The sequence below is a fragment of the Pseudomonas sp. KnCO4 genome (assembly GCF_045344305.1).
Classification (GTDB): Bacteria; Pseudomonadota; Gammaproteobacteria; order Pseudomonadales; family Pseudomonadaceae; genus Aquipseudomonas; species Aquipseudomonas anuradhapurensis.
This window is the reverse complement of record NZ_CP174199.1, coordinates 676662-732398: the sequence shown is the minus strand read 5'-3', so window position 1 is coordinate 732398 and position 55737 is coordinate 676662. Positions and strand designations below refer to the sequence as shown.

The 55737-nt window shown below is 61.2% G+C and carries 51 protein-coding genes, 4 tRNA genes, 3 rRNA genes and 1 pseudogene (2 of these 59 running past the window's edge); 19 read left to right on the top strand and 40 right to left on the bottom strand.

Going from position 1 to position 55737, the window contains the following annotated elements:
* The 4 genes from ACJA3S_RS03395 to ACJA3S_RS03380 form a co-directional block, all read right to left on the bottom strand.
* On the bottom strand, positions 1–321 hold the start of the coding sequence (locus tag ACJA3S_RS03395; RefSeq protein WP_406820835.1) for a LysR substrate-binding domain-containing protein. 564 nt of this gene lie to the left of the window's left edge; only the first 321 of its 885 coding nucleotides appear in the window; it begins with the start codon at positions 319–321; its stop codon lies beyond the left edge, outside the window.
* Positions 322–367: 46 nt separating this feature from the next.
* The gene (locus ACJA3S_RS03390) at positions 368–1807 is read right to left on the bottom strand and encodes an amino acid permease (RefSeq protein ID WP_406820834.1); all 1440 of its coding nucleotides are present in this window, start codon (positions 1805–1807) and stop codon (positions 368–370) included.
* Positions 1808–1950: 143 nt separating this feature from the next.
* Positions 1951–3222, bottom strand: coding sequence for a cystathionine gamma-synthase family protein (locus ACJA3S_RS03385; RefSeq protein WP_186689275.1), 1272 nt, complete (start codon positions 3220–3222; stop codon positions 1951–1953).
* Between the two features lie 169 nt (positions 3223–3391).
* A complete protein-coding gene (locus ACJA3S_RS03380; RefSeq protein ID WP_406822193.1) occupies positions 3392–4276 on the bottom strand; it encodes a homocysteine S-methyltransferase family protein in 885 nt (294 codons plus the stop codon).
* 118 nt (positions 4277–4394) lie between these two features.
* Between ACJA3S_RS03380 and ACJA3S_RS03375 the strand changes: the two genes are divergently transcribed.
* Both ACJA3S_RS03375 and ACJA3S_RS03370 read left to right on the top strand, forming a co-directional pair.
* Entirely contained in the window at positions 4395–5216 is an 822-nt protein-coding gene (locus ACJA3S_RS03375) for an ABC transporter substrate-binding protein (RefSeq protein ID WP_186673913.1), read from the top strand.
* Entirely contained in the window at positions 5213–6034 is an 822-nt protein-coding gene (locus tag ACJA3S_RS03370; protein WP_170028180.1) for an amino acid ABC transporter permease, read from the top strand. The genes ACJA3S_RS03375 and ACJA3S_RS03370 overlap by 4 nt, the downstream gene beginning before the upstream one ends.
* A 63-nt stretch (positions 6035–6097) precedes the next feature.
* Here ACJA3S_RS03370 and ACJA3S_RS03365 read toward each other — a convergent pair whose 3' ends face one another.
* Together ACJA3S_RS03365 and ACJA3S_RS03360 are read right to left on the bottom strand one after the other, a co-directional pair.
* Entirely contained in the window at positions 6098–7027 is a 930-nt protein-coding gene (locus tag ACJA3S_RS03365) for a malate dehydrogenase (protein WP_406820833.1), read from the bottom strand.
* 243 nt (positions 7028–7270) lie between these two features.
* Positions 7271–7714 (bottom strand): winged helix-turn-helix transcriptional regulator, encoded by a 444-nt coding sequence (locus tag ACJA3S_RS03360; protein WP_406820832.1) that lies wholly within the window; start codon positions 7712–7714, stop codon positions 7271–7273.
* Between the two features lie 96 nt (positions 7715–7810).
* Here ACJA3S_RS03360 and ACJA3S_RS03355 point away from each other — a divergent pair, with 96 nt between their 5' ends.
* Complete coding sequence (locus ACJA3S_RS03355) at positions 7811–8749, top strand: aromatic alcohol reductase (protein WP_406820831.1); 939 nt, start codon at positions 7811–7813, stop codon at positions 8747–8749.
* Between the two features lie 11 nt (positions 8750–8760).
* Here the strand turns inward: ACJA3S_RS03355 and ACJA3S_RS03350 are convergent, their stop codons facing one another.
* Together ACJA3S_RS03350 and ACJA3S_RS03345 are read right to left on the bottom strand one after the other, a co-directional pair.
* Positions 8761–9495, bottom strand: a complete 735-nt coding sequence (locus tag ACJA3S_RS03350) for a TraX family protein (protein ID WP_406820830.1) — start codon at positions 9493–9495, stop codon at positions 8761–8763.
* On the bottom strand, positions 9492–9932 hold the full coding sequence (locus tag ACJA3S_RS03345) for a YqaA family protein (protein ID WP_406820829.1): 441 nt from the start codon (positions 9930–9932) through the stop codon (positions 9492–9494). Before ACJA3S_RS03345 ends, ACJA3S_RS03350 begins: the two co-directional genes overlap by 4 nt.
* Positions 9933–10181: 249 nt before the next feature.
* Between ACJA3S_RS03345 and ACJA3S_RS03340 the strand changes: the two genes are divergently transcribed.
* The gene (locus ACJA3S_RS03340) at positions 10182–11123 is read left to right on the top strand and encodes a chromate resistance protein ChrB domain-containing protein (protein WP_406820828.1); all 942 of its coding nucleotides are present in this window, start codon (positions 10182–10184) and stop codon (positions 11121–11123) included.
* Entirely contained in the window at positions 11116–12486 is a 1371-nt protein-coding gene (gene chrA, locus ACJA3S_RS03335; protein ID WP_406820827.1) for a chromate efflux transporter, read from the top strand. Before ACJA3S_RS03340 ends, chrA begins: the two co-directional genes overlap by 8 nt.
* Positions 12487–12512: 26 nt before the next feature.
* Here chrA and ACJA3S_RS03330 read toward each other — a convergent pair whose 3' ends face one another.
* On the bottom strand, positions 12513–13160 hold the full coding sequence (locus ACJA3S_RS03330) for a LysE family translocator (RefSeq protein ID WP_406820826.1): 648 nt from the start codon (positions 13158–13160) through the stop codon (positions 12513–12515).
* Positions 13161–13271: 111 nt separating this feature from the next.
* On the opposite strand from ACJA3S_RS03330, the gene ACJA3S_RS03325 reads away from it, so the two are divergent.
* Complete coding sequence (locus ACJA3S_RS03325; protein WP_406820825.1) at positions 13272–13715, top strand: Lrp/AsnC family transcriptional regulator; 444 nt, start codon at positions 13272–13274, stop codon at positions 13713–13715.
* Between the two features lie 223 nt (positions 13716–13938).
* Here the strand turns inward: ACJA3S_RS03325 and ACJA3S_RS03320 are convergent, their stop codons facing one another.
* The 3 genes from ACJA3S_RS03320 to ACJA3S_RS03310 form a co-directional block, all read right to left on the bottom strand.
* Positions 13939–14409: a helix-turn-helix domain-containing protein gene (locus ACJA3S_RS03320; RefSeq protein WP_406820824.1), complete on the bottom strand. Its 471-nt coding sequence runs from the start codon at positions 14407–14409 to the stop codon at positions 13939–13941.
* Positions 14406–15761, bottom strand: a complete 1356-nt coding sequence (locus tag ACJA3S_RS03315) for a type II toxin-antitoxin system HipA family toxin (protein WP_406820823.1) — start codon at positions 15759–15761, stop codon at positions 14406–14408. The genes ACJA3S_RS03320 and ACJA3S_RS03315 overlap by 4 nt, the downstream gene beginning before the upstream one ends.
* Before the next feature lie 645 nt (positions 15762–16406).
* Positions 16407–17120, bottom strand: a complete 714-nt coding sequence (locus tag ACJA3S_RS03310; protein ID WP_406820822.1) for a hypothetical protein — start codon at positions 17118–17120, stop codon at positions 16407–16409.
* A gap of 140 nt (positions 17121–17260) precedes the next feature.
* Between ACJA3S_RS03310 and ACJA3S_RS03305 the strand changes: the two genes are divergently transcribed.
* Positions 17261–17968: a hypothetical protein gene (locus ACJA3S_RS03305; protein ID WP_406820821.1), complete on the top strand. Its 708-nt coding sequence runs from the start codon at positions 17261–17263 to the stop codon at positions 17966–17968.
* A 259-nt stretch (positions 17969–18227) separates the two neighbouring features.
* Positions 18228–19082 carry a hypothetical protein gene (locus tag ACJA3S_RS03300; RefSeq protein ID WP_406820820.1) on the top strand — a complete coding sequence of 285 codons (855 nt, stop codon included), beginning with the start codon at positions 18228–18230 and terminating at the stop codon, positions 19080–19082.
* A gap of 608 nt (positions 19083–19690) precedes the next feature.
* On the opposite strand, the pseudogene ACJA3S_RS03295 reads toward ACJA3S_RS03300, so the two are convergent.
* From ACJA3S_RS03295 to ACJA3S_RS03285, 3 genes and pseudogenes are all read right to left on the bottom strand, one after another.
* Positions 19691–19807: pseudogene (locus tag ACJA3S_RS03295) on the bottom strand (Arm DNA-binding domain-containing protein); the annotation flags it as partial.
* Positions 19808–19966: 159 nt separating this feature from the next.
* Positions 19967–20042 (bottom strand) — tRNA-Thr (locus tag ACJA3S_RS03290).
* Between the two features lie 71 nt (positions 20043–20113).
* Positions 20114–20524: a pilin gene (locus tag ACJA3S_RS03285; RefSeq protein ID WP_406820819.1), complete on the bottom strand. Its 411-nt coding sequence runs from the start codon at positions 20522–20524 to the stop codon at positions 20114–20116.
* Positions 20525–20740: 216 nt separating this feature from the next.
* On the opposite strand from ACJA3S_RS03285, the gene ACJA3S_RS03280 reads away from it, so the two are divergent.
* From ACJA3S_RS03280 to yacG, 4 genes are read left to right on the top strand one after another with little or no spacing between them, the layout of a single operon-like run.
* Complete coding sequence (locus ACJA3S_RS03280) at positions 20741–21949, top strand: type II secretion system F family protein (protein ID WP_406820818.1); 1209 nt, start codon at positions 20741–20743, stop codon at positions 21947–21949.
* 2 nt (positions 21950–21951) lie between these two features.
* Positions 21952–22818 (top strand): prepilin peptidase, encoded by an 867-nt coding sequence (locus ACJA3S_RS03275; RefSeq protein WP_406820817.1) that lies wholly within the window; start codon positions 21952–21954, stop codon positions 22816–22818.
* Positions 22818–23441, top strand: a complete 624-nt coding sequence (gene coaE / locus ACJA3S_RS03270; protein WP_406820816.1) for a dephospho-CoA kinase — start codon at positions 22818–22820, stop codon at positions 23439–23441. The genes ACJA3S_RS03275 and coaE overlap by 1 nt, the downstream gene beginning before the upstream one ends.
* The gene (gene yacG / locus ACJA3S_RS03265) at positions 23438–23638 is read left to right on the top strand and encodes a DNA gyrase inhibitor YacG (protein WP_170028160.1); all 201 of its coding nucleotides are present in this window, start codon (positions 23438–23440) and stop codon (positions 23636–23638) included. Before coaE ends, yacG begins: the two co-directional genes overlap by 4 nt.
* Positions 23639–23829: 191 nt before the next feature.
* Here yacG and ACJA3S_RS03260 read toward each other — a convergent pair whose 3' ends face one another.
* The gene (locus tag ACJA3S_RS03260) at positions 23830–24513 is read right to left on the bottom strand and encodes an energy-coupling factor ABC transporter permease (protein ID WP_406820815.1); all 684 of its coding nucleotides are present in this window, start codon (positions 24511–24513) and stop codon (positions 23830–23832) included.
* 191 nt (positions 24514–24704) lie between these two features.
* Between ACJA3S_RS03260 and ACJA3S_RS03255 the strand changes: the two genes are divergently transcribed.
* From ACJA3S_RS03255 to ACJA3S_RS03245, 3 genes are all read left to right on the top strand, one after another.
* Positions 24705–25334 carry a DUF1780 domain-containing protein gene (locus ACJA3S_RS03255; RefSeq protein WP_013970766.1) on the top strand — a complete coding sequence of 210 codons (630 nt, stop codon included), beginning with the start codon at positions 24705–24707 and terminating at the stop codon, positions 25332–25334.
* A 133-nt stretch (positions 25335–25467) separates the two neighbouring features.
* Complete coding sequence (locus tag ACJA3S_RS03250; protein ID WP_008091951.1) at positions 25468–25641, top strand: DUF3094 domain-containing protein; 174 nt, start codon at positions 25468–25470, stop codon at positions 25639–25641.
* A gap of 84 nt (positions 25642–25725) precedes the next feature.
* On the top strand, positions 25726–27021 hold the full coding sequence (locus ACJA3S_RS03245; protein ID WP_170028158.1) for an NAD(P)/FAD-dependent oxidoreductase: 1296 nt from the start codon (positions 25726–25728) through the stop codon (positions 27019–27021).
* A gap of 228 nt (positions 27022–27249) precedes the next feature.
* Here ACJA3S_RS03245 and ACJA3S_RS03240 read toward each other — a convergent pair.
* The 6 genes from ACJA3S_RS03240 to rluD all read right to left on the bottom strand — a co-directional run bounded on the left by ACJA3S_RS03240 (position 27250) and on the right by rluD (position 32467).
* A tRNA-Lys gene (locus ACJA3S_RS03240) sits at positions 27250–27325 on the bottom strand.
* 6 nt (positions 27326–27331) lie between these two features.
* Positions 27332–27408: transfer RNA gene (locus ACJA3S_RS03235), tRNA-Pro, on the bottom strand.
* 4 nt (positions 27409–27412) lie between these two features.
* Positions 27413–27488, bottom strand: a tRNA-Asn gene (locus ACJA3S_RS03230).
* A gap of 466 nt (positions 27489–27954) precedes the next feature.
* Positions 27955–30519: an ATP-dependent chaperone ClpB gene (gene clpB / locus ACJA3S_RS03225; protein WP_186689392.1), complete on the bottom strand. Its 2565-nt coding sequence runs from the start codon at positions 30517–30519 to the stop codon at positions 27955–27957.
* A gap of 248 nt (positions 30520–30767) precedes the next feature.
* Complete coding sequence (gene pgeF / locus ACJA3S_RS03220) at positions 30768–31508, bottom strand: peptidoglycan editing factor PgeF (RefSeq protein WP_406820814.1); 741 nt, start codon at positions 31506–31508, stop codon at positions 30768–30770.
* Entirely contained in the window at positions 31505–32467 is a 963-nt protein-coding gene (gene rluD / locus ACJA3S_RS03215; protein WP_170028155.1) for a 23S rRNA pseudouridine(1911/1915/1917) synthase RluD, read from the bottom strand. Before rluD ends, pgeF begins: the two co-directional genes overlap by 4 nt.
* Before the next feature lie 147 nt (positions 32468–32614).
* Between rluD and ACJA3S_RS03210 the strand changes: the two genes are divergently transcribed.
* Complete coding sequence (locus ACJA3S_RS03210; RefSeq protein WP_170028154.1) at positions 32615–33634, top strand: outer membrane protein assembly factor BamD; 1020 nt, start codon at positions 32615–32617, stop codon at positions 33632–33634.
* Between the two features lie 94 nt (positions 33635–33728).
* Complete coding sequence (locus tag ACJA3S_RS03205; RefSeq protein ID WP_289133731.1) at positions 33729–33959, top strand: PP0621 family protein; 231 nt, start codon at positions 33729–33731, stop codon at positions 33957–33959.
* Between the two features lie 158 nt (positions 33960–34117).
* On the opposite strand, the gene thiO is transcribed toward ACJA3S_RS03205, so the two are convergent.
* The 5 genes from thiO to ACJA3S_RS03180 are packed head-to-tail and all read right to left on the bottom strand — an operon-like array spanning position 34118 to position 36945.
* A complete protein-coding gene (thiO, locus tag ACJA3S_RS03200; protein ID WP_406820813.1) occupies positions 34118–35215 on the bottom strand; it encodes a glycine oxidase ThiO in 1098 nt (365 codons plus the stop codon).
* Positions 35216–35269: 54 nt separating this feature from the next.
* The gene (locus ACJA3S_RS03195; RefSeq protein ID WP_170028144.1) at positions 35270–35659 is read right to left on the bottom strand and encodes a type IV pilin protein; all 390 of its coding nucleotides are present in this window, start codon (positions 35657–35659) and stop codon (positions 35270–35272) included.
* Position 35660: 1 nt separating this feature from the next.
* A complete protein-coding gene (locus tag ACJA3S_RS03190; RefSeq protein WP_406820812.1) occupies positions 35661–36125 on the bottom strand; it encodes a hypothetical protein in 465 nt (154 codons plus the stop codon).
* Positions 36122–36766: a PilW family protein gene (locus ACJA3S_RS03185; RefSeq protein ID WP_406820811.1), complete on the bottom strand. Its 645-nt coding sequence runs from the start codon at positions 36764–36766 to the stop codon at positions 36122–36124. The genes ACJA3S_RS03190 and ACJA3S_RS03185 overlap by 4 nt, the downstream gene beginning before the upstream one ends.
* Complete coding sequence (locus ACJA3S_RS03180; RefSeq protein WP_406822192.1) at positions 36763–36945, bottom strand: prepilin-type N-terminal cleavage/methylation domain-containing protein; 183 nt, start codon at positions 36943–36945, stop codon at positions 36763–36765. The genes ACJA3S_RS03185 and ACJA3S_RS03180 overlap by 4 nt, the downstream gene beginning before the upstream one ends.
* Positions 36946–37054: 109 nt before the next feature.
* Here ACJA3S_RS03180 and ACJA3S_RS03175 point away from each other — a divergent pair, with 109 nt between their 5' ends.
* On the top strand, positions 37055–37552 hold the full coding sequence (locus ACJA3S_RS03175) for a GspH/FimT family pseudopilin (RefSeq protein WP_406820810.1): 498 nt from the start codon (positions 37055–37057) through the stop codon (positions 37550–37552).
* Positions 37553–37609: 57 nt separating this feature from the next.
* Here ACJA3S_RS03175 and ispH read toward each other — a convergent pair whose 3' ends face one another.
* The 6 genes from ispH to murJ form a co-directional block, all read right to left on the bottom strand.
* A complete protein-coding gene (gene ispH / locus ACJA3S_RS03170; protein WP_186674026.1) occupies positions 37610–38557 on the bottom strand; it encodes a 4-hydroxy-3-methylbut-2-enyl diphosphate reductase in 948 nt (315 codons plus the stop codon).
* A 14-nt stretch (positions 38558–38571) separates the two neighbouring features.
* Positions 38572–39009 carry an FKBP-type peptidyl-prolyl cis-trans isomerase gene (gene fkpB / locus ACJA3S_RS03165; protein ID WP_186674028.1) on the bottom strand — a complete coding sequence of 146 codons (438 nt, stop codon included), beginning with the start codon at positions 39007–39009 and terminating at the stop codon, positions 38572–38574.
* On the bottom strand, positions 39002–39517 hold the full coding sequence (gene lspA / locus ACJA3S_RS03160) for a signal peptidase II (protein ID WP_406820809.1): 516 nt from the start codon (positions 39515–39517) through the stop codon (positions 39002–39004). The genes fkpB and lspA overlap by 8 nt, the downstream gene beginning before the upstream one ends.
* The gene (ileS, locus tag ACJA3S_RS03155) at positions 39510–42341 is read right to left on the bottom strand and encodes an isoleucine--tRNA ligase (RefSeq protein ID WP_186689413.1); all 2832 of its coding nucleotides are present in this window, start codon (positions 42339–42341) and stop codon (positions 39510–39512) included. Before ileS ends, lspA begins: the two co-directional genes overlap by 8 nt.
* Positions 42338–43288: a bifunctional riboflavin kinase/FAD synthetase gene (ribF, locus tag ACJA3S_RS03150; RefSeq protein ID WP_170028135.1), complete on the bottom strand. Its 951-nt coding sequence runs from the start codon at positions 43286–43288 to the stop codon at positions 42338–42340. The genes ileS and ribF overlap by 4 nt, the downstream gene beginning before the upstream one ends.
* 118 nt (positions 43289–43406) lie before the next feature.
* Entirely contained in the window at positions 43407–44945 is a 1539-nt protein-coding gene (gene murJ / locus ACJA3S_RS03145) for a murein biosynthesis integral membrane protein MurJ (protein WP_406820808.1), read from the bottom strand.
* 250 nt (positions 44946–45195) lie between these two features.
* Between murJ and rpsT the strand changes: the two genes are divergently transcribed.
* Positions 45196–45474: a 30S ribosomal protein S20 gene (gene rpsT / locus ACJA3S_RS03140; RefSeq protein ID WP_003247625.1), complete on the top strand. Its 279-nt coding sequence runs from the start codon at positions 45196–45198 to the stop codon at positions 45472–45474.
* 234 nt (positions 45475–45708) lie between these two features.
* On the opposite strand, the gene ACJA3S_RS03135 is transcribed toward rpsT, so the two are convergent.
* The 7 genes from ACJA3S_RS03135 to ACJA3S_RS03105 all read right to left on the bottom strand — a co-directional run.
* Positions 45709–48009: an MlaD family protein gene (locus tag ACJA3S_RS03135; protein ID WP_406820807.1), complete on the bottom strand. Its 2301-nt coding sequence runs from the start codon at positions 48007–48009 to the stop codon at positions 45709–45711.
* Entirely contained in the window at positions 48002–48625 is a 624-nt protein-coding gene (locus ACJA3S_RS03130) for a paraquat-inducible protein A (protein ID WP_406820806.1), read from the bottom strand. Before ACJA3S_RS03130 ends, ACJA3S_RS03135 begins: the two co-directional genes overlap by 8 nt.
* Positions 48612–49271: a paraquat-inducible protein A gene (locus ACJA3S_RS03125; protein ID WP_406820805.1), complete on the bottom strand. Its 660-nt coding sequence runs from the start codon at positions 49269–49271 to the stop codon at positions 48612–48614. Before ACJA3S_RS03125 ends, ACJA3S_RS03130 begins: the two co-directional genes overlap by 14 nt.
* A 264-nt stretch (positions 49272–49535) precedes the next feature.
* Positions 49536–49651 (bottom strand): 5S ribosomal RNA (gene rrf / locus ACJA3S_RS03120).
* A gap of 134 nt (positions 49652–49785) precedes the next feature.
* Positions 49786–52677, bottom strand: a 23S ribosomal RNA gene (locus ACJA3S_RS03115).
* Between the two features lie 316 nt (positions 52678–52993).
* Positions 52994–54530: ribosomal RNA gene (locus tag ACJA3S_RS03110) — 16S ribosomal RNA — on the bottom strand.
* The 16S, 23S and 5S rRNA genes sit together here, the layout of an rRNA operon.
* Before the next feature lie 663 nt (positions 54531–55193).
* On the bottom strand, positions 55194–55737 hold the end of the coding sequence (locus ACJA3S_RS03105; protein ID WP_406820803.1) for a CoA-acylating methylmalonate-semialdehyde dehydrogenase. It continues 950 nt past the right edge of the window; only the last 544 of its 1494 coding nucleotides appear in the window; the start codon falls outside the window, past its right edge; the stop codon is at positions 55194–55196.

The following is a 55737-nucleotide window of genomic DNA, read 5'->3' as shown; positions in this document are numbered from 1 at the left end:
GTGCAGGAACGACAGGCTGCCGCGCACCTTCAGCGGCCGCCGCTGGCGCTGCCCGAAGATCTCGTTGGTGCCCACTGCCAGGCGGCTGATCGCATCCTGCACCACCGGCAGGTAGGACTGCCCTTCTTCGGTCAAGCCCAGCCCCCGGGGCAGGCGCTTGAACAGCGCCACCCCCAACTGGCTCTCCAGGTGGCGAATCTGCTGGCTCACGGCGCCCTGGGTGAGGTGCAGCTCTTCCGCGGCATGGGTGAAGTTCAGGTAACGCGCCGACACTTCGAAGGCTCTCAGCCAGTTCAAGGGGGGCAGGGTTTTCTGGGTCATCGGCGGTTTCTCGTGGCAACGTTCCGGTGGCCTAGTATCACTCTGCTCAGGCAGGCTCGGAACCTGGCGTCACGGTTTGCAGCGGCAGCGGACGCTGCGCGCGGAACCTGCGGGTCAGCCAGTACGCCAGGTAGCACCAGGCAATGAACGGCAGGCCAAAGTACAGGGCCACGCGCTGGGCCGGGTCGAAGGCGATGCCGACGCAGGCCAGGACGCAGCAGAAGATCGCTGCCAGTGGTACGAACGGGTAGCCGCGCACGCGGAACTTGAGGTCTTCGAGCTTGCCGCCATTGGCCAGGTAATGGCGACGGAAGGCCATCTGGCTGGCCGCGATGCTGATCCACACCACCACCACCGCCAGCCCGGAAATCGACACCAGCGCCAGGTAGATGGTGTCCGGCGCGAACACGCTGCTGAGCAGCGAGGCCATGCCGCCGGCCATGCTCAGGACGATGGCATTGAACGGCGTGCCACGGCGAGACAGCGCGGCATAGCGGCGTGGCATGTTGCCTTGGTCGCTGAGGGTCCAGAGCATGCGCGCAGCGGCATACAGCCCGGAGTTGGCGGCAGACAGCAGCGCAGTGATGATGACGAAGTTCATGATGTCTGCCGCGTACGGGATGCCGATCATTTCAAAGGCCATCACGAACGGGCTTTCCACCACGCCGGCCTGCTCACGCGGCAACAAGGTGGCGAGGACGAAAATGGTGCCGACGAAGAACAGCGCCAGGCGCAGCACCGTGGTGCGGATGGCCTTGGGTACGTTCTTTTCCGGGTCGCGGGTTTCGCCGGCGGCAATGCCGATCAGCTCGGTGCCGGAGAAGGCGAAGGCCACCGCCAGCAGGGTCATGGCAATCGACCAGAAGCCGGTGGGGAACAGCCCTTCGCGGGTGAAGTTGCCCAGCCCGACACTGTGCGCCTGGGTAATCTCGAACACGCCGAGGATCGCGCCACCGCCCACTACCAGGAAAGCCACCACCGCCAGCACCTTGATCAGTGACAGCCAGAACTCGGTCTCGGCAAACGAGCGCACCGAAATGATATTGCTGATGAACACCGCCAGGCCGAACAGGGCACTCCATAGCCACACCGGCGTATCGGGGAACCAGCGCACCATGAGGATGCCGGCGGCGGTGAATTCCGAGCCGATGGCCACGGTCCAGGTCAGCCAGTACATCCACGCCACCATGTAGCCGGTACCCGGCCCGATGTAGCGCGTGGCGTAACTGCTGAACGAGCCGACCTCGGGCATGTGCACGGCCAGTTCGCCCAGGCACATCATCACCAGGTAGACCATGATCGCGCCGAGGATATAGGCGATGACCGCACCCAGGGGCCCGGCCTGGTTGACCGTGTAGCCCGATGTCAGGAACAGGCCGGTACCGATGACACCGCCCAGCGCCAGCATGACGATATGGCGGGTTTGCATATCCTGCTTGAAGCCATGCGCAGAAGCATTTGTCGTTGTAGTTGTCTGCAGGGACATTGTGGTTTTCTCATGAAAGTTGGCGGGCAAGGACGTTGCAACGACCTCGTCTTGGCAGAGCGAAGCGAATTGCCTTGCATATTGTTTTTGTTCGACTTCATGAACTGGCACCCACCGCAAGGAACGGGTGCCACGCGCCTGCCTCAGGCCTGTACTGCGGCCAGGCCGGCGTACGCGTCACCGTGCAAGTCCTTTGCTGCGGCCAACTCCTGGCGGACCGCTGCACACGCCTGTGCCAGGTCTGCCAGCAGGTCCTCGGTGTCTTCGATACCCACCGAGATGCGCACCAGCCCTTCGGAAATACCCAGGGCCAGGCGTTCTTCGAGGGTGTTTTCCACATGGCTGGTGGTCCGCGCCGGGCCATAGATGGTTTCCACCGCGCCCAGGTTGCCTGCCCGGTGGGCGTACTTCAGGCGCGGCAGCAGCTGCGCCACGGTGGGCATGCCGCCCTTGAGCACGAAGCTGACAATGGCACCGAAGCCGCGCATCTGCGCCTTGGCGATCGCATGGCCCGGGTGCTCCGGCAACCCTGGGTAGTTGACCGCTTCGACCAGCGGTTCGCTGCTCAGGTACTGGGCCAGGGCCTGGGCGCTGGCCTGTTGCTGACGCAGGCGCAAAGCCAGGGTCTTGATCCCGCGGATGATCAGGTAGGCGGAAAACGGGTCCAGCGCCGCACCGTTGATTTCACGGTAGTGCCGCACCTGCGCCATCAGCGGCTCGGCACCGCAAACCACCCCGCCCAGCACGTCACCGTGCCCGGACAGGAACTTGGTGGCGCTGTGTACCACCACGTCCACGCCCAGGGCCAGCGGGTTCTGGTTCAGCGGGGTGGCGAAGGTGTTGTCGGCCACCACCACGGCACCCACCCGCCGGGCAGCGGCACACAGGCGCTGGATGTCCAGTACCTTCAAGGTCGGGTTGGTCGGGGTTTCCAGGTACAGCAGGTCGCAGCCGGCGGCGATTTCGCGCTCCAGCGCCTCGGTGTCGAGGGTGTCGCACAGGCACACCTGCACGCCCATGCGCGGCAGGAACTCTTCGAAGATCTTGTTGGTGCCACCGTAGCTGTCGCGGGTCGATACCACGCGCTTGCCGGTGCACAGGAAGGTATGCAGCACCGCGCTGATGGCCGCCATGCCGCTGCTGAAGGCCACGGCCGACTCGGCCTGCTCCAGCTCGCACAGCTTGGCTTCCAGGGTGGCGACCGTCGGGTTGCTCATGCGGCTGTAGATGTATCCCGGCAGTTTGCCCTGGGCCACGTCGTACCAGGCGTCGATATCGTTGTAACCGTAGGCGGCGCTGACCACGATCGGGGTCTGGGTGGCGTTGTACGGGTGCTGCACCTGCTCGCCGCCCCACACCACGCGCGTACCGACACCGGCCGCTGCATTGCCCTCGAATTTTTCGTTGTTGTTCATATCCGGTTCCCGCACGGCTGAGTTGTGTATGCCGATCGAGCATCGGCTTTCAGCGGACTATAGGGACATGGCGGGGGACTGAAAAACGATGGAATCCGGGTCTGAGTGGCGTTTTTTTTAATGGCTGGGGGCTGGGCGGCTGCAGCCGCCGCCCGACCCCCTCATGGCTTCACGCCAGGTTGCGCTTCAGCTCGGCAATGTGCTCCGGGCCAATGCCACAGCAGCCGCCGATCATGCTGGCGCCACGCTTGCGCCAGTCAGCGGCCCAGGCCAGGTAACCCGGCGGGTCAAGATCTTCGCGCAGCTCATCCAGGCCATCATTGGCGGTGGCTTCCTTCGGCTGCGGCGGGAAGGCGTTGGCATAGGCACCGATGGCCACGTCAGCGTTGTGTCGCTCGATCACCGAGCGCGCCACATCCACCGCAGCGCCAATGACCTCGGGCTGGCTGCAGTTGAACAGCACCGCCGCCACACCCAGGCCGACCACCGCCTCGATGGCATCGGCCACCGGCTCGCCGGAACGCAGGCGTGGGGTGTCGTCCACGTCTTCGTCCTGCAAGGTGAACGACACCCAGAACGGCTTGCCGTCTTCCGGCAGGTGGGCGTGGATGGCCCGTACTTCGGCAACCGAGCTCTGGGTTTCGGCCAGCCACAGGTCGACATGCGGAGCCAGGCCCTGCAACAGCGGCGACAGCACTTCCTCGACGCGCTCTGGCTGGAACAGGTCCGGGCGGTAGGAGCCGAACAGCGGCGGCAACGAGCCCGCAACCTTGACCGGGTGTGCACCAACATCGGCCGCGTGCCGCGCCAGCTGCCCTGCGATATTGGCCAGTTGGCGGCCTTCCTTGGCAAAACGCTCTTCGCCAATGTGGAAGGGCACCACCGCATAACTGTTGCTGGTGATGACCTGGGCACCGGCGGCGATGAACGCAGCGTGTACGCCAACCACCGCTTCGGGCGCCTCGCTCAGCGCCAGGGCCGACCATTCGGGCTGGCGAAACGGCGCCCCACTGCGCTGCAGTTCACGGCCCATGCCACCGTCGAGAATCACCATCGCTCGCTGTTTCATATAACTACTCTGCAGGTTCTTATGAATTAAATTCATTATGTGAGTTTCGTTTATAACTATTAAATACACTTTCTCCCCATTGGCCAACATTTCAGGTATGTACATGCGATTTTCTACTGTGCTCGGTGCGGGCCTCGTGCTGCTCGCGACTGCTTCCCAGGCCTTTGCTGGCGCCACGCTCGAGCGGGTTGAATCGCGCAAGGAACTGGTCAACGTGCTGATGGAAAGCTACCCGCCGTTCTCCTTCGTCAACGAGCAGAACCAACTGGCCGGTTTCGACGTGGATGTGGCCAAGGCCGTGGCAGACAAGCTGGGCGTCAAGCTGCGCCTGGAAACCCCATCGTGGGACGTGATCGCCGCCGGCCGCTGGAGTGGCCGCTACGACATCTGCATCTGCTCGATGACCCCGAGCAAGGCCCGCGCCGAAGTGTTCGACTTCCCGGTGGAGTACTACGCCTCGCCTGCGGTGATCGTGGTCAACGCCAAGGATGAGCGCATCCATGGCGCGAAGGACCTGGACGGCCGCAAGGTCGGCCTGACCAGCGCATCGAGCTACGAGAGCTACCTGAACAAGAACCTGGTGATCGAAGGCAAGGAAGAGCAGAAGATCGACTACCCCTTCGACTTCGTGCAGATCGCGCCGTACGACACCGACAACGTCGCCTTCCAGGACCTGGGCCTGGGCGCCGGCGTACGCCTGGACGCGATCCTCACCAACCTGGTGACCGCGCAGCCGCGCCTGGACCAGGACAAGCGCTTCAAGCTGGCCGGCGCCCCGCTGTACGAGGAGCCGAACTCGGTGGCCATCGAGAAAGGCGACCCCGAGTGGGATGCCAAGGTGCGCCAGGTATTTGCCGAGCTGAAGGCTGACGGCACCCTGGCCAAGCTGTCGCAGAAATGGATCGGCGCCGATATCAGCAAATGAGCACGTTCCCCCCGTCCCTCAAGCCCGTGGCAAAAGCCACGGGTGCCAGCCTGTTCGGCTTTCGTACCCGCTTGCTGCTGACCTGGCTGGCGCTGTTCGGCCTGTTCGTGGCGTTTTTCCTCAGCTTCGACCTGAAGTTCTCGATCATCCTGGAGAAGTTCCCCAACCTTGCCGGCTTCAAGCTGGGGCCCAACGGCTTTCTGCAGGGCGCAGCGCTGACCCTGTTCCTGTGCCTGTGTTCGATGCTGGTGTCGGTGCTTTTCGGTTTTGCCGCCGCCTTGGCGCGCCTGTCGAACAGTGCGGTGCTGGTGGGCATCGCCAGCTTCTACACCTCGTTCTTCCGCGGCACGCCGCTGCTGATCCAGATCCTGCTGATCTACCTGGGGCTGCCACAGCTGGGCCTGGTACCGGGCGCCATCAGTGCCGGCATCATCGCCCTGTCGCTGAACTACGGCGCCTACCTGAGCGAGATCTTCCGTGCCGGCATCCTCGGTGTCGCCCGCGGGCAGCGTGAAGCGGCGCTGGCGCTGGGCATGCGCACGCCGCAGATCTTCTGGCACATCGTCCTGCCCCAGGCCATGCGCGTGATCATTCCGCCGACAGCCAACCAGTTCATCTCGATGCTCAAGGACTCGTCGCTGATCTCGGTGATGGGCGTCTGGGAGGTGATGTTCCTGGCGCAGTCGTACGGGCGTTCGAGCTATCGCTACCTGGAGATGCTGACCACGGCAGCGGTGATCTACTGGGTGCTGTCGATTCTGCTGGAGCTGGTGCAGGCGCGGCTGGAGCGGCACTTTGGCCGGGCCTACCAGCGCTGAGGGCCGGAAGCGGTAGGCAGCTTTCTGTGGGAGCGGGTGTGCCCGCTCCCACAGCACAGAGAGTCACAGCGCTTTCATTTCGGCGATATCCCGCGCCACCTGGTCGGCCGACTGGTCGAACATCGCCTGTTCCTGTGCATCCAGCGGCAGCTCGATCACCCGCGCCAGCCCCTCCTCGGCCAGTACGCAAGGCACGCCCATGGCGATATCCCTGCGCCCATACTCGCCCTCTAGAATCGCCACCGCCGGCAGGATGCGGTTCCGCCCGTTGGCGATCGCGTCCACCATCTGCGCGATGGCCACGCCCGGCGCATCGCAGGCGCTGCCCAGCTTCTTCAAGCCAAGGATCTCGCCGCCACCTTTGCGCGTGCGCTCGACGATCTGCTCGATCTGCGCACTGGACAGGAAGTGCGACAACGGCACCGAGCCGATCTGGCAGTAGCGCATCAGCGGCACCATGCTGTCGCCATGCCCGCCGAGCACCAGCGCAGTGATGTCACGGGCGGAGAAACCGGTCTGTTCGGCGATGAAGCACTTCATTCGCGCGGTATCCAGCACCCCTGCCTGGCCGAACACCTTGCTGCGCCCCTGCCCGCTGAGGCTCCAGGCGCGGTAGGTGAGCACATCGACCGGGTTGGACACCACCAGCACGGTCGCCGCCGGCGCATGCTGCTTGATGTCCGCCATGATGCCGTCGAGGATGGGCAGGTTGGTAGCGAGTACATCCTGACGCGACTGGCCCGGCTTGCGCGGCACGCCTGCGGTGATCACCACCAGCTCGGAGCCCTGCAGCAGCTCGGCATTGCCACCGCCATGCACGCGGGTATCGGAACCTGATTCGACTGCCGCTTGCCACACGTCCAGCGCCTTGCCCTTGGCCATTTCACCCTGCACGTCCATCAGCACCAGTTCACGGCACAGCTCGTCCCGGGCAATGATCTGCGCCGCCGCCTCGCCGACGATGCCGGCGCCTACGATTGACAGTTTGTTCATCTGACACCTCCCAGCGGCGCGCGCCACCAGAAACACGCCTGCTTATAGAGATGAAGTATTGTCTGCCGGGGCTGAATGACCAGCCGCAGGTCGATGCACGGTAGCCATGCGCCTACCGCCGATACGCTCGAGGACGCCGCGCGGTCCGTCTGTATCGCGAACATGGACCAAGCCCTTGCCATCCACCCCCTCACCTACCCTCACTGCCACAGGTACAGCAAGTATCCCCGGAGGACAGCCATTTCAATCCACAGGCATCGAAACCGGCTGCTGCCAGAACGGTAACCTGCCATCCTGACTGTCGAACTGCGCACGCGCCTCGCGGATGTGCCCGGCGTTTTCAACCACCCATGTCCAGACCGGCGACATGCGCACCAGCAGCCCCATCCCCAGCGGTGTCAGTGCATATTCGACACGCGGCGGAATTTCCTCGAATTCATGACGGCTGACCAGCCCATCGCGCTCCAGCGAGCGCAGGGTCTTGGTCAACATGCGCTGGGTGATGCCTTTCATCTGCCGCTTGATGTCGGCGTGGCGCATCGTGCCGTACACCCCTAACGCATGCAGGATCCCCAACGACCAGCGACTACCCGCATGCGCGAGCACCTCCCGCCGAACCCCGTCGTCATCCTCCCTGAGGGTCTGGCAGATGGTTTCGGCCTGTTTCAGGGCCTCATGATCGGTCATATGTTTCCCCTGGTATCACGCGTGTGCCTTCTTACGAGCGCGGCTCGGTCGTGCAAGCATTTGTCCATCTTATCGCAACGCTATTCAGGACAAATCATGACCCGATCAACCCACCCCGCCCCTCAATCGATCCTCGTACTAGGCGCAGGAGAACTCGGCTTGCCGGTCTTGCGCAACCTTGCCCGGGTCGCGAAACGCGTTCCCGGCGCCACGGTCAGCGTCCTGCTCAGGCACTCGAGCATCCATACCCAGGTGCCTGAGAAAAAGGCCGAAATTGATGAGTTGCGTAGCTTGGGCATCCAGATGGTCGCTGCCGACCTGGTAAACGACTCCATCGATCAGCTGGCAGACGTCTTCGCCCAGTTCGACACCGTGATCGGCTGTGCAGGGATGGTCGCGGGCCGTGAAACCCCGATGAAACTGGCAACCGCAGCACTCAAGTCCGGCGTCAAACGCTATTTCCCCTGGCAGTTCGGCGTGGACTTCGAGGTAATCGGGCGCGGCAGCCCACAGGACCTTTTCGATGCCCAGCTTGATGTGCGCGAGCTGCTGCGGGCGCAGGACCGGACCGAGTGGGTCATTATCTCGACTGGCATGTTCACCAGCTTCCTGTTCGAACCGGTCTTTGAAGTTGTCGATTTCGAAAACGATACTGTCAATGCGCTTGGCAGCCTTGAAACCAGCGTTACCCTCACCACCCCGGACGACATTGGTGTTCTGACAGCGGAGATCGTGTTCTTCGAACCACGCTTGCGTAACGAGATCGTCTACCTCGCGGGCGACACGGTGACCTATGGCGAGGTTGCCGAACTGCTTGAGCGGGTGCTGGGACGGCCATTCGAACGCAACGTGTGGACGGTCCCGTACCTGCTGCAGGAGCTGGAAAAAGACCCTACGCATCACATCAAGAAGTACCGCGCGGTGTTTGCCCAAGGCCGAGGCGTGGCCTGGCCGAAAGCCGGCACGTTCAATGAGCGGCATTCGATCCAGGTGACGACTGCCGAGCAGTGGGCCCGGGCCCATCTCAAGGCATGACGTGATGAGCGTTACAACAGCTGGCGGATGCCCACCAACGCCAGCAGGTGCCCAGGGTAGAACCAGTAGCCCCACTGCGTGACGGGCAAGACCTTGAACGGCAGGCGCGCCCAGAACAGGGCCAACCCGAGCAGCGGCGCCAGGGCTGCGGTCGAAAGCGCCAGGATCGCGAATGGCTCAAGCTGTGCGGCCCGTTCGAACAGGTCGCTTCGCGTGTTGCTGGCAACGCACAGGGCGACCGGGACCAGCAAGAACCGCTCGGGCCGCTTGAGTGCAAGCAGCAGCCCTGCGGGGAGCAACACCCCGTAAAAACCGTACATCAACGGTTCGCTCAACAGATAGCCCGCCACCAGTGCAGCGCCAGCCACTATCAGGCTGGCGAGGGTCCGGTGTTGTACTCCCCAGGCGACCATGAGGCCCAGCGCCAGGGTAACCAGCACGTTGAAGGTTGCCGAAGTGCCGAGCAGCCGGTAAGGCACTTCGGAAAGCGCAGCGAACAGCAGCAGAAGTGCGAGGTAGCGAGCGTTGTTGCAGGTGAACAACTCACCTCGCGGGTTTCGCGAGACATTGATCGCCACTGCCAGGCAGAACAAGGGAAAGGACAGCCGGCCAAGCACGAACAGGTCAGCACTCGCTGGCCAGGCCAACCGCGTGTGGTCGAGCACCATGCTGATCAGGGCGATCCACTTGATCAGGTCCTGGCCGGTGTGCCGCGCTGCCAGCGGGCAGACCGGGGCTGGCGTCATGGCATGCTCCCGAGCACCACCAGCGTCAGCACCAGGTAACGCCCACCCTTGGCCAGGGTGACCAGCAACAGGAACCGCCAGAACGGTTCGCGCATGACCCCGGCCACCAGGGTGATCGGATCGCCGATCAGCGGCACCCAGCTCAGCAGCAGTGACCAGTATCCGTAGCGCCGGTACATGACCTGCGCTTTTTCCAGCTTGGCCTCGCTGACCGGGAACCAGCGCTTGTGGCGGAAATGTTCGATGCCCCGGCCAAGCACCCAGTTCGCCACAGAGCCAAGCACGTTGCCGGCGGTGGCCACCGTGACCAGTAGCACCGGCAGGTAGTGCCCGGACACAAGCATCGCGACCAGCGCCGCTTCCGATTGCATGGGTAACAAGGTTGCCGCTGCAAACGCGGCCAGGAACAGCCCGAGGTAGCTGGTGAGTTCGAACACGGCGCTACAGGTTCCTGGTGATTTGCTTGAATTCGCCGAGGGCCTGACGCTCGCCCTCGCCCATGCTGGCGATGCTATTCACCCCGCAGGGTCGCGTCAAACCTGCGGCATGGCTGCCGAAACGAAATCATCATGACGACAGCCCCCGAGCAGAAACGGCAACACGGCGACTGATATTCAAAGATCCGTTACTTTTGAACTGAGCTGATTTACTGTAGAGATAGATAGCTTTTATGTTGAGTATTCTACGTGATCAATTGGTCGCTATTGATCCTCGGGCTGCCGACTGCCAATGCCACCGAGCGTATGCGCGCCTGGAGAACCCTGAAAGCCTGCGGTGCCGCAGTACTTCGAGATGGCGTATACCTGCTGCCGGAACACAGTGCGGGGCGTGAAACGTTCGAAGCCGTGGAGCGAGACGTGCTGGCCATCAACGGCACGGCATTTCTGCTTACGCTGGAAGAACGTGAAGAGCGCTTCAGCGGGCTGTTCAACCGCAGTGACGAGTACACCAGGCTGCTCGCCGAAATTGCCGGCTGCCGGGCGGACCTGTCGCCGGACAATGCCCTGCAGACAGCCCGGCAGGCGCGCAAGCTGAGGAAGATGTTCGCTCAGCTGGCAGCCATCGATTTCTTCCCGGGCGCACTGAAAGCCCAGACCGACTCGGCTTTGCAGGCGCTCGAGACCGACATCAGCCGCGCATTATCTGCCGATGAGCCGCGTGCCCATGACCAGGCCATCACCCGCCTGGCGCGCGGCGATTACCAAGGCCGCCGCTGGGCGACCCGCAAACGCCCGTGGGTCGATCGCCTGGCCTGTGCCTGGCTCATCCGCCGCTTCATTGATCCCAAGGCCCGGTTCATCTGGCTGGACAGCCCCGGCGACTGCCCAGAGGATGCGCTGGGCTTCGACTTCGATGGCGCCAGGTTCAGCCATGTCGGGCAGCGGGTGTCGTTCGAAACGCTTATCGACAGTTTTGATGTTCAGCAGCCAGGCCTGGCACGCCTGGCGCGTGTGATTCACTACCTGGATGTGGGGGGCTACCAACCCTCCGAAGCACCCGGTATCGAGCGTGTCCTCGCCGGCTTGCGAGCAAGCATCAGCGATGACGACCAACTGACCACCGTTGCCGGGGGCATCTTCGATGGGCTGCTGACGGCTTTCGCAAGTGAGGAAATCGAAAATGGTTGATACCCCCTCCGCCGTGAGCGAACAGTCAAAGCCGCACGCTGCCTTGCGGCCGGTCGGCCTGTTCGAGGCCTTCCTGTTCTGGCTCAAGCTGGGTTTCATCAGCTTTGGCGGGCCTGCCGGGCAGATTTCCATCATGCACCAGGAGCTGGTCGAGCGCCGCCGGTGGATCAGCGAAAAGCGCTTCCTGCATGCACTGAACTACTGCATGCTGCTGCCCGGCCCCGAGGCCCAGCAGCTCGCCACGTACATCGGTTGGCTGATGCACCGCTCCTGGGGCGGCGTGATTGCCGGCGCGCTGTTCGTGCTGCCTTCGCTGTTCATCCTGATCGGCTTGTCCTGGGTCTACATCGCCTTCGGCGAGGTGCCGGTGGTCGCCGGCATCTTCTATGGCATCAAGCCGGCGGTCACCGCCATCGTCGTTCATGCGGCCCACCGGATCGGCTCGCGGGCCCTGAAGAACGGCTGGCTGTGGGCCATGGCCGCGGCCTCGTTCGTGGCCATCTTCGCGCTCAACGTGCCGTTCCCGCTGATCGTGCTGACCGCCGCGCTGATCGGCTATGCGGGCGGCCGCTTCGCCCCGGACAAGTTCGTGATCGGTGGTGGCCATGGGGCTGCGAAGAACAGCTATGGCCCGGCGCTGATCGATGACGACACGCCGACGCCCGAACATGCCCGTTTCAGCTGCGGACACCTGCTGCGCCTGCTGCTGGTCGGTGCTGCGCTGTGGTGTATGCCCATGGCGCTGCTGACCCTGACGTTTGGCTGGGGTGCGACCCTGACCCAGATGGGCTGGTTCTTCACCAAGGCCGCGTTGTTGACCTTTGGCGGGGCCTACGCCGTGTTGCCCTACGTCTACCAGGGCGCTGTCGGCCATTACGGCTGGCTGTCACCGGCGCAGATGATCGACGGGCTCGCCCTGGGCGAAACCACGCCAGGGCCGCTGATCATGGTGGTGGCCTTTGTCGGCTTCGTTGGAGGTTACCTGCACCCGATGTTTGGCGCGGAACACCCGTTCCTCGCTGGCGCGGTCGCGGCCAGCCTGGTCACCTGGTTCACCTTCCTGCCGTCGTTCCTGTTCATTCTCGGCGGTGGGCCGTTGGTGGAGTCGACGCATAACGAGGTGAAGTTCACTGCGCCGCTGACCGGGATTACGGCGGCGGTAGTGGGGGTGATTCTGAACCTGGCGATGTTCTTCGGTTATCACGTGCTTTGGCCGAAGGGGTTTGCTGGCGCGTTCGACTGGCCTTCGGCGGTGATTGCGGTTGCCGCGGCGGTCGCCTTGTTCCGCTTCAAACGCGGGGTGATTCAGGTGCTGTTTGGCTGTGCCGTGCTTGGCCTGGTGGTACATTTGCTGCGGGCTTGAAACCAGGGGCGATTCACAGCCCCTGCTCAACGAGGAACGACCTGCCACAACTCGGAGAACACCTGGACGAACCCGAAAGTGCCGATGGCGACTGCGGAAACGGCAGAGATGACGCGCATGAAGGCAACAGGCATTTTCTTGCGCAGTGCTGCGGTAAACCCGCTCAGGCAGAGCCACCAGGCAGCCGACCCTAGAAACACCCCGGCGAGCATCAGGAAGGTGGCGAACCACATTGCGCTGTCGCCCTGCTGTCGCTGGCTGGCCAAGGGATCGAGCGCTGCAAAAATGGCAATGAAGGCCAATATGGTCATCGGGTTTGACAGGGTTAGCCCAAACGCTGTGAGAAAGTCGCGCGTCACCGACGCAGAAGCGGCCGCCTCCGCAGCCTGCCTGGGTTTAAGCGCATCTCGGGCAATGCTCCAGGCCAACCACAGCAGAAATGCACCACCCAACACTTTGAGCACGGTGGCCAGCGAAGGGGCAGACAGGAAAATCCCGGTAATGCCCAGCGCGCCGATCAACCCATAGACCGTATCGGCGCTGGCAGCACCCAGCCCGGTCGCAAGTCCCGAACGGAAGCCGTTCTTCAGGCTTCGCTGAACGCACAGCAGTCCAATCGGGCCCACAGGTGCAGCAATCGAAAAGCCGATAACGAATGATTTAGCCAGCAGCATGGGTTTCTCCAGACGATAGGCAGGGGCTCGGGAGAATGGTAGGTATACCGGCGATTGTGCAGAATGGGTTTTCCAAGGAAAAAAACAAATCTACCTAAGGAATTAAGGCACATGGATGATATTGACTGGAAAATCCTCGAGCGCCTTCAAGGCAATGGCCGCATGACCTATACCGAGCTTGCGCGGCATGTGCATCTATCGGTACCCGCTGTAACCGAGCGCGTCAGGCGCCTTGAAGAAGAGGGGGTGATCGAGGGCTATGCGGCTCGGGTCAACCCGATAGCTGCTGGCTACCTGGTTGGCGCTATGTTGGCGATGACCGTGCCCCAGCCGGCCAAGGCGAAGTTTCTCAAGGTGCTGGAGGGGATACCGGAGGTTTTGGAGTGCCATCACATAACGGGGGCGGACTCTTACATCTTTCGGGTGGTGGCGGCGAGCATGGGTGATTTGGAACGGTTGATTGAAAAGATCAACCGCTATGGGGAGACGCGGACGTCCATTGTGATGTCGACCCCGATTCCACCCCGTGCGCTTGAGCGGCCCGCGCGACTTTGATGTGCCGGGCGGGGGTAGGAGAAACAAAAACCGGCCGGGATCAAGATCTCTGCGACCTGTGGGGATTTTCCGCTACGCGGGATTAGCGGCTCAGTTCGACCGGGAGCACGGGCATCTCACGATTGGGCCTCCTGAGCATCGTTACCTGGGCCGGTGGAGGCAGCACTGACTGATGAGACCAGCGCCTGAAGATCCCGAGCCGGTTGAACGCAGCGACTGTCAGTCAATTTTCCTGACTGCTTTTACGGGCCCGTGGCGACGCCGGCCTCGATACTGCCTTCTTCGCTTTGGCTGCCGCAGGGCTTTTCCCTCGTTTCGGTCCGGCGACCACGGAGGAACTGGCCTGCAGCGCGGCCACAGCGATTGGCCCACCAGCCTTCAACTGGCCGATATTGTTGCCGACGACCGTTGCAGTGGGCTTATCTTTGGCCGTCATCACCATACCCATCCGCACGCCAAACAGACGCAACACGGCCTCCAAAGTGCTGAGCTTCGGATTCGACTTGCCGCTTTCCAGTTCGTACAGGCTTTTCGTGGATATCTTGCACATGGCTGCGAAAGTCTCTTGGTCAAGCCCGGTGACTTCGAGCCGCAAACGGCGGATGGATGCCCCAATTGGATCGAGCCCCGCCGCGTTGCGCTTGACGATATCCTCTACGAGCTGAGCGCGCTCTTCAGGGTGTAGTTTTTTCATCGCAGTCCCCACTCCACGAGTCGCTTGTCCAGGTTATTCACGGGTATGGAGGCTGCATTGCGCATCGATTCTGGAGCATCGGTCAGTAGGTCGGGCAACGCCCTGAATTCCTCAGCTGCCTTCATCAACCGTTGCAGCAGAGCATCGGGATCAGTGCAACCAGCCAGCTCAGCGCAGTTGTCGCTCCAATCAGAAGACCCCTTGCGCTCCGCCGCCCACTTCGTCGTCCGTGTGATGCCCTCTTCATCCAGGATCATTGGCGCGAGGTCATAGATTGGCGCCAAACGAAACTTCCCACCCACACGCATGATGGAGGTGTTGCGGCCGTGGTTATCGGTGTTGCCTAGAATGCGGTTCAGCAGATCGCGCCGCACGTACTCGAACACCAGGTCGTCCACCTCATCCTGCTGGCCGTTGTCGATCCATAGACCTACCAGCCGGTGAACCACTTCGGCATGCGCCATCGGTTGCGCGTAGCCGGTAATGCCGCAGATCGAGTACACCGACTCCAGCGGTATCCGCTCCACCACGCCATCTACTACTCGGCGATCAAATCGTGGCATCCAGAGGCTTGGCTTCACTGCTTCTTCAAGGGCCAAACCATCAGTCGGAACCGTATCGAGACCGAGGGCAGCAACCGCCTTGTAGTAGTGGAACTCTGTTCGCAGGATGTCTTTGTCGCGCTCGCCGCCTCGATTACGCGCGAACTTGATCAGCCAGTGACGGCACGCCTGGTCATCGGGGAGCATCGCATCAGCGTAGAGAGCACCGTCGTGGGCTTCGGTCATGACCAGCTTGGGGGCTTGCCCGTTGGCCCCGGTAGCACCGCCCAACGCCGCGCCGGTTTCGTAGGCGTACTCAAGAAATTCGTTCGTCCTGTCCACGACCTCGGCATGCGCGAAAGCCTCGTGCCGATCTGGCTGGAGGCCTTCCACCGACTCCTTGATGCGCAGATGCCCAATAGGGGCCGGGGTGAAGCGCTCCAGAAGGTACAGCCCCATTTCCACGCCCTCGGGCTTAAGACGCCCGTAGCGGGATTCAAGAGAGTCCTTGGCAGCCCCAGAGGGAATGATGTCGTAGAGGAATGCTGGATACCCTTTGACGTCATGGTGGTCCCAGTTCAACGGCAGGTTAACGCTTAGGGCCAGTTCGCAACGATCTTCCATGCGATCAATGTTCGCGATGATGTAGTCGTGGTCATATGCGACAAGACACCTCCCATCAGCAACACGCTCGGGGTTTGCAACCGTGAGTGTCGCTGCATCGCTCCATGCACCATCGGAGAAGGCCTGGATCGTGATTCTGAGCGGCATCGCCACACCATTAATCAGTAATTGAATGCTGGTTATCATAGAGCGCGCGGCATAAACCGGCAATATTTTGCTGATTAAGAGCTTTGAAACAGGCAAAATCGGCACCACACTACCGATTACGTATTCACCGCGCGCTGGAGGTGCTGGAGGTCGCTGCGCCTGGCAAGCAGAAGCTGCCTGTGATTCGGCCTATGGTTTATAGGATCCAGTTATTTGCGCTGGTCAGGTGTTGGATAGTACGAGCTTCGCCCGGGATCGCGGGTAAGCCTGCTCCTGCAGGGCGGGAGCTGCCTGTAGAAATGGGTCGCGTTATGGCGCTAACCACAGGGGTTGAACGGTTACGTCCGAGGCTCGCAGGCCTGTTGAGAAAAACAGGCGCAAGAAAGCCCGCACTGGGCGGGCTTACATCGATGGGCCTATAGCAAAGAAACACTATCGGCCAAACTGTCTGGTGCGGAGACAGGAATCGTATCAACACGAAAGAGGCTGAATTCAATGGGTATTGTTCTTCAGGGAATGACTCATTATCTCTAAAACTATCCTCAGCCTATTTCCAGGTGGCGAACCATCGTGAAAAAAGCCCTGACTTGAGGCAGACCAGTCTGGAAGGAATTCAAAGTGCTACGCCGAGCCACCACCCACATTCAGCAGGAGGGTGGTCATCAATAGCTTTCATTGCCGAGCTTATGCACTGCGCTGACAGTCGAACACGGTAAGTCCTAGGACGAATGACTCGATGGCTTCGATAGTCTGGGTCCGCTCGCCGTGCAGCAGCCTTGCAGCGGCATTCGCAATCGAGAGCTCGCCTTGAAGAGCGGCATCCACAAGTTGCAGGCCAGCCTCCTTGATGTCATCCGTGAGTGCCAAGTTGCTCCAAGCCTCCCTCGCTTCGTCGAGAGTCTCGAAGATCGCCCGATAGATGCGTTCCTCCTCGGGCATCCTGGTTCCCTTGCTGCTCCAATACGCATCAATACCTTGGAGCTCTGCCAACGGATTGGTGAGACGAGTAAATACGTTTAGCGAATCCAGCGGAGCTGCCTGGAGTCCTGCGGCGGCACACCAGGGTTGCGCCAGTTCATTTGGTAGGACAGGGAACAGACTGTCGAAGCCAGATGTAGCGAGATTCGTCAATCCGAGCTTGTTCATGACCGGCAGGACGCAAATCTTGCGCCCGTCATCAACGAGAGCGCGCCAGGCTGCCCAGCCACTCTCTAGATCCACGCCTGTTCCATCGGTGTTCACAGGCAAGGTGACCAACACATCTGCAGGCGGCCATACCCCGGGAATGGTAGCCTCAGGCAGCAGATGAACGCCGATGCCAGGGCTTATTGCGGTCAGCTCGGCCCTTAGTCTACCTTCCAAGTTATTTCCCTTAGCTGATAGCTGCCGGCGCAGCATTGCGGGCACCTCCGAAGGCCCTTGCCACCTGGATTTCGCATGGCGCGCCCTTTCTCATATTGTCCGCTACCATCGACTGAGTTAAACGTACGTCGGCGCTGATAGACTGTTTCTTTTACCTGGCAATAGGCTGAAGTGAGATGGATATCAAAGAATTTTGCGTCGCTCATAAATTTGATATGAGCAAGTGTGAGATCGCGTTGGGCGGTGGCAGTTTTGGAATGGCTGAATTGAAGACTTCACCAGCCGAGTTCCTATCATTGGCGGAGGACGATTTTGAACGGGGCGGCTTGGCGGCTCTTATCAACGCAACGACCAATGCGAAACGTGCCATTGTCAGCCAGCTCGATCAGTTGTTGATCTCTTTTGGCTACCAGCCACTTAGATGGAACGTGCCCAAAAAAACCGAACGTGTCAGGGCACTCGGGCTAATGGCACCAAGCTTGTTGCGCAAAGTCGTCGATATGAGAAATATTCTTGAGCATGAGTACGCAACACCTGAGCTTGGAAAAGTTGAAGAAGCATTAGATATCGCGAGTCTCTTTGTGATGTCCGCTTCGGCTATGTTTATTCCGTTTGACGACGTCTTGGAGTTTTCACAACCTTACTCAACTGTGATGGCTGGGACCGTCACACATATCACTGCGGGATTGAACCGCAAGTCTGGCAGGGTTTTCTACACAGTCTACGCGTACGAGCCTGGTGAGTATGGCGGGCGTTGCGTTGGTCAATGTGAGATCGAATCAGGGCATGTCTTGTTCGAAGCGATGGTGAAACTTTCTGCATCGCTGATGCTTCGATACAAGGTAAACCAGGCGCTCAGTGTCTTTGAGTCCGCCTTTGGGTAACCATGAGTGCTCGTTAGCTCAGGGGCTGAGCTGCGAGAGACAGCTATCGACCCTGCTGGCGTGACGGAAGCGCTGGTGAGTCCTAGGGCTGCACGCAAAGTCATGCTTGCTCAAGTCCATGCGGTGAGGACACTGTCGTCGCTAAGGCTGAAGTCAGGAGCGTCGACTGGACCCACGCCTATTGCTGCCAGATTGACGGCTCAGGGCCACTATCGCACTATCCATGGCTTGAGGAAATAAAGCCGAGGGATCAATGAGGATGAAGAGAAGCCGTACGCCCAAAGAAAACGAGGTCCAGACGGCTATAGTGGCATCTCTCCAAGCCTACTGCCGGGACAATGGTATCCGCTGTTCAGCCTTGGAGTATTACGCAAATCAGCAAGGTGGCTCCCTGCGAAAAGTCTGCGCGGATTTTTTAGCTACCTTGGATGATTCGACGCTATTGCTCGCTGAGACGAAAGTCCACGCCAGAGGTGAACTGCTCTCATTCGACGACCAACAATTAATTGAGTATCTGGAATTTGAAAGTGCCGGCTTTCCAATTACTTACGTTTATAACACCGTAGATACCTTGGCCTATTACCAAAAACCGCAACCGAGTAATTTCCCAACGCTTACGCTTCAGGCGGTAAAGCGCTCCGTGCCCTCGCTGCTTCCGGATAGGTACCCAGACTATCCGAAGCACACAACACTTTTGGACTGGTTGAAAAGCATCCCCGCTGGTGGCGATAAAACCACACGATTCGCGCGAATTTTCGCTGCGATTCGTGCTGAGGCAATCCTAAGCAATGGATTGATGATGCTGATTTACGGTACCAAGAGCGTGAAAATCTTCGATGAACCGGATTCCAAGAAGCTCGACTTACTACTCCACTCCCTGGGACGAGGCGTTGCTGGGGGCTACTTGAATTCTATTCAGCAAAAGCGGATTGAGCATTTTCTTCAAGAGGAAGCGTTAGCCTTCAGCAGTTGGTTTCGGCCTGTAAGTCCAAATGCTCCACAAACGGGCCCGATGCTGTCTGATCCTGATGATTCTCTTGCTCTCAATCAAGACCCAGATCCTGATGATGACGATGAGCGACCCACGACCCGAGGCGCCTCTCCCAGATTCTAGAGTGAAGCCTGAATCGTCCAGGGTCTCGTAGTCACCTGGAATGGCGGCTTAACGGTCGACAGCGGTCCCTCGCGAACGAAAGCTAACGATCCATAGCGGTCTGTGAGGCTGGCAGAAATCGGCTACACACCTCGTCTCTATGAAATCGGTGTACGCGAGGTGCGGCGAGCGGTGAGGTGAACCATTGGCAGCCACATAAATAGAAATGACGCGTTTATGGATTCGCTGGATCGCTCGCATGTGCGGCCCCACAGTGACAGATGCCGGGAAACTGCCCGTACCGTTTATCCAGGACGGCGTTGTGATATCGTACGAAGCTTGGCCGCTAATAAAGGATTGAAGGTGTCTAATTTTTATAGATTTTGAAGTTGTCTGCAGGGGACTTTGAAGCCCTTAAAAAGCTCTCGCGGCGCGATGCGAGGCTGCTGGCATCCAGTTGAAATATATAGATTATACGGGGCGACATGAAGGCCATATGGGCCTCGGTATATCTTTCAAGTGCGGGAGAGAGCTGCGAGAGCTAGAGGTCACCGATCAAAATAAACTACCCCTAATCTTAGTCATACCATTCGAAAAATACACTTTCTTGACGGGCCTAGAAGCTATATGCCATTGGGGTAAACAAGGAGGTAAAGACCGTCACCGTCGAAAAGCTTGTATGGGCGGTCAGTAGATTTGGCCGAGCGGCATGCAGTGTCAGTCAGGGAAGCCGTAGTACGAGCGATAAGGGTAAACCCTTTATCGAATCGACTTTATCCCAAACGTTACCCCTCAATCGGCTAGCAGCTGTCGGAACCCAACGAAACGCCATAACGAAAAAACCCGCCAGAAGGCGGGTTTACGGGGGTTCCAGAGATTTTGGTAGCCTTCACTGGAACCTGAACTGGTGCCGGAGACAGGAATCGAACCTGCGACCTTCGCGTTACGAGTGCGCTGCTCTACCGACTGAGCTACACCGGCGTGTAGCGCAACGTACCACTGCTCGCACCCGTTACGCAAACCCCTGTTTCGCCTACCTTATTACCCTACCCTCAAGGCGCCTTGCACCCCTTCGGTGCCAAGTCTTCTTCAATGTCGGTCGTACACGCCCAGCCAGCCGCCGCGCGCGTCAGGGTAATGGCCTTGCCGAGCACGGTAGCCGGCGCGTCCACCAGGGTACAAACGATGCTCCCGGTGCCGTCCGCCGCCTTGCCGGTGGCCGTGATCGCACAATGCGCCGTGGCCGGCTGCCCACCCAGCTCGGCCACCGTCGCCACGTCCTTGCCATCATTCAGGCGCAGGTCCATCGCCGTCTTCAGCGCGCTGATTTCCAGCAACCCGGCCGCAGCCTTGGAGCGGGACTGGTGGTTGGTGTACATCGGTAAGGCGATGGTCGCCAGAATGCCGATGATCGCGACAACGATCATCAGTTCGATCAGGGTGATACCGCGTTGCCCTTTCATGAACAGTTTCCTTTTTGATACGCGTACTCGTTGAGGTCTGTCTCGCCCCAACCGGCAGCGGCGCAGTAGGCCTGAACAGACACCTTTTGTCACCCCTGCCCGCTTGGGCGTCATCTTCGCTGAACTACTCTAGTGAGCATCATGGACGCGCGCCCTGGCATGGACGCGGCAAGCTGTTTCGAAGCTTGTCGCACGGGCAGGAAAAAGGACCTTGGCATGAACCCATCGACTCCTCTCTACACCTGGCACGGCACCGACGCCAACGGCCAGCCGGTCAGCGGCCAGACGCCCGGGCGTAGCCCGGCACATGTGCGCGCCGGGCTGATTCGTCAGGGCATAAAAGTGGCAGGTTTGCGGCCTGCTGGCGGGCTGACCTTCAGCTTGCCGAAACGCCAGGCGAAAGCCGACCCGGCAGGGTTCAGCCGGCAATTGGCGACCTTGCTCAAGGCCGGGGTACCGCTGCTGCAGGCGTTCGAGGTTATGGGGCGCAGTGGCTGCGATGCGGGGCAGGCAGCTTTGCTGGGCAAATTGAAACAGGATGTGGCGTCGGGCCTGGGGCTGGCGGACGCGTTGCAGCGCCACCCAGGCTGGTTCGATGCGCTGTACTGCAACCTGGTGCGGGTGGGTGAGCAATCCGGCACGCTCGACCGCCAGCTGGAACAGCTGGCAAGCATGCTGGAACAACGCCATGCGCTGCACAGGAAAGTGCGCAAGGCGATGATCTACCCGCTATTGCTGTTGCTGACCGGGTTGGGGGTATCGGCGATTCTGCTGCTGGAGGTGATTCCCGAATTCGAGAACCTGTTTTCAGGCATGGGCGCGGCGCTGCCCGCGTACACCCAATGGGTCATCGACTTGTCCGCGATGCTGAGCCGGTTTGCGCCGCTGCTGGTGGTACTGGGCGCTGCGCTCGGTTTCGCCATGCGCCGGCTCTACCGGCAGCATGCACCGACGCGCCTGTGGCTATCGCGGCAGGTGCTGGGCTTGCCGGTGTTCGGCAAGTTGCTGGCGCAGGCGGCGCTGGCGCGCTTTGCCCGTAGCCTGGCAACGGCCTATGCCGCCGGGGTGCCGTTGCTGGATGCGTTGGGCACGGTAGCACGGGTGAGTGGTGGCGACTTGCACGAACAGGCGGTTTTGCGGCTGCGCCAAGGCATGGCCAATGGGCAGGGGCTGAACCAGGCGATGGCCGCCGAGCCGCTGTTTCCGCCGTTGCTGGTGCAACTGACGGCCATCGGTGAAACCAGCGGTACGCTGGACCAGATGCTGGAGAAAGCCGCCAGCCATTACGAGGAACAGGTCAGCCAGGCGCTGGACCAGTTGACCAGCCTGCTGGAGCCAGCCATCGTGCTGATCCTGGGCGTGCTGGTAGGCGGCCTGGTGGTGGCGATGTACCTGCCGATCTTCCAGTTGGGTAGCTTGATCTGAACATGACTTCATGGACTTTGCTGGCGGAGCAGCCAGCGTACTTCCTCACCCTGGCCACGCTGCTCGGCCTGCTGGTGGGCAGTTTCCTCAATGTGCTGGTGTACCGCCTGCCGATCATGCTGGAGCAGCAATGGCAGCGTGAGGCGCAGGAGGTGTTGGGGCTGCCGACAACGGCGCAGGAACGCTTCGACCTGTGGCTGCCAGCCTCGCGTTGCCCGCATTGCGGTCATCGAATCCGCGCGTGGGAGAACATTCCGCTGATCAGCTACCTGGCCTTGCGCGGGCGTTGTTCAGCCTGCAAGACCCGCATCAGCCCGCGCTATCCGCTGGTGGAGGTGGCCAGCGCGCTGCTTTCGCTGGTGGTGGCCTGGCACTTTGGTGTTTCGCTCGAGGCCGTGCTGGCACTGCCGCTGACCTGGTGCCTGCTGGCCCTGAGCCTGATCGATGCCAGGCACCAGCTGTTGCCGGATGTGCTGGTGCTGCCGATGCTGTGGCTGGGGCTGATCGTCAACGCCTTCGGCCTCTATGTGCCCCTGGCCAGTGCGCTGTGGGGGGCGGTGATCGGCTACCTCAGCCTGTGGACGGTGTACTGGCTGTTCAAGCTGGTCACCGGCAAGGAGGGCATGGGCTACGGCGACTTCAAGCTGATGGCACTGATCGGCGCCTGGGGGGGCTGGCAGGTATTGCCGTTGACGCTGCTGCTGTCGTCGCTGGTCGGGGCGCTGGTGGGGCTGTGCCTGCTGCGCCTGCGCCGGCATGCCTTGGGCACGACGATGCCGTTTGGGCCTTATCTGGCGATTGCGGGGTGGATTGCCGTGCTCTGGGGTGATGAAATATACGCCTCATACCTGCAACTGCTTGGATTCTGATGACCACTGCGGCCTTTACCCCCTGGATTCTCGGCCTGACCGGCGGCATCGGCAGCGGCAAGAGCGCCGCTGCCGAGCGCTTCGTCGAGCTTGGCGTGCACCTGGTCGATGCCGACCAGGCGGCGCGCTGGGTGGTCGAACCTGGCCGACCGGCGCTGGCCAGCATCGTCGAGCGCTTCGGCCCTGGCGTGCTGCAAGCGGACGGCCAGCTCGACCGCACGGCCCTGCGCCAGCTGATCTTCGCCGACCCGGCGCAACGCAAATGGCTGGAGCAATTGCTGCATCCGCTGATCGGCCAGGAGATCTTCAGCTACCTGGCCAAGGCCGAGTCGCCGTATGCGGTGTATGTCTCGCCGCTGTTGATCGAGTCGGGGCAATACCAGAAAACCCAACGGGTGCTGGTGATCGATGCGCCACAAGAACTGCAGATGGCGCGCACCCTGGCGCGGGACAACACCAGTACCGAGCAGGTGCAGGCCATACTCAAGGCCCAACTGGCGCGTGAGGAGCGCCTGCGCCATGCCGACGATGTGGTGGCCAATGACGGCGACCTCGCCGCGTTGCATGAACAGATTGACCGCCTGCACCACTTTTACCTGACTTTACGAGGAGGCCAGCCATGAGCCAGCCATTGACCGTCGATTGCCCGACCTGTGGCGCACCTGTGGAATGGAACGAGAAAAGCCCGTTCCGGCCGTTTTGCTCGGACCGTTGCAAACTGATCGACCTGGGCGCCTGGGCGGCGGAGGAGCACAAGATCCCGGGTTCGGACGAGTCCGAGGATGAGCTGTATTCGGGCGACCTGGAACCGCGCCACTAAGTCCACCACACCTGCCATGCCGGCCTTCGCTGGCAACCTGCTGCCGCATTCCGCCCCTGTAGGAGCGGCCTCGCGTCGCGATGGGCCGCAAAGCGGCCCCCTTCAATGGCGTCATGGCCACTATCGCCGGGTCTGCTTCGCTGCCCTTTCGCGACACAAGCCCGCCCCACAGGGGGCATGTGGCTGCACAGCTATCGCTCATCCTCCTTCCACGGCGCCTGCAAATACCGCGTGCGGTTGAAGGTTTCCAGCCACTCCGGGCAAAACACCACCAGCGCGCTGATCACCGTGCCATTGATGAACGCCTCGGGGAACATCATCAGCCACAAGTAGCCGACAAAGTCGCTGAGCCACTCCGGCATGGCGAAGCGCCCGTTCAGCCACAGCAAGCCCAACCCGACCGACAGGCAGGCCAGCACCGTCAGCGCTGCGGGGAAGAAGCCGGAACAGAAGATATACACGAACAGGTTTCTGGGTTGAGCGCGCTCGACCCCTATCGCGCACGCCTCGGCAATCAACACCGGCAAGCCAACCAGCAACAAGCCATTGATCCCCAGCGCGGCCAGGTCCTGGCGCCCGAGCACCAGCAAGCCGAGCTGCGCCATGAAACCGCCAAGCACGGCCAACGGCCAGTCCAGCAACAGCGTCACCGCCGTCATGCCGATAAAGTGGTACGACACCCCGGTATCGAAATCGCGCCTCACCAGCCACAGGGCGAACAGGCAGAACACCGTGCCGAACAGCAGGTGCTGGCGGCGCCGGTCGGTGAACAGCTCTACCCAGCGCACCTGGCTGATTGCCCAGATCAGCAACGGTACGTAACCCAGCCAGCCAAGGGTAAGGGTGGTACCGGACAACACCTGCGCGCTGATCACTTGGACAATGCCCCCTGCATTCCTGTGGACAAGGCCGAGTCTACACCTATTCTCCGCTTCATTCGGCTGTGGGCAGCAGCGCCGTGGCGGGCTTTGGCCCGGTGAATACGCAGGGCCGGCAGCAAGGGCGGCGCTGATTTATACGCACAAACAGCATCTTACCGTCATCGATTAGCGTCTAAGCTTGCACCATGGATGACTCAGACTACCTGCGCCTGCTTACTATCCAGGCCGAACAAGCCAATGCCTTTCTCTCCAACGCCCGCAAGTGGGAGCGGGAGCGTTGGGTGTGCCAACGCCTGTTGCAGGGGCTTAACATCCCCTACCGCAGCGAGGACTTCACCCCGGCCGGCCAGGAGCCGCCAGACGTGCTGTTCCGCGACGCCGCCTTCGAGGTGTTCTTCGTGCTCGACGAGGGCCGCCGGCTGAACGATGAATGGCGCGAAGAGCTGCAGCGCCGGCGCAGTGCGTTTTCCCTGGCGCAACTGGTGCGCCGCGAAGCGCGCCCGCGGCGCATCAGTGCCACCGAACTGCTGGGGCGCCTGGCGCCGACCTTGCGCAAGAAGGCGCACAACTACCGTGAGCGCGGGCTGGAGCTGAACGAGCTGGACATCATCGCCTTCGCCAGCCTCAAGCGCGAGGTGCTCGACCTCAACACGCACTTCCCGCCCCCCACTGAATACTTGCGCCAAGGCTGGCGCTCGCTGTCGCTGGTCGGGCCGACCTTTGCCCGGGTGCTGTTCGCCCACCCGGATGCGCCGGACTTCCTGCGCGGCAACCTGGGGCGCAGCATCGTGTTCGACGTGGGCATCAGTCTTTGATCCAGTGCAGCGAGTGTTTGCGATGGCGTACACTCGGCGCCAGAGATAGAAAGCATTATCATTTGTTTCAAGCCCCTGCGTGAACGCTGTAGCGTTTGCGCAGTCACAAACATCTACCTGACGAGGCCCCACCATGACCAGCCGTCTGAATCCGGAAGATCAGCGTCGTGTCGATGAGTATCTGCGAGCCCCCCAGCACCAAGTCGAGCGCAGGCCCTTTCGGCCGTGGCTGCTCCTTGTGCTGGTGCTGGCCGTGACCATCGGGTTGGGTCTCATCAGTCGCCTGCTGAGTGGGTTGGTGCTATGAGCTGCTTCGCGCTCGCCCTCCCCTCGCGCAGTGTGCCACCGGCCCCCTGGGCCACGAATTCCGTAAACCTTATGAGATATTCCCATGACTCATCGCATCGTGATTGTCGGCGGCGGCGCCGGCGGCCTGGAACTGGCGACCCGCCTGGGTAAAAGCCTGGGCAAGCGCAAGCAGGCCGAGATCACCCTGGTCGACGCCAACCTCACGCACATCTGGAAACCGCTGCTGCACGAAGTGGCCGCCGGCTCGCTGAACTCCTCGGAAGACGAACTGAACTACGTGGCCCAGGCCAAGTGGAACCACTTCAACTTCCAGCTGGGACGCATGAGCGGCCTGGACCGCGAGGGCAAGCAGATCCAGCTGGCCGCCACCCTCGACGAAGAGGGCCGCGAGTTGTTGCCTGCGCGTACCCTGGGCTACGACACCCTGGTGATTGCCGTGGGTTCCAATACCAACGACTTCGGCACCCTGGGCGCGGCGCAGCACTGCCTGTTCCTCGACACCCGCAAGCAGGCCGAGCGTTTCCATCAGCAACTGCTCAACCATTACCTGCGCGCCCATGCCGGTGACGTGGCCAGCGAGAAAATCAGCGTGGCCATCGTCGGCGCGGGTGCCACTGGTGTGGAACTGGCCGCCGAGCTGCACCATGCGGCCCACGAACTGGCGGCCTATGGCCTGGACCGTATCCAGCCCAAGGACATGCACATCACCCTGATCGAAGCCGGCCCGCGCGTGCTGCCGGCACTGCCCGAGCGCATCAGCGTGCCGGTGCACAAGACCCTGGAAAAACTCGGGGTCAAGGTGATGACCAACGCCGCCGTCAGTGAAGTGACCGAAGATGGCCTGAAGACCAAGGATGGCGAAGTGATCCAGGCCAGCCTGAAGGTGTGGGCGGCGGGTATCCGTGCGCCAGCCTTCCTCAAGGACATCGATGGCCTGGAAACCAACCGCATCAACCAGCTGGTGGTGCGCCCGACCCTGCAGACCACGCGCGACGACAACATCTTTGCCTTCGGCGACTGCGCCGCCTGCCCGCAACCCGGCAGCGACCGCAACGTGCCGCCACGGGCACAGGCCGCGCACCAGCAGGCCTCGATGCTGGCGCAGAGCCTGAAGGCACGGCTGGAGAACAAGGCGCTGCCGACCTACGCGTACAAGGACTACGGTTCGCTGGTGTCGTTGTCGCGCTTCTCGGCGGTGGGCAACCTGATGGGTAACCTGATGGGCAGCGTGAAGCTGGAGGGCTGGCTGGCGCGCATGTTCTATGTGTCGTTGTACCGCATGCACCAGATGGCGTTGTACGGTTTCTTCCGCACTGCGCTGATGATGCTGGGCAGCAAGATTGGCCGCGGTACCGAGCCACGCCTGAAGTTGCACTGACAGGCACGCCGTAGCGGTTGCCTGTACTGGCCCCATCGCCGGCAAGCCGGCTCCCCACGATGCTCACAGACCTCAAGTTCTGTGCTGTACCTGTGGGAGCTGGCTTGTCGGCGACAGGGCTGGTAGCCCTCTTGCAAGGCTAGCGTCGAGATGCACCGGACGGCCGGCGCTCTGGAAAAAATCGAGGCAAAAGAAAAAGGGCATCTCATTCGAGATGCCCTTTTTACATGGTGGGTCGTGTAGGATTCGAACCTACGACCAATTGGTTAAAAGCCAACTGCTCTACCAACTGAGCTAACGACCCGAAAAATGGTCGGGGTGAGGGGATTCGAACTCCTGACATCCTGCTCCCAAAGCAGGCGCGCTACCGGACTGCGCTACACCCCGAGATTGGCTCCGCGACCTGGACTCGAACCAGGGACCCAATGATTAACAGTCATTTGCTCTACCGACTGAGCTATCGCGGAACTGAACTTCGGTACAACCTTTACTACTTCGAAGCTTGTGTTAGCTTCGGTCTCTTTGGCTATCCGCTTTCGCGTTGTCGCTGCTGAGGCCGGCTATTCTACATTCTTCGTTTTGCTTGTCAACCACTTTTTTTCGTTCAACTTACTGATTTGTAAGTTGTTTTGCGATCACCGATGTTGCTGGTGATTCGCTTAGTGCCTGACAACGCGGCGTATATTAGGGGCACTCGATTTTAGATGCAAGCAAAAATTTCAAAAATTTCAGCAAGTTATCCAGGAAATTCTAAACCCCCCGGATTTGCTGGGGCCGCGCCGGCCTCTTCGCGGGCTCGCCCGCTCCCACAGGGACGGCGCAGCCCTCGAAATCTATGCAATTCCTGTGGGAGCGGGCATGCCCGCGAAGAGGCCAGCACAGGAAAACAGGCAAGAAAAAGCCCCGCAGATGCGGGGCTCAGGGTGCTGCTATTCAGGCAAAGACGATTTCTTCGCCTTCCACCTTGGCGGTAATCGCCGTCCCCGGCATGAACTTGCCTGCCAGGATCAGCTGCGCCAGCGGGTTCTCGATCCAGCGCTGGATGGCGCGCTTCAGCGGCCGTGCGCCATACACCGGGTCGTAACCCACGGCAATCAGCTTGTCCAGGGCTTCCGGGCTCAGGCTCAGCGACAGCTCGCGCTCCTGCAGACGGCTGCGCAGGCGGCCCAGCTGGATTTCGGTAATCCCGGCAATCTGCTCGCGGCCCAACGGCTCGAACACCACCACTTCGTCGATACGGTTGATGAATTCCGGGCGGAAGTGCGAACCCACCGCATCCATCACCGCTGCCCGCTGTGCCTCGCGGTCCCCCACCAGTTCCTGGATCTGCGCCGAGCCCAGGTTGGAGGTCATCACGATCACCGTGTTGCGGAAGTCCACGGTGCGCCCGTGGCTGTCGGTCAGGCGGCCGTCTTCCAGCACCTGCAGCAGCACGTTGAACACATCCGGGTGAGCCTTTTCCACCTCGTCCAGCAACACCACTGAATAAGGCTTGCGGCGTACCGCCTCGGTCAGGTAACCGCCCTCTTCATAGCCGACATAGCCTGGCGGGGCGCCGATCAGCCGCGCCACGGAGTGCTTCTCCATGAACTCGGACATGTCGATACGCACCATGGCCTCTTCGGTGTCGAACAGGAACTCGGCCAGCGCCTTGCACAGCTCGGTCTTGCCAACCCCGGTCGGGCCGAGGAACAGGAACGAGCCACTGGGCCGGTTCGGGTCGGACAGCCCGGCACGCGAGCGGCGCACGGCGTTGGACACGGCGGTTACCGCCTCGCCCTGGCCGATCACGCGCTGGTGCAGCAGCTCTTCCATCTTCAACAGCTTCTCGCGCTCGCCTTCGAGCATCTTGGCCACCGGGATGCCGGTCCACTTGGACACCACTTCGGCAATTTCTTCCTCGGTCACCTTGTTGCGCAGCAGCTGGTTGTCGGCCTTGCCGTGCTGGTCGACCATCTGCAGGCTGCGCTCCAGGTCCGGGATCACCCCGTACTGCAGCTCGGCCATGCGGCTCAGGTCGCCTTTGCGCCGGGCGGCCTCCAGTTCCTGGCGGGCCTGCTCGATCTTTTGCTGGATCTGCGCCGAGCCCTGCACTTCGGCCTTTTCCGACGCCCAGATTTCTTCCAGGTCGGCGTATTCACGCTCCAGCCGGGTAATTTCCTCGGTGAGCTTCTCCAGGCGTTTCTTCGCGGCTTCGTCTTCTTCCTTCTTCAGCGCCTGCGATTCCACCTTGAGCTGGATCAGGCGACGATCGAGGCGGTCGAGCACTTCCGGCTTGGAGTCGATCTCCATGCGGATGCGGCTGGCCGCTTCGTCGATCAGGTCGATGGCCTTGTCCGGCAGCTGGCGGTCGGTGATGTAGCGGTGGCTGAGCTTGGCCGCGGCGATGATGGCACCGTCGGTGATGGCCACCTTGTGGTGCACTTCATAGCGCTCCTTCAGGCCACGCAGGATGGCGATGGTGTCTTCCTCGCTCGGCTCCTCGACCAGCACCTTCTGGAAGCGCCGTTCCAGGGCCGCGTCCTTCTCGATGAACTGGCGGTATTCGTTGAGCGTAGTCGCGCCCACACAGTGCAGTTCGCCACGGGCCAGGGCCGGCTTGAGCATGTTGCCGGCGTCCATGGCGCCCTCGCCCTTGCCGGCACCGACCATGGTGTGCAGCTCGTCGATGAACAGGATGATCTGGCCTTCCTGCTTGGACAGTTCATTGAGCAGGCCTTTGAGGCGCTCTTCGAACTCGCCGCGGTACTTGGCACCGGCGATCAGCGCGCCCATGTCCAGCGCCAGCAGGCGCTTGCCCTTGAGGCCGTCAGGCACTTCACCGTTGATGATGCGCTGCGCCAGGCCTTCGGCGATGGCGGTCTTGCCGACCCCAGGTTCGCCGATCAGCACCGGGTTGTTCTTGGTCCGGCGTTGCAATACCTGCACGGTACGGCGGATTTCGTCGTCACGGCCAATCACCGGGTCGAGCTTGCCTTCCTCGGCACGCTTGGTCAGGTCGACGGTGTACTTGTCCAGCGCCTGGCGCGATTCCTCGGCGTTGGCGTCGTTGACTGCCGCACCGCCGCGCAGGTTGTTGATGGCGTTTTCCAGGGCCTTCTTGCTGACGCCCTGGCCGAGCAGCAACTTGCCGAGCTTGCTGTTCTCGTCCATGGCGGCGAGCAACACCAGCTCACTGGAAATGAACTGGTCACCTTTCTGCTGGGCCAGGCGGTCGGCCTGGTTGAGCAGGCGCGCCAGGTCCTGCGACATGTTCACGTCGCCGGTCGGGTTCTGGATTTTCGGCAGATGGTCAAGTTCTTTCACCAGCGCCTGGCGCAGGCTATTGATGTCGAAACCTACCTGCATCAGCAGCGGCTTGATCGAACCGCCCTGCTGCTCGAGCAGTGCCTGCAGCAGGTGCACGGGCTCGATGGCTGGGTGGTCCATGCCAACGGCCAGGGACTGGGCATCGGATATGGCAAGCTGCAGCTTGCTGGTCAAACGGTCTATTCGCATGGGATACCTTCCTTTAAAGGGCAGGTCGGAGCGATGGACAGCGCCTGTTGATGAAGAAACCTGCCTGAGATGACCTTATAGATAAGGCTGATTGTGGAAGATTCAAGCGTAGCGGGGTTGACCAAAGTCAACCTGTTGGATTGGCGGTGGGGCATTCGCGGGCATGCCCGCTCCCACAGGTACACCAGGTTTCAACGGTTGTGAATTACTTGTGGGAGCGGGCGTGCCCGCGAAGAGGCCCGTGCAGGCTAGCGCGGCTCCAGCCACACCAGGGAAGCAAACCGCCCACCCTGCGGAGTACGGCGATAGGAGAAGAACCGCTCGTCACTGACCGTGCACCAGCCGCCGCCATAAACGGCCGTTACCCCACGTGCCGCCAGACGAATACGTGCCAGCTCATAGATGTCGGCCATCAGCTTGCCCGGCCGCTCGCCAGCGACAAAGGCCCGCGCCGCTTCGGGGTGCACCGCGGTAAAGGCATCGCGCACTTCCAGGCCGACTTCGAAAGCCTGCGGCCCGATCGCCGGCCCCAACCACACCAGCACCTCTTCAGGCGGCAATGCCAGGCGCTCGAGCGTGGCTTCCAGCACGCCACCGGCGAGCCCGCGCCAGCCGGCATGCGCCGCCGCCACGCGGGTACCGGCACGGTCACAGAACAGCGCCGGCAGGCAATCGGCAGTCATCACCGCGCAGGCAATGCCTGGCTGGTCGGTCCAGCTGGCATCGGCCTCGGCGACCACGGCCGGGTCGGCATCGGCCACCACCAGGCCATGCACCTGCTTGAGCCAGGCCGGCTGAATGGCGAATTCGTCGCTCAGGCGGCGACGGTTCTCGGCCACCGCTGCCGGGTCGTCGCCAACGTGGTCGCCAAGGTTGAAGGTTGCATAGGGCGCCAGGCTGACGCCGCCCTGTCGAGTGGTGACGCAGGCGCGCACCGAGGCCGGGGCCGGCCAGTCGGGGTATAGCAGCGTCTGCGTCAGGCCACTCATCCGATAAAGCTCTCGCGGTCCTGGTTCAGCAGCGACAGCAACCAGACGAAGTCGTCCGGCAGTGGCGATTCCCATTTCATGACTTCACCGGTAATCGGGTGGGCCAACGCGAGGAAGCGCGCATGCAGTGCCTGACGCGGGAAGGTTTTCACCGCCTCGACCATGGTCGGGCTGGCCGCCGGCGGAATCCGGAAGCGGCCACCGTAGGTCTGGTCGCCGACCAGCGGGAAACCGACATGCGCCATGTGCACGCGAATCTGGTGGGTACGGCCGGTTTCCAGCTTGACCCGCACGTGGGTGTGCGAGCGGAAGCGCTTGAGCACACGGTAGTGGCTGACCGCCGGCTTGCCGCCGTCGGTGACCGCCATGCGCTGGCGCATGCCGCCATGGCGACCGATCGGGGCATCGATCTTGCCGCCAGCTGTCACCACGCCAATCACGATGCACTCGTAGATGCGGCTGACCTTGCGCGCCTGCATCTGCTCGACCAGCCGGGTCTGCGCCTGCAAGGTCTTGGCCACCACCATCAGGCCGGTGGTGTCCTTGTCCAGGCGGTGAACGATACCGGCGCGCGGTACGTTGACGATGTCCGGCACGTGGTGCAGCAAGGCATTGAGCAGGGTGCCACTGGCATGCCCGGCGGCTGGGTGCACAACCAGCCCGGCAGGCTTGTTGATCACCATGATGTGGTCGTCCTCGTAGACGATATCCAGTTCGATATCCTCTGCGACCCACTCACCCTGGGCCTCTTGCTCGGCCTCCAGGATAAGCTGCGAGCCACCATGGACGAGGTCGCGAGGGCGCACTACCGCGCCATCGACCGTCAGGCGGCCTTCTTTGATCCACGAAGTTAGCCGCGAACGCGAGTACTCGGCGAACAATTGGGCGGCGACCTGGTCGAGGCGTTGACCGCCCAGTTCGGACGGCACCTCTGCGCTAAGTTGAATGATCTCGGACATGCTCGATTCGGCGGGCGCACAGCCTTTGGTTTCGGCTGCGAGCTTGTGGTTAAATACGGCTTCTTTTGTCCCGGGGTTGGCCGGGGCGCTCATCATAACAGGACGGCACCGCCCAAGACAGCGGCCGTCAAAGGGACGCAAGCCGCCATGCAAGTGAAACACCTGCTGCTGATCGCCATCCTCGGGCTCACCGCGGCCTGTTCCTCGAATAAGGAAGTCATCGACGAGAACCTCAGCGAGGCCGAGCTGTACCAGCAGGCGCAGGCTGACCTGGACAACTCCAGCTACACCAGCGCCGTGAACAAGCTCAAGGCCCTGGAGTCGCGCTACCCGTTCGGCCGTTATGCCGACCAGGCGCAGCTCGAGCTGATCTACGCCAACTACAAGAACTCGGAGCCCGAGGCTGCCAAGTCGGCCGCCGAGCGCTTCATCCGCCTGCACCCGCAGCACCCGAACGTCGACTATGCCTACTACCTCAAGGGCCTGACCTCGTTCGACCAGGACCGTGGCCTGCTAGCGCGCTTCCTGCCGCTGGACATGACCAAGCGTGACCCGGGTGCCGCGCGCGACTCGTACAACGAGTTCGCCCAGCTGACCAGCCGTTTCCCCAACAGCCGCTACGCGCCTGACGCCAAGCAGCGCATGATCTACCTGCGCAACCTGCTGGCCGCGTACGAAATCCATGTCGCCGACTACTACCTGAGCCGCCAGGCCTATGTGGCCGCAGCCAACCGTGGCCGCTACGTGGTGGAAAACTTCCAGGAAACCCCGTCGGTCGGTGATGGCCTGGCAGTGATGGTCGAGTCGTACCAGAAGATGCACCTGGACGAACTGGCGGCCACCAGCCTGGAAACCCTCAAGCTGAACTACCCGGACCACCCGAGCCTGGTGGACGGTGAATTCCAGCCCAAGCAGACCGAGTCTGACGGCCGCGGCTGGCTGTCCAAGGCCACCCTGGGCCTGATCGAAACCGACACCCCGCTGCCGCCGGGCGAAACCCGCGCCAACCAGGACGTGGTCAAGCAGTTCCAGGACGCGCGCGACGAGATGCCGGAAGAGCTGCTGCCGAAGGACGAGAACGGCGACCCGATCGTGCCGGAAGGGCCGAAGGAAGCCGAGCAGGACCGTTCCTGGTTCAGCTACATGACCTTTGGTCTGTTCGACTGATCTGCTGCGGCAGGTGAAAGGGAGGCCCGGGGCCTCCCTTTTTTATTGGCCGCGTCCTAGACTGTCGGCTTCTTCAACCGACAAGCTGGACACCATGGTTCGCCTACTTTTCTGGATCGCCCTGATCGCCGCCGCGTTCTGGCTGTGGCGCAAATTCAAAGTCAGCCAGCAGTCACGCCCCGAGGCCAAGCTGGATGCGCCGCTGAAGATGGTGCGCTGCGCCCATTGTGGTGTGCACCTGCCCAATGACCGGGCGTTGCAGCAGGGCAACGAGTGGTATTGCAGCCAGGCGCACCTGCAGCAGGGGCCGGGGCAATCCCGTTAGGCCCCGGGGGCTGCTTTGCAGCCCATCGCGACACAAGGCCGCCCCTACAGGGGGAGCGCAAACGCGCTGAATTTGATTTGTTTGTGCGACGCCAGGGGCAGATCACCGTGTATGAGCGGCCTTGTGTCGCGATGGGCCGCAAAGCGGCCCCGATGATCTCAGCCCAACCGCCCAGCCGGTGCATACGGCGCCGGGTCGATGATCGGCTCGGCCCCGGTCAGCAAATCGGTAAACAGCTGGCAGGAGGCAGGCGCCAGTACCAGCCCGTTGCGGTAATGCCCGCAGTTCAACCACAACCCTTCATGCCCCGGCACCGGCCCGATGTAGGGAATGCCTTCCGGCGAGCCAGGCCGCAGGCCGGCCCAATGCGCCATCACCTCGGCCCCTTCGAGCCCTGGCAGCAACTCCACCGCCGACGCCTTCAGGCTCTCCAGCGCATCCACCGTGGGCGTCTTGTCAAACCCGGCATGCTCCAGCGTACTGCCTACCAGAATGTGGCCGTCGCGCCGCGGGATCGCATACCGCCCTTTCGCCAGCACCATGCTTGGCAGGAAATCTTCGGCACACTTGAACAGGATCATCTGCCCTTTCACCGGCTCCACCGGCAGCGCCAGGCCAAGCGTACCCAGCAGGTCGCCACTCCAGGCCCCGGCGCTGAGCACCACTTCATCCGCCGCCAGCACACCGTCTGCCGTCTGCACACCGGTCACGCGGCCGCCTTGCCCGACGAAGCCGGTAATCTGGCAGTGCTCACGCAAGGTCACGTTGGGCAACGCCAGCAACGCCGCCTTGAGCGACTTCACCAGGCGCGGGTTGCGCACGTTGGCCACGCCGGCCAGGTAGATGGCACGCTTGAAGCCCGGGCCCAGCACCGGCACTGCGTCATAGGCCGCCGAGATATCCACGGCACTCAGCGGCCGCTGCTCACGCTCGGCCCAGGCCAGCGCTTCGGCCTCGTCGTCCAGGTCGAGCCAGTACAGGCCGGTGGTGTGCACTTCGGGGTCGACGCCAGTGCTGGCGAACAAACGCTCGCCCAGCTGTGGATAAAAGTCCTGCGACCAGTGCGCCAGGGCCGTCACTGCCGGGCTGTAGCGCCACGGGTACAGCGGCGAAACGATGCCACCGCCGGCCCAGGACGACTCGCGGCCGACCTCGCCCTGGTCACACACCACCACCTGCCCGACTTTCGCCGCCAGGTTGAACGCCGTCAGCAGGCCGATCACCCCGCCGCCGACCACCACTACTCGCTTGCTCATCTGTCGATCCAACACCTGAAGTAAATTCGCGATGCACCCGGCATCATTCAACCTTCAGCTTCCCCAGCAGTGTTCGCTGCCACCAACGGCGCCCGGATTGCTCCGTACACCGGCCTGGTCGAGCTGGAAATCACCACAGCGATCCTGCGCCATCAGTGCGCCCGGCAGCCGCCGGGCACGCAGCGTGAAGGTATCCCTGTCGCGCTGGGCCTGCAGGCGGTAGTAGCGGTTACCCGCGGGCAAGGCCGGCTCGCCCTCGGCGTACTGGCCGGTGAGCACGCGGTGGCGCTCCAGGCGCAGGGCAGCATCGTGCAGCAGGCCGACCGCCTCGCTGCGTGCAGCGCGCCGGAGCTGGTCGTTGTAACTGGGGTAGGCAATGGCTGCCAGAATGCCGGTGACCGCCAGCACAATCAACAACTCAATCAGGCTCAAGCCTTGCTGCATGTCAGTCTCCTTGCAATCTTTGCCGCCAGGCAATGCGCCGCGCACCGTCGTCGGCCACGGCATAGACCGCCTCAAGTACATGGCGGGGCTGGGCCTGCAGGCTGACGGCGGTAATCCTGAACAGGGCAACCTGCTGCCCTTCCGGCATGTGCGCGGCACGGCTGCTCGACCCCAGGTTCTGCAACTGGAAATAGCCCATGCGCGTGCGCTGCCATTGCCCGGCCAGATCGTGCGGGCGGGCTGGGGGCGGGCAGGCATTGCAAGGGGCAGGCGGTGCCCGATGCACCTCGCCCTCCCCCGCCAGCAAGGCTTCCTCGGCTTGTTCCAGCGCCAGCAGGCCGTCGCGCAGGTAGCCAGCCATTCGTGTTTCCACCAGCGCAGCGCGCAGGGAGGATGCTGCCAGCAGGCCGAGCAACATGCTCAAGAGCAATGCCAGCAACAGCACCAGGCCACGCTGGCGGTTCATGAGGCAGGCACCGGGTTGCGGATTGTCACGCTCAGCTCATGCTGCTGTTCGAGCCTGAGCATCGGTTCGTACAGCGTCAGGGCAATGTCTATGCGCTCGCCCTGCGCCATTTGCACGCGCTCGAGACGCATCGCCCGCACGTTCTCGAGCAGCGGTTGAGCCTTGCTATCAGCGCGCTTGAACGTCAGCTTGGTGCCTTGCAGCTGATAGGTATACCGGCTGACCGGCTGTACCACTGGGTAGCCCGTCTGTCGTTGCTTGCTCACCCGTACGGTTTCGAGACAGTCGGTGTGCAAGAACCAGTCTGGCGCCCCGGCCTGCCCGGGCAACTCTGCCACCACCAGGCTGAGCCTGGTGCCTTCGACTTGCAACGGGCGGCCGAACGCCTGCCGTGCTGGCACTTCGGCGAAATCGCCAGGCTGCAGGCGCAGGCAGCCGAACATGCCTGCCATGCGGATATCCTGCGCCATGCGCAGCAATACCAGGCGGGCCTCGTCCTGCATGTGTGCTGCCGTACTCAGTAGTTGCCAGCTCTGGTGCGCCGCAACAAAGACCTGGCTAGCCGCCGCCAGCAGCATCAGGCCAAGCGCCAGGGCGATCATCACCTTATGCAAACCAAACCCGCGTTGCCTGCGTTTCACTGCAGCCTCCGTTCTTGCTCGCTGTGCGCCGCCATTGCTGCCTGCCCATCGCGGCGCGCGCCCTCCACGGCCTGCAATGCCTGCAATTGCAGGCCTGCCGCTGCAAACAGGCCGACCGCCACCACCACCAGCGCCAAGAGCACTTCCAGCAGTGTCATGCCTCGTTGAACTGCCTGCATCCCTGCACCTCCTGAGACTTTTCCTGCAATTGCCTTGAACTCGGGCGACTGGTGCTCCTGTCCAACGACCGAGAAGCTATAGCCAAGCACTTCCAGGGAGGAATGCACGGTGAAGCAACGAGGCGTAACACTGATTCAAATGTTGTCGGCTTTGGCAGTGGCGGTGTTGCTGACCCAGCTCGGCATGCCCGCCTATGCCCGGTTGAGCGACGACTTGCACAGGGCAGCTGCCGCCCGCGACCTGGCGCAGGCCCTGCGCACTGCGCGCAGCCATGCCATGCTGCAAGGCCAGCCGGTGCTGGTGCAGGCCCTGGACGGCAAGTGGGGGAACGGTTGGCGGGTACTGCTGGAACATAACCAGCAAGTGCTGCGTGAACAGCGTCTTTCACGGCCTCTGGAGATTGCTGGCAATCGTGGCGGGCAGGTGAAATTCAGTGCGCAGGGGGTTCCACTGGGGCTGGGCAACCAGTTGCTGGCTACCACGCTGCGTGTTTGTGAGCGGTCGTCAGGCGACAGCCGCTACAAGGTGGTGCTGGCATCCACCGGCAGGGTCAGGCTGGATACAGAGGCCGGCCCAGGCACCCAGTGTCCGGCCGCCCAGCCCTGAACCAGCCGTAGCCACCTATCGCCGGCAAGCCAGCGATGGGGCCGGGATAGGGTCACTTCAAATCAGCGAACGAACCCGCAGCTCTTTGGGCATGGAGAAGGTGATGTTCTCTTCACGCCCATCCAGTTCTTCAGCGCCGGTAGCGCCCCAGGCCTTGAGCTGCTCGATCACGCCACGCACCAGCACCTCGGGGGCCGAAGCGCCCGCAGTAATACCGATTCGCGCCTTCTGCTCGAACCAGCCACGTTGCAGGTCTTCGGCGCCATCGATCAGGTAGGCCGGCGTGCCCATGCGCTCGGCCAGCTCGCGCAGGCGGTTGGAGTTGGAGCTGTTCGGGCTGCCGACCACCAGTACCACGTCGCACTCGTCCGCCAGTTGCTTCACCGCATCCTGGCGATTCTGGGTGGCGTAGCAGATGTCATCCTTGCGCGGGCCGCCGATGTTCGGGAAACGTGCGCGCAGGGCGTCGATGACGCGGCTGGTGTCGTCCATCGACAGCGTGGTCTGGGTGACGAAGGCCAGGTGGTCCGGGTCTTTCACCTGCAGGTTGGCGACATCCTCCTCGTCCTCGACGAGATAGATGGCGCCACCGTTGCTGGCGTCGTACTGGCCCATGGTGCCTTCGACTTCCGGGTGCCCTTCGTGGCCGATGAGGATGCACTCACGGCCATCGCGGCTGTACTTGGCCACTTCGATGTGCACCTTGGTCACCAACGGGCAGGTGGCGTCGAACACTTTCAGGCCACGGCCAGCGGCTTCCTGGCGCACGGCCTGGGAAACCCCGTGGGCGCTGAAGATGACGATGACGTCATCCGGCACCTGGTCCAGCTCCTCGACGAAGATGGCGCCACGGTTGCGCAGGTCTTCGACCACGAACTTGTTGTGCACCACTTCGTGACGCACATAGATCGGCGGGCCGAAGACTTCCAGCGCGCGGTTGACGATCTCGATCGCCCGGTCGACCCCCGCGCAAAAGCCGCGAGGGTTGGCGAGTTTGATTTGCATGTTCAGCTCCAGGCTTACAGGGCCTTGACCTCGAGGATCTCCACCTCGAAGGTCAGGGTCTTGCCAGCCAGTGGGTGATTGAAGTCGATGGTCACCTGGTCGTCATCGAACGCCTTGACCACACCCGGCAGCTCGGTATTGGCGGCATCGTTGAAGATGATCAGCAATCCCTCGGACAGCTCCATGCCCTCGAACTGGGACCGCGGCATGACTTGCACGTTCTGTGGGTTAGGCTGGCCGAAGGCGTTCTCCGGGGCCACCACCACGTTGCGCTTGTCACCGGCCTTGAAGCCGAACAGGGCGTTCTCGAAACCTGGCAGCAGGTTGCCATCGCCCACCTTGAAGGTGGCCGGGGCCTTGTCGAAGGTGCTGTCGACGGTATCGCCGTTTTCCAGGTGCAGCGCGAAGTGCAGGGTGACTTCGGTGTTCTGGCCGATACGGGTGTCAGTCATGGACCGGATCCTCGGACTTCTTGCTCTTGAACATATCCAGCGCCAGCATCACCGCACCAACGGTGATGGCGCTGTCGGCCAGGTTGAAGGCCGGGAAGTAATGGCGGTTCTGCCAGTGCACCAGGATGAAGTCGACCACATGGCCGAGCACGACGCGGTCGTACAGGTTGCCGATCGCACCACCCAGCACCAGCGCCAGCGCCACGGCCAGCCAGGTCTCGTTGCGCCCCAGGCGCTTGAGCCATACCACCAGCACGGCACTGACCACCACGGCGATCAGGGCGAACAGCCAGCGCTGCCAGCCGGAGCTTTCCGCCAGGAAGCTGAAGGCCGCGCCGGTGTTGTAGGCCAGGGTCCAGCTGAAGTAGCCGGGAATCACGACGATCTGCTGGTACATGGTCAGGGCATTGTTGAAATACAGCTTGGTGGCCTGGTCGAGGACCAGGACCAACAGGCTCAGCCAAAGCCATGCAAGGCGCCCGAAGCGCCCCGCTGCAGGGTTAGGCATAGTGGCGCACCTCACCCGAGCCGCTCAGGTTGTCGACGCAACGGCCGCAGATTTCCGGATGCTCCGGATGGCTGCCGACGTCGGCGCGGAAGTGCCAGCAACGGCCGCACTTGGCGTGGCCGGACTTGACCACCTTCAACTTCAGGCCTTCGACTTCGGTGGCCACGGCTTCGGCCGGCGCCTGGGCGAACGGCACCACGCTGGCGGCCGAGGTGATCAGCACGAAGCGCAGCTCGTCACCCAGCTTGCCCAGGTCGGCGCTCAGGCCTTCGTCGGCATACAGGGTGACTTCGGCCTGCAGGTTGCCGCCGATGACCTTGGCGGTACGCTGGTTCTCCAGCTCCTTGTTGACCGAGGCCTTCACCGCCATCACGCGGTCCCAGTAGGCGCGGTCCAGCTCGGTGCCTTCCGGCAGCTCGCTCAGGCCCTGGTACCAGCCATTGAGCATCACCGACTCGTTGCGCTCGCCCGGCAGGTACTGCCAGATTTCGTCGGCGGTGAACGCCAGGATCGGGGCGATCCAGCGCACCAGCGCCTCGCTGATGTGGTACAGCGCGGTCTGGCAGGAACGGCGGGCGACACTGTTGGCGCCGGTGGTGTACTGGCGGTCCTTGATGATGTCGAGGTAGAAGCCTCCCAGTTCCTGCACGCAGAAGTTGTGCACCTTGGAGTAGACGTTCCAGAAACGGTACTCGCTGTAGTGCTCTTCCAGCTCGCGCTGCAGCAGCAGGGTGCGGTCGACTGCCCAGCGGTCCAGCGCCAGCATGTCTTGCGGGGCCAGCAGGTCGCGCGCCGGGTCGAAGCCGGACAGGTTGGACAGCAGGAAGCGTGCGGTATTGCGGATGCGGCGGTAGGCGTCGGCGCTACGCTGCAGGATCTGCTCGGAAACGGCCATCTCACCGGAGTAGTCGGTGGCGGCGACCCACAGGCGCAGGATGTCGGCACCCAGGGTGTTGTTGACCTTTTCCGGCTCGATGGTGTTACCCAGCGACTTGGACATCTTGCGGCCGTTCTCGTCCACGGTGAAGCCGTGGGTCAGCAGCTCGCGATACGGCGCATGGCCGTCGATGGCGCAGCCGGTCAGCAGCGAAGAGTGGAACCAGCCGCGGTGCTGGTCGGAACCTTCCAGGTACAGGTCGGCACGCGGGCCGGTGGCGTGGCCAATGTCGTGCGAACCACGCAGCACATGCCAGTGGGTGGTCCCCGAGTCGAACCAGACGTCGAGGGTGTCGGCGATCTTGTCGTACTGCTCGGCTTCGGCGCCCAGCAGTTCGGCAGCGTCCAGCTTGAACCAGGCCTCGATGCCCTGCTGCTCGACGCGCTTGGCCACTTCTTCCATCAGCTCGACGGTGCGCGGGTGCAGTTCGCCGGTCTGCTTGTGCAGGAAGAACGGGATCGGCACGCCCCAGTTGCGCTGACGCGAGATGCACCAGTCCGGGCGGTTGGCGATCATCGCGTGCAGGCGCGCCTGGCCCCAGGCGGGTACGAACTTGGTGTCCTCGATGGCTTTCAGCGCGCGCTCACGCAGCGGCTCGCCAGTGGACGGCTGCTTGTCCATGCCCACGAACCACTGCGCGGTGGCGCGGTAGATCAGCGGGGTCTTGTGGCGCCAGCAGTGCATGTAGCTGTGGCTGATGGTTTCGGTGTGCATCAGCGCACCGACTTCGCTCAGCTTGTCGACGATGGCCGGGTTGGCCTTCCAGATGAACTGGCCGCCGAAGAATGGCAGCGAATCCACATACACGCCGTTGCTCTGCACCGGGGTGAGGATGTCGTCGTTGACCATGCCGTAGCGCTTGCAGGTGACGAAGTCGTCTTCACCGTAGGCTGGCGAGGAGTGCACCACGCCGGTACCGGCGCCCAGCTCGACGTAGTCGGCCAGGTACACCGGCGACAGGCGATCGTAGAACGGGTGACGGAAGTTGATCAGCTCCAGTGCCGAACCCTGGGCGGTGGCGATCACCGAGCCTTCCAGGTTGTAGCGCTTCAGGCACGCTTCGACCAGTTCTTCGGCCAGCACCAGCAGGCGCGCGCCGGTATCGACCAGGGCGTACTTGAACTCGGGGTGGATGTTCAGCGCCTGGTTGGCCGGGATGGTCCACGGGGTGGTGGTCCAGATCACGATGGCGGCCGGCTTGGCCAGCGCATCAAGGCCGAACGCGGCGGCCAGCTTGGCCTCATCGGCAACCGGGAAGGCCACGTCGATGGTCTGCGATTTCTTGTCGGCGTACTCGACTTCGGCTTCGGCCAGCGCCGAGCCACAATCGAAGCACCAGTTCACCGGCTTCAGGCCCTTGAACACGAAGCCCTGCTTGACCATCTCGGCCAGGGCGCGGATTTCACCGGCCTCGTTGGCAAAGTTCATGGTCTTGTACGGGTTGTCCCAGTCACCCAGCACGCCCAGGCGGATGAACTCGGTCTTCTGCCCTTCGATCTGCTCGGCGGCATACTCGCGGCACAGCTCGCGGGTGCGGTCGGCGGACAGGTGTTTGCCGTGGGTGACCTCGACCTTGTGCTCGATCGGCAGGCCATGGCAGTCCCAGCCCGGCACGTACGGCGCATCGAAGCCGGCCAGGGTCTTGGAACGGACGATCATGTCCTTGAGGATCTTGTTCAGCGCATGACCGATGTGAATCTTGCCGTTGGCATAGGGCGGGCCGTCGTGCAGGACGAACTTGGGACGATCCTTGCCAATTTCGCGCAGCTTCTGGTACAGGCCAATGCTGTCCCAGCGCTGCAGGATCTGCGGTTCGCGCTGAGGCAGGCCGGCCTTCATGGGGAAGGCGGTGTCCGGAAGGTTTAGCGTGGCTTTGTAGTCGGTCATTTCAGGCTCTTCGTTAACGGTTGAGCGTGCCAATGTGCACGTGCGGCGGCGATATCCGCATCGATCGCCGACTTCAGCGCCTCCAGGGAGGCGAAACGCTGCTCTTCACGCAGCTTGTGGTGGAACTCCACCGTCAGGCGCCGGCCATACAGGTCGCCGGCATAGTCCAGCAGATGAATCTCCAGGTGCGGGCGCCCGTCACCGGCAACGGTGGGGCGCACGCCGATATTGCCGACACCCGGCCAGGCCTTGCCGTCGATCTCGATGCTGGCCAGGTAGACCCCGGACAACGGCACCCGGCGGCGCTTGAGCTGGATGTTGGCGGTGGGTGTACCGAGCTGGCGGGCCAGCTTCTGGCCGTGCAGCACGCGGCCGCTGATGCGGTACGGGCGGCCCAGCAGGTGCTCGGCGAGTTCGAAGTTGCCTTCGGACAGCGCCTTGCGCACTTCGGTGCTGCTGACCCGCAGGCCGTCCTGGATCACTGTGTTGGCGGCCTCGACAGAGAAGCCGTACTGCTTGCCGGCATCGACCAGGAAGGCAAAGTCACCGGCGCGATCGCAACCAAAGCGGAAGTCATCACCCACTTCGAGGTGGCGTACCCCCAGGCCGTCGACAAGGATGGTCTTGACGAAGGCATCGGCACCGAGCTGGCTCAGGCGCTGGTTGAATGCCAGGCACAGGACCTGGTCGATGCCTTCGGCTGCCAGCAGCTCGATCTTGTCGCGCAGGCGGGCCAGGCGCGCCGGCGCGCTATCGGGGGCGAAATATTCGCGTGGCTGGGGTTCGAAGATTACCACGCAGGTCGGCAGGCCCAAGGCCTGGCCGCGCTCGCGCAGGCGCGCCAGGATCGCCTGGTGGCCGCGGTGAACCCCGTCGAAGTTGCCAATGGTGGCGACACAGCCCCGGTGCTCGGGGCGCAGGTTGTGAAGACCTCGAACCAGCTGCATAACGCGCTTCTTGCTCATAAAGTGGCCGATTATAACCACACCCGGGCGCCGGTGACAGGCAGCAGCGCCCAAGGGCGGCGTGGAATGCGAAAAACCGACGCCTGACCCACCCGCTGCCTCAGTGCAAGGCCTTGCGGGCGAAATGCCGTGGGCGGAAGCCGCACAGGTACAGGCAGCCGAAATAGCTCACGACGCCAGCCAGTACCAGCGCTGCCAGGCGTAGCAGGCGCTCGAGCATGTTGCCCTGCTCCCAGGCCGGCAGGAAGTGCATGCCAGCCAGCAACACTGCCGACATCAGCCCGACGGCCAGCAGCAGCTTGAGCAGGAACATCGCCCAGCCTGGCTGCGGCTGGAACAGTTGCTGGCTGCGCAGCTTCCAGAACAGCAGGCCGGCATTCAGGCAGGCGCCCAGGCTGATTGCCAGTGCCAGCCCGGCGTGTGCCAGCGGGCCGATCAGGGCCAGGTTGAACAGCTGCGTGCAGACCAGGGTGAACACCGCGATCTTCACTGGCGTGCGGATATTCTGCTGCGCATAGAAGCCCGGGGCCAGTACTTTGACCAGAATGATCGCCAGCAAGCCCACCGAATAGGCAATCAGCGCCCGCTGGGTCATGGCTGCGTCGGTGGCGCTGAACTTGCCGTACTGGAACAGCGCCACGGTCAGCGGCTCGGCGAGGATGGCCAGGGCCAGGGTGCAAGGCAGCACCAGCAGGAAGCACAGGCGCAGGCCCCAGTCGAGGATCCGCGAGTACTCTTCGCGGTCCTTGTTGGCGTAGGTCTTGGCCAAGGTCGGCAGGAGGATGGTGCCCAAGGCCACGCCCAGCACGCCTGAAGGCAGTTCCATGAGGCGGTCGGCGTAGTACATCCACGACACCGAGCCAGCCACCAGGAACGAGGCGAAGATGGTGTTGATGATCAGCGAGATCTGGCTCACCGACACCCCGAGGATCGCCGGCAGCATCTGCTTGAGCACCCGCCATACCCCGGTGTCGCGCAGGTTCAGGCGCGGCAGCACGAGCATGCCGATCCGCTTCAGCGCGGGCAGCTGGTACAGCAGCTGCGCCAGGCCGCCGGCCAGCACACCCCAGGCCAGGGCCATGATCGGCGGGTCGAAGTACGGCGTCAGCAGTACGGCGAAGGCGATCATCGCCACGTTCAACAGGGTCGGGGTGAAGGCCGGTACCGAGAAGCGGTTCCAGGTATTGAGGATGGCCCCGGCCAGCGAAGACAGCGAGATCAGCAATATATAAGGAAATGTCACCCGCAACAGGGCGGTGGTCAGCTGGTACTTTTCGGCACTGTCGACAAAGCCTGGCGCGGTAGCCCAGACCACCCATGGCGCGGCCAGGATGCCGATGGCGGTCACCAGCGCCAGGACCAGGGTCAGCAGGCCGCTGACATAGGCGACGAAGGTACGGGTGGCCTCCTCGCCTTGCTGGGTCTTGTATTCGGCCAGGATCGGCACGAAGGCCTGGGAAAACGCACCTTCGGCGAAGATGCGCCGCAGCAGGTTGGGCAGCTTGAAAGCGATGAAGAAGGCATCGGTGGCGATGCCGGCGCCAAAGATACGCGCCAGGATGGTGTCGCGGACAAAGCCCAGCACCCGCGAAATCATGGTGATCGAGCTTACCGCAGCCAGGGATTTGAGCAGGTTCATCGAAAAGATTCACGCCAAGGGCAGAGGACGCTGCCAGACAGCGTCCGAATGTGCGATACTCCCGCGCCTTCGCAGGGGAGCCAAAAATTCCCGAGTTTACAGGTCGCGCAGCAGAAAGGAATCTTTCCCTCCTGTTGGCGCACCGCTCGGCGGAACCTTGCAGGTGGCCTTGACATCCGCTCGACTGATCGGCATGATTCGCGGCCTATTTTGTTTGCTATTTACCTAAAGTCTTTCGAGGAGCTCGACGGTGGCCAACACACCTTCCGCCAAGAAACGTGCAAAACAGGCTGAGAAGCGTCGCAGCCACAACGCCAGCCTGCGTTCCATGGTCCGCACCTACATCAAGAATGTAGTTAAAGCCATCGACGCAAAAGACGCCGAAAAAGCGCAAGCCGCTTACGTTCTGGCTGTGCCTGTAATCGACCGTATGGCCGACAAGGGCATCATCCACAAGAACAAGGCTGCTCGTCACAAAGGCCGTCTGAATGGCCACATCAAGGCGCTGAAAGAAGCTGCAGCTGCCTAAGCGACGCGCTAGTCGAAAAACCGACCTCAGGGTCGGTTTTTTATTGCCTGCGATTTGTGCTTCAGCACTACCCCACGCCGCACCGCTTTTTGTAGGAGCGGCCTTGTGTCGCGATCGGGGTGCGTAGCAGCCCCTCGATTGCAGCTGCAACGCAGATACCGCTGGGGCTGCCTTGCAGCCCGATCGCGGCACAAGGCCGCTCCTACAAAGAGGCGAGCCTGAGGTGGCCTGGTATTACTTGGCTATCTGAATCTTCGGCGCCCACTTCAGCCAGTCTTCTTCGGCCTGGTCAAACAAGGCAAACGTCTGCTGCGGCCGTGCCGGGGTGCCCATCTGGTCACCATCCGGCGTGGCGAAGGCGATACCGCCGTCGATCAGGGTCTCCACCGACTCGGTACGCACCGTAGCCCCTTTGAACAGCCCCCAGTCGAGACCGAAGCCACTGCTGTTCCAGAAGCGACTGCCGCTGCGCACCAGTGCCGCATAGCGCGGCTCGATCAGGATATGGATCAGCACACGGTCAGCACTCTGGCCCAACTCGAAGCCTGTCACCTTGCCCACTGCGACCTCGCGGTAGGTCACCGGCACGCCCGGCTTGATCGAGCCACGGCGCGCCGCGCTGAGCGTCAACGGCAGGCCGACTTCCGGCCCTGCCACTTGCGGCGCCTCGGCCAGCGCGATGAAGTCACGCTGCGGGCCACGGTCCTTGGCTGCCGGCTGCACTTCCAGGTATTGCCCGCCGACCAGGGTGTCGAGGTTCTGGGTGCGCACCAGGCCAAAAGCCGGCTTGACCACCCAGAACTGCGTGCCGACCCGGGCAATACGGTCTGCAGCTTCGGTAATACGTGCCCGCAGCAATACCGCTTGCAGGTCATCCGTGAGGTCGACGCTCTCGATACTGCCTACATCCAGGCCACGGAAGCGGATAGCCGTACCCGGTTTCAAACCATCGGCACGGTCGACGCGGATGGTGACCAACGTACCGGCGCGGTTGGCCGCCTCTTGGCTGTCATGCAGGCGGAAGCGCGGAATATGGCGTTTGAGCGCCACATCGGGGCGCGGCGTGTCGAAGGCAATACCACCGGCCATCAGCGTTTGCAGCGACTCACTCTTGATCTTGATGCCGGACAGGCCACCGGTCAGGGTGATACCACTGACGTTCCAGAAGCGCGACGAGCCGTTGACCAGTTTTTCGTATTCCTTCTCGATATGCACGCCGATCAGGATGCGGTTGCTGTTACGCGCAAACTGGTAGCTTTGCACGCTACCCACCTTTACCTGGCGGTACATCACCGGGCTACCGATCTCCAGCGAGCCCAGGGTGTCGGCGAACAACACCATGTGCAGGCCAGGCGCCTTCAGGTCGAGTGGCGGCGCCTTGGCACGGGCCTCGAACTCACGCTCGGGGCGCGCGCCCTTCTCGCCGGGACGAATAGCGATGTAGTTGCCTTTGACCAAGGCTTCCAGGCCTGTGATACCCGCCAGCGAAATCGATGGTTTGACCACCCAGAACTGCGTGCCCTCGACCAGGTAGTCCTCGGTCAATGGGTCCAGCGTCAATTCGGCCGATGCGCTGGCCAGGTTGTCTTCCATCTTCAGGGTTTTCAGCGAGCCGACCTGGATACCTTTGTACATGACGGGGGTACGCCCCGCCTGCAGGCCTTCATAGTCGCTCAACTTCAGCTTTACCCGGATACCGGCCTGGGCCGCATCGAAATCTTCATACAGGCGGAACGGCAGGCTGGAGTCGGTGGGCGGGCTGTCCTTACGGTGTTCCGGCGTGGCAAAGGCGATACCACCGGCGACAATGCTGGACAGCGACTCGCTGCGCACCTTCACCCCCGACAGCGACGCATCGATGCTGACGCCGCTGGCGTTCCAGAAACGTGTGTGCTTGCGCACCAGGCTGGCGTATGCCGGCTCGATGAAGACCTTGATCTCGACGGTGCTTTGGTCATCGGAAAGGCGATAGCTCTTCACTCGGCCGACCTGGATCTGCTTGTAGAACACCGGGCTGTCACGGTTGAGCGAGCCCAGCCGCTCGGCCTTCAGGGTCAGGTGCAGGCCCGGCTCGGTGTCCGACAGCGGCGGCGCCACCTTCAACGCGGTGAAACGCTTGGTACGCTCGCCCTCCCCCGGGCTGACCGCGATGTAGTTGCCTGACACCAGTGTCTCAAGGCCGGAAATACCCGCCAGGCTGACACTTGGTTTTACCAGCCAGAAGCGCGTGCCTTTGGTCAGGTGGGGCTCGGCAGCCTTGTTCATCTCGATGGTGGCGATCACCCCCTGGTTCTCGCCCTTGGCGTCCAGCACCAGGCGGGTCACCTTGCCAACCGGCATGCCCTTGTAGATAACCTCGGTCTTGTTGGCGACGATCCCCTCACCCGATTCGAAGCGCACTTCAATTTCCACCCCGGCATCACGGTAAGCCTGCCAGGCCAGCCAGCCACCGATCATCAAGGCAATCAGAGGCAGTATCCAGATGGCCGACCAGTTCGAAGCTGGGCGGGTTTTAGCCGTTGGCAGGTCACTCATGGTCGTCATCCGACTCCGTGTTATCCCAAATCAGTCGGGGATCGAAAGTTAAAGCAGCAAGCATTGTCAGGATCACCACAGTTGCAAAGGCGACAGCGCCCAGGTTGGCTTCGACACTGGCGATTCGGCCAAAATTCACCACCGCCACCAGGATGGCGATAACGAAGATATCAAGCATGGACCAGCGCCCGATGAATTCGATGAAGCGGTACATCAATATCCGTTGCCGCGCCGAAAGCGGCTGCCGCCGCTGAACGGAATACAACAGCAGGCCAATGCCCACCAGCTTGAAGGTGGGCACCAGAATACTGGCAATGAACACCACCGCAGCAATGGGCAGCATGCCGTGCTTGAGCAAGGTGATGACACCGGACATGATCGTGTCAGGGCTGCCTTGGCCGAGCGTACTGACGGTCATGATCGGCAGCATGTTGGCCGGGATGTACAAGATCGATGCAGCGATCAGCAGCGCCCAGGTACGCACGATGCTGTTCGGCCGGCGGGCATGCACGATGGCGCCGCAGCGTGTGCAGGTCTGTGAAGTGCTGCCCGGCGCTTGCCGGTTCAGCTCGTGACATTCATTGCAGACCAGAATGCCTGCATCAATCGCCCGCATGCACGTCCTCCCCCGAAAGCGCTCTCCAGATCTGGTGCGGCGACATCACCACCTCGAGCCATACCTGGATCAACAGCAGGCTGATGAAGCAGAACAGCCCCAGGCCAACGGTCAGTTCAGCCAGGTCCACCAGCTTGACGATGGCCACCAGCACGCCCATGAAATAGACCTCGAGCATGCCCCAGTCACGCAAATGGTGATAGATGCGGTAGAACAGCAGGCCGTAATCACGGCCGATGTTCAGCCGGATGCTCAATAACACGGCCAGTTGGCACAGGAGTTTCGCCAGCGGTATGGCCATGCTGCAGAGAAACACCACCACGGCCACGCCGCGCATGCCCGAGTTGTACAGGCCCAGCACGCCGCTCCACACGGTATCGTCCGAGGTCTGGCCGAGCAGATGCAGCTGCATGATCGGCAGGAAATTGGCCGGTACGAACAGCAGCAGAGCGGTGAGTACCAACGCCAGGCTACGATTGACCACATTGTGCCGGTGGGCATAGAGCTCGTAACCGCAGCGCGGGCACAGGGCCTTTTCGTCGTGCTGGAGTACGGGCTTGCGCAGCAGCAGGTCGCACTCATGGCAGGCAACCAGCTCGTCCAACGGCAAGCGGGCCAATGATTCGGGTTCGACAGGGTTGGGCATATAGCGCTTCTGAATAGGTGCGTGGGGCTATTCTAGTGTTCTTGCCTGGATAGTGGGAGCGGGCCTTTCGTGGCGATCGGTGTAGGAACGGCTTCAGCCGCGAAACTGGCGACGCGGTTTGCCGGGTAGCTTGGGGTTGCAGGGTGGCGGCCGCTGTGCGGCCGATCGCGACGCAACGCCGCGCCTACAGGGAGCGCGCTTGTTTTGCCGGCGCAAAGACAAAACCCCTACCTGCATGCGCAGATAGGGGTTTTGCGAAATGAATCTTGACGATGACCTACTCTCACATGGGGAAGCCCCACACTACCATCGGCGATGCATCGTTTCACTGCTGAGTTCGGGATGGGATCAGGTGGTTCCAATGCTCTATGGTCGTCAAGAAATTCTGTTGCCAGAAGGTCTTGGTAGACACTCCAGCGAATTCGGATATGTGATGTTCGTGGTTCGTTGCGAACTTTCGGTTCGTATCGTCTTCACCACCGCAATCTGCGTCAGCAAATTGCTTGGGTGTTATATGGTCAAGCCTCACGGGCAATTAGTATTGGTTAGCTCAACGCCTCACAGCGCTTACACACCCAACCTATCAACGTCGTAGTCTTCGACGGCCCTTCAGGGAACTCAAGGTTCCAGTGAGATCTCATCTTGAGGCAAGTTTCCCGCTTAGATGCTTTCAGCGGTTATCTCTTCCGAACATAGCTACCCGGCAATGCCACTGGCGTGACAACCGGAACACCAGAGGTTCGTCCACTCCGGTCCTCTCGTACTAGGAGCAGCCCCTCTCAAATCTCAAACGTCCACGGCAGATAGGGACCGAACTGTCTCACGACGTTCTAAACCCAGCTCGCGTACCACTTTAAATGGCGAACAGCCATACCCTTGGGACCGGCTTCAGCCCCAGGATGTGATGAGCCGACATCGAGGTGCCAAACACCGCCGTCGATATGAACTCTTGGGCGGTATCAGCCTGTTATCCCCGGAGTACCTTTTATCCGTTGAGCGATGGCCCTTCCATACAGAACCACCGGATCACTAAGACCTACTTTCGTACCTGCTCGACGTGTTTGTCTCGCAGTCAAGCGCGCTTTTGCCTTTATACTCTACGACCGATTTCCGACCGGTCTGAGCGCACCTTCGTACTCCTCCGTTACTCTTTGGGAGGAGACCGCCCCAGTCAAACTACCCACCATACACTGTCCTCGATCCGGATAACGGACCTGAGTTAGAACCTCAAAGTTGCCAGGGTGGTATTTCAAGGATGGCTCCATGAGAACTGGCGTCCCCACTTCAAAGCCTCCCACCTATCCTACACAAGCAAATTCAAAGTCCAGTGCAAAGCTATAGTAAAGGTTCACGGGGTCTTTCCGTCTAGCCGCGGATACACTGCATCTTCACAGCGATTTCAATTTCACTGAGTCTCGGGTGGAGACAGCGCCGCCATCGTTACGCCATTCGTGCAGGTCGGAACTTACCCGACAAGGAATTTCGCTACCTTAGGACCGTTATAGTTACGGCCGCCGTTTACCGGGGCTTCGATCAAGAGCTTCGCTTGCGCTAACCCCATCAATTAACCTTCCGGCACCGGGCAGGCGTCACACCCTATACGTCCACTTTCGTGTTTGCAGAGTGCTGTGTTTTTAATAAACAGTCGCAGCGGCCTGGTATCTTCGACCGGCATGGGCTTACGGAGCAAGTCCTTCACCCTCGCCGGCGCACCTTCTCCCGAAGTTACGGTGCCATTTTGCCTAGTTCCTTCACCCGAGTTCTCTCAAGCGCCTTGGTATTCTCTACCTAACCACCTGTGTCGGTTTGGGGTACGGTTCCCAGTTATCTGAAGCTTAGGAGCTTTTCTTGGAAGCATGGTATCAACCACTTCGTCGCCTAAAGGCAACTCGTCATCAGCTCTCGGCCTTGAAATCCCGGATTTGCCTAAGATTCCAGCCTACCACCTTAAACCTGGACAACCAACGCCAGGCTGGCCTAACCTTCTCCGTCCCTCCATCGCAATAACTGGAAGTACAGGAATATTAACCTGTTTTCCATCGACTACGCTTTTCAGCCTCGCCTTAGGGACCGACTAACCCTGCGTCGATTAACGTTGCGCAGGAAACCTTGGTCTTTCGGCGTGCGAGTTTTTCACTCGCATTGTCGTTACTCATGTCAGCATTCGCACTTCTGATACCTCCAGCAAGCTTCTCAACTCACCTTCACAGGCTTACAGAACGCTCCTCTACCGCGTCATCAAAGATGACACCCGTAGCTTCGGTGCATGGTTTGAGCCCCGTTACATCTTCCGCGCAGGCCGACTCGACTAGTGAGCTATTACGCTTTCTTTAAAGGGTGGCTGCTTCTAAGCCAACCTCCTAGCTGTCTAAGCCTTCCCACATCGTTTCCCACTTAACCATGACTTTGGGACCTTAGCTGACGGTCTGGGTTGTTTCCCTTTTCACGACGGACGTTAGCACCCGCCGTGTGTCTCCCATGCTCGGCACTTCCAGGTATTCGGAGTTTGCATCGGTTTGGTAAGTCGGGATGACCCCCTAGCCGAAACAGTGCTCTACCCCCTGGAGTGATACATGAGGCGCTACCTAAATAGCTTTCGAGGAGAACCAGCTATCTCCGAGCTTGATTAGCCTTTCACTCCGATCCACAGGTCATCCGCTAACTTTTCAACGGTAGTCGGTTCGGTCCTCCAGTCAGTGTTACCTAACCTTCAACCTGCCCATGGATAGATCGCCCGGTTTCGGGTCTATACCCAGCGACTAAACGCCCTATTAAGACTCGCTTTCGCTACGCCTCCCCTATTCGGTTAAGCTCGCCACTGAATATAAGTCGCTGACCCATTATACAAAAGGTACGCAGTCACCTAACAAAGTAGGCTCCCACTGCTTGTACGCATACGGTTTCAGGTTCTATTTCACTCCCCTCTCCGGGGTTCTTTTCGCCTTTCCCTCACGGTACTGGTTCACTATCGGTCAGTCAGTAGTATTTAGCCTTGGAGGATGGTCCCCCCATGTTCAGACAAAGTTTCTCGTGCTCCGTCCTACTCGATTTCATTGACAAGAGATTTTCGTGTACGGGGCTATCACCCACTATGGCCGCACTTTCCAGAGCGTTCCACTAATCTCAAATCAACTTAAGGGCTGGTCCCCGTTCGCTCGCCACTACTAAGGGAATCTCGGTTGATTTCTTTTCCTCAGGGTACTTAGATGTTTCAGTTCCCCTGGTTCGCCTCTTGCACCTATGTATTCAGTACAAGATACTCAGCTTGTGCTGAGTGGGTTCCCCCATTCAGAGATCTCTGGATCACAGTCTGTTTGCCGACTCCCCAAAGCTTATCGCAGGCTACCACGTCTTTCATCGCCTCTGACTGCCAAGGCATCCACCGTATGCGCTTCTTCACTTGACCATATAACCCCAAGCAATCTGGTTATACTGTGAAGACGACATTCGCCGAAAATTCGCATGTTGCTCTTTCGAGCAGAACTCACAAATTTTACCTTAGCCTGATTAACCAGCAGTGAAACTGGCCATCAGTCTATATCTATCACATATCCGAATTTTTAAAGAACGATCTGACAAAAGCCAGAAATCAACATTCGAAGCGAATGCTCATTTCTGAGTTTGATCAGGAACAAAACTTGACCCAGACAGGGCCTTGATCGTCTTCAACCATGAATCAAGCAATTCGTGTGGGAGCTCATCAGCAGGCTGATGTCGTCGATTAAGGAGGTGATCCAGCCGCAGGTTCCCCTACGGCTACCTTGTTACGACTTCACCCCAGTCATGAATCACACCGTGGTAACCGTCCTCCCGAAGGTTAGACTAGCTACTTCTGGTGCAACCCACTCCCATGGTGTGACGGGCGGTGTGTACAAGGCCCGGGAACGTATTCACCGCGACATTCTGATTCGCGATTACTAGCGATTCCGACTTCACGCAGTCGAGTTGCAGACTGCGATCCGGACTACGATCGGTTTTGTGAGATTAGCTCCACCTCGCGGCTTGGCAACCCTCTGTACCGACCATTGTAGCACGTGTGTAGCCCAGGCCGTAAGGGCCATGATGACTTGACGTCATCCCCACCTTCCTCCGGTTTGTCACCGGCAGTCTCCTTAGAGTGCCCACCATAACGTGCTGGTAACTAAGGACAAGGGTTGCGCTCGTTACGGGACTTAACCCAACATCTCACGACACGAGCTGACGACAGCCATGCAGCACCTGTGTCAGAGTTCCCGAAGGCACCAATCCATCTCTGGAAAGTTCTCTGCATGTCAAGGCCTGGTAAGGTTCTTCGCGTTGCTTCGAATTAAACCACATGCTCCACCGCTTGTGCGGGCCCCCGTCAATTCATTTGAGTTTTAACCTTGCGGCCGTACTCCCCAGGCGGTCAACTTAATGCGTTAGCTGCGCCACTAAAATCTCAAGGATTCCAACGGCTAGTTGACATCGTTTACGGCGTGGACTACCAGGGTATCTAATCCTGTTTGCTCCCCACGCTTTCGCACCTCAGTGTCAGTATCAGTCCAGGTGGTCGCCTTCGCCACTGGTGTTCCTTCCTATATCTACGCATTTCACCGCTACACAGGAAATTCCACCACCCTCTACCGTACTCTAGCTCGCCAGTTTTGGATGCAGTTCCCAGGTTGAGCCCGGGGCTTTCACATCCAACTTAACGAACCACCTACGCGCGCTTTACGCCCAGTAATTCCGATTAACGCTTGCACCCTCTGTATTACCGCGGCTGCTGGCACAGAGTTAGCCGGTGCTTATTCTGTCGGTAACGTCAAAACAGCAAGGTATTAACTTACTGCCCTTCCTCCCAACTTAAAGTGCTTTACAATCCGAAGACCTTCTTCACACACGCGGCATGGCTGGATCAGGCTTTCGCCCATTGTCCAATATTCCCCACTGCTGCCTCCCGTAGGAGTCTGGACCGTGTCTCAGTTCCAGTGTGACTGATCATCCTCTCAGACCAGTTACGGATCGTCGCCTTGGTGAGCCATTACCTCACCAACTAGCTAATCCGACCTAGGCTCATCTGATAGCGTGAGGTCCGAAGATCCCCCACTTTCTCCCGTAGGACGTATGCGGTATTAGCGTTCCTTTCGAAACGTTGTCCCCCACTACCAGGCAGATTCCTAGGCATTACTCACCCGTCCGCCGCTGAATCAAGGAGCAAGCTCCCGTCATCCGCTCGACTTGCATGTGTTAGGCCTGCCGCCAGCGTTCAATCTGAGCCATGATCAAACTCTTCAGTTCAATACTGCTTGGGTTTTTAAGAAACCCTAAACTTGGCTCAGCAATCTCAAATGACTATGTGATTTCTCGCATGGTCACTTGTGATGCTGATAATCTTTGTGACTATCAGTCCGTACTCACAAGCACCCACACGAATTGCTTGATTCGATTTGTTAAAGAGCGTTTGGTTAAGAGCGTTTCGTCTCAACCGAGGCGCGCATTCTACGCTTTCCTCATTTGCTGTCAAGCGTTTATTTTGAAGTTTTTTGCGAGAAACTCGTTTAGCTTCAAACACTTGACTCGCTGCGATCTCTCGTAGCGGGAGGCGAATCATACAGCGTTTTGAAACGCTGTCAACCTTCATCTCGACCGCTGCCGATCATTCGATCGTAGCCCTTTCAGCTTTATCTTCACTACTTAACTCATTGATGAACAAGGAGTTTTTCGTTCCGATGTCGCTGGAAGTGGGGCGCATTATAAGGGGATTCGAAAACCCGTCAACCTTTAATTTCATTAATCTGAAATATTCCAGCCGATGCCCCTAGCAAGGCCTGCAAGTGCTCGCCTCAACACCTTCGGCGCTCATGAGATCGAGCGCCCCACCCCAAAAACCAAGGCAAACCACCCTGCACCCCAAAAACAAAGCGGGGAGGCCTACCGGCCTCCCCGCTTCTTCACTATCCCTTACAAACTAGGGAAGGCAAACTGCGAAGCCTCATGGCTGGCGCGTTGCGGCCAGCGCTGGGTGATCGCCTTGCGACGGGTATAGAAACGCACCCCGTCCGGGCCATAGGCATGCAGGTCACCGAACAGCGAACGCTTCCAGCCACCAAAGCTGTGGTATGCCACAGGCACAGGCAACGGTACGTTCACACCGACCATGCCCACTTCGATCTCGTCGCAGAACAGCCGCGCCGCTTCACCATCACGGGTGAAGATGCAGGTGCCATTGCCGTATTCGTGATCATTGATCAGCTGCATGGCCTGCTCCAGGCTGTTCACACGCACCACGCACAGCACCGGGCCGAAGATCTCTTCCTTATAGATGCGCATCTCCGGTGTCACCTTGTCAAACAGGGTGCCACCCACGAAGTAGCCATCCTCATTGCCGGCTACACGGTAGCCACGACCATCCACCACCAGCTTGGCGCCAGCAGCAACACCCTCGTCGATGTAGCCCACCACCTTGTCACGGGCTGCAGCAGTCACCAACGGGCCCATGTCCAGG

Bases quoted from the DNA above. Each gene is read 5' to 3' on its own strand.
- ACJA3S_RS03280 (WP_406820818.1), top strand. From the start codon at position 20,741: ATGAACCCATCGACTCCTCTCTACACCTGGCACGGCACCGACGCCAAC.
- ACJA3S_RS03315 (WP_406820823.1), bottom strand. From the start codon at position 15,761: ATGATAACCAGCATTCAATTACTGATTAATGGTGTGGCGATGCCGCTC.
- clpB (WP_186689392.1), bottom strand. From the start codon at position 30,519: ATGCGAATAGACCGTTTGACCAGCAAGCTGCAGCTTGCCATATCCGAT.
- ACJA3S_RS03365 (WP_406820833.1), bottom strand. From the start codon at position 7,027: ATGAACAAACTGTCAATCGTAGGCGCCGGCATCGTCGGCGAGGCGGCG.
- thiO (WP_406820813.1), bottom strand. From the start codon at position 35,215: ATGAGCAAGCGAGTAGTGGTGGTCGGCGGCGGGGTGATCGGCCTGCTG.
- ACJA3S_RS03320 (WP_406820824.1), bottom strand. From the start codon at position 14,409: ATGAAAAAACTACACCCTGAAGAGCGCGCTCAGCTCGTAGAGGATATC.
- ACJA3S_RS03255 (WP_013970766.1), top strand. From the start codon at position 24,705: ATGGATGACTCAGACTACCTGCGCCTGCTTACTATCCAGGCCGAACAA.
- chrA (WP_406820827.1), top strand. From the start codon at position 11,116: ATGGTTGATACCCCCTCCGCCGTGAGCGAACAGTCAAAGCCGCACGCT.
- ACJA3S_RS03135 (WP_406820807.1), bottom strand. From the start codon at position 48,009: ATGAGTGACCTGCCAACGGCTAAAACCCGCCCAGCTTCGAACTGGTCG.
- ACJA3S_RS03385 (WP_186689275.1), bottom strand. From the start codon at position 3,222: ATGAACAACAACGAAAAATTCGAGGGCAATGCAGCGGCCGGTGTCGGT.
- ACJA3S_RS03195 (WP_170028144.1), bottom strand. From the start codon at position 35,659: ATGCAGCAAGGCTTGAGCCTGATTGAGTTGTTGATTGTGCTGGCGGTC.
- ribF (WP_170028135.1), bottom strand. From the start codon at position 43,288: ATGCAGCTGGTTCGAGGTCTTCACAACCTGCGCCCCGAGCACCGGGGC.
- ACJA3S_RS03375 (WP_186673913.1), top strand. From the start codon at position 4,395: ATGCGATTTTCTACTGTGCTCGGTGCGGGCCTCGTGCTGCTCGCGACT.
- lspA (WP_406820809.1), bottom strand. From the start codon at position 39,517: ATGCCTAACCCTGCAGCGGGGCGCTTCGGGCGCCTTGCATGGCTTTGG.
- ACJA3S_RS03300 (WP_406820820.1), top strand. From the start codon at position 18,228: ATGAAGAGAAGCCGTACGCCCAAAGAAAACGAGGTCCAGACGGCTATA.
- ACJA3S_RS03355 (WP_406820831.1), top strand. From the start codon at position 7,811: ATGACCCGATCAACCCACCCCGCCCCTCAATCGATCCTCGTACTAGGC.
- ACJA3S_RS03325 (WP_406820825.1), top strand. From the start codon at position 13,272: ATGGATGATATTGACTGGAAAATCCTCGAGCGCCTTCAAGGCAATGGC.
- ACJA3S_RS03130 (WP_406820806.1), bottom strand. From the start codon at position 48,625: ATGCGGGCGATTGATGCAGGCATTCTGGTCTGCAATGAATGTCACGAG.
- fkpB (WP_186674028.1), bottom strand. From the start codon at position 39,009: ATGACTGACACCCGTATCGGCCAGAACACCGAAGTCACCCTGCACTTC.
- yacG (WP_170028160.1), top strand. From the start codon at position 23,438: ATGAGCCAGCCATTGACCGTCGATTGCCCGACCTGTGGCGCACCTGTG.
- ACJA3S_RS03330 (WP_406820826.1), bottom strand. From the start codon at position 13,160: ATGCTGCTGGCTAAATCATTCGTTATCGGCTTTTCGATTGCTGCACCT.
- rluD (WP_170028155.1), bottom strand. From the start codon at position 32,467: ATGTCCGAGATCATTCAACTTAGCGCAGAGGTGCCGTCCGAACTGGGC.
- coaE (WP_406820816.1), top strand. From the start codon at position 22,818: ATGACCACTGCGGCCTTTACCCCCTGGATTCTCGGCCTGACCGGCGGC.
- ACJA3S_RS03350 (WP_406820830.1), bottom strand. From the start codon at position 9,495: ATGACGCCAGCCCCGGTCTGCCCGCTGGCAGCGCGGCACACCGGCCAG.
- pgeF (WP_406820814.1), bottom strand. From the start codon at position 31,508: ATGAGTGGCCTGACGCAGACGCTGCTATACCCCGACTGGCCGGCCCCG.
- ACJA3S_RS03180 (WP_406822192.1), bottom strand. From the start codon at position 36,945: ATGCAGGCAGTTCAACGAGGCATGACACTGCTGGAAGTGCTCTTGGCG.
- ACJA3S_RS03125 (WP_406820805.1), bottom strand. From the start codon at position 49,271: ATGCCCAACCCTGTCGAACCCGAATCATTGGCCCGCTTGCCGTTGGAC.
- ACJA3S_RS03390 (WP_406820834.1), bottom strand. From the start codon at position 1,807: ATGTCCCTGCAGACAACTACAACGACAAATGCTTCTGCGCATGGCTTC.
- ACJA3S_RS03210 (WP_170028154.1), top strand. From the start codon at position 32,615: ATGCAAGTGAAACACCTGCTGCTGATCGCCATCCTCGGGCTCACCGCG.
- ACJA3S_RS03190 (WP_406820812.1), bottom strand. From the start codon at position 36,125: ATGAACCGCCAGCGTGGCCTGGTGCTGTTGCTGGCATTGCTCTTGAGC.
- ispH (WP_186674026.1), bottom strand. From the start codon at position 38,557: ATGCAAATCAAACTCGCCAACCCTCGCGGCTTTTGCGCGGGGGTCGAC.
- ACJA3S_RS03250 (WP_008091951.1), top strand. From the start codon at position 25,468: ATGACCAGCCGTCTGAATCCGGAAGATCAGCGTCGTGTCGATGAGTAT.
- ACJA3S_RS03285 (WP_406820819.1), bottom strand. From the start codon at position 20,524: ATGAAAGGGCAACGCGGTATCACCCTGATCGAACTGATGATCGTTGTC.
- ACJA3S_RS03310 (WP_406820822.1), bottom strand. From the start codon at position 17,120: ATGCTGCGCCGGCAGCTATCAGCTAAGGGAAATAACTTGGAAGGTAGA.
- ACJA3S_RS03360 (WP_406820832.1), bottom strand. From the start codon at position 7,714: ATGACCGATCATGAGGCCCTGAAACAGGCCGAAACCATCTGCCAGACC.
- murJ (WP_406820808.1), bottom strand. From the start codon at position 44,945: ATGAACCTGCTCAAATCCCTGGCTGCGGTAAGCTCGATCACCATGATT.
- ACJA3S_RS03275 (WP_406820817.1), top strand. From the start codon at position 21,952: ATGACTTCATGGACTTTGCTGGCGGAGCAGCCAGCGTACTTCCTCACC.
- ACJA3S_RS03305 (WP_406820821.1), top strand. From the start codon at position 17,261: ATGGATATCAAAGAATTTTGCGTCGCTCATAAATTTGATATGAGCAAG.
- ileS (WP_186689413.1), bottom strand. From the start codon at position 42,341: ATGACCGACTACAAAGCCACGCTAAACCTTCCGGACACCGCCTTCCCC.
- ACJA3S_RS03245 (WP_170028158.1), top strand. From the start codon at position 25,726: ATGACTCATCGCATCGTGATTGTCGGCGGCGGCGCCGGCGGCCTGGAA.
- ACJA3S_RS03205 (WP_289133731.1), top strand. From the start codon at position 33,729: ATGGTTCGCCTACTTTTCTGGATCGCCCTGATCGCCGCCGCGTTCTGG.
- ACJA3S_RS03380 (WP_406822193.1), bottom strand. From the start codon at position 4,276: ATGGTGATTCTCGACGGTGGCATGGGCCGTGAACTGCAGCGCAGTGGG.
- ACJA3S_RS03370 (WP_170028180.1), top strand. From the start codon at position 5,213: ATGAGCACGTTCCCCCCGTCCCTCAAGCCCGTGGCAAAAGCCACGGGT.